At 70.9% G+C, this 57671-nt stretch carries 51 protein-coding genes, 1 tRNA gene and 1 pseudogene (2 of these 53 only partly in view); 35 read left to right on the forward strand and 18 right to left on the reverse strand.

Annotated elements, in window-relative coordinates:
• From ACIQFU_RS29490 to ACIQFU_RS29500, 3 genes are all read right to left on the reverse strand, one after another.
• Positions 1-305: the start of an SDR family oxidoreductase gene (locus ACIQFU_RS29490; RefSeq protein ID WP_402555469.1), read on the reverse strand. The gene continues 457 nt to the left of window position 1, outside the view; the window shows 305 of its 762 coding nt (coding positions 1-305); the start codon lies at positions 303-305; its stop codon lies beyond the left edge, outside the window.
• 39 nt (positions 306-344) lie between these two features.
• The gene (locus tag ACIQFU_RS29495; protein ID WP_402555471.1) at positions 345-1742 is read right to left on the reverse strand and encodes a GntP family permease; all 1398 of its coding nucleotides are present in this window, start codon (positions 1740-1742) and stop codon (positions 345-347) included.
• 91 nt (positions 1743-1833) lie between these two features.
• Positions 1834-2361, reverse strand: a complete 528-nt coding sequence (locus ACIQFU_RS29500; protein WP_402555472.1) for a gluconokinase — start codon at positions 2359-2361, stop codon at positions 1834-1836.
• A gap of 137 nt (positions 2362-2498) precedes the next feature.
• Here ACIQFU_RS29500 and ACIQFU_RS29505 point away from each other — a divergent pair, with 137 nt between their 5' ends.
• On the forward strand, positions 2499-3200 hold the full coding sequence (locus tag ACIQFU_RS29505) for a FadR/GntR family transcriptional regulator (RefSeq protein WP_402555474.1): 702 nt from the start codon (positions 2499-2501) through the stop codon (positions 3198-3200).
• A 30-nt stretch (positions 3201-3230) separates the two neighbouring features.
• Here ACIQFU_RS29505 and ACIQFU_RS29510 read toward each other — a convergent pair whose 3' ends face one another.
• Complete coding sequence (locus ACIQFU_RS29510) at positions 3231-3605, reverse strand: YchJ family protein (protein WP_402555476.1); 375 nt, start codon at positions 3603-3605, stop codon at positions 3231-3233.
• Positions 3606-3672: 67 nt separating this feature from the next.
• Positions 3673-3760, reverse strand: a tRNA-Leu gene (locus ACIQFU_RS29515).
• A gap of 149 nt (positions 3761-3909) precedes the next feature.
• Between ACIQFU_RS29515 and ACIQFU_RS29520 the strand changes: the two genes are divergently transcribed.
• The 3 genes from ACIQFU_RS29520 to chpC all read left to right on the forward strand — a co-directional run bounded on the left by ACIQFU_RS29520 (position 3910) and on the right by chpC (position 6529).
• Positions 3910-5235: a M20/M25/M40 family metallo-hydrolase gene (locus ACIQFU_RS29520; protein WP_402555478.1), complete on the forward strand. Its 1326-nt coding sequence runs from the start codon at positions 3910-3912 to the stop codon at positions 5233-5235.
• Positions 5236-5366: 131 nt separating this feature from the next.
• Entirely contained in the window at positions 5367-5600 is a 234-nt protein-coding gene (gene chpH / locus ACIQFU_RS29525) for a chaplin ChpH (protein ID WP_064727063.1), read from the forward strand.
• A 179-nt stretch (positions 5601-5779) separates the two neighbouring features.
• Positions 5780-6529, forward strand: coding sequence for an LAXTG-anchored chaplin ChpC (chpC, locus tag ACIQFU_RS29530; RefSeq protein WP_402555480.1), 750 nt, complete (start codon positions 5780-5782; stop codon positions 6527-6529).
• Between the two features lie 96 nt (positions 6530-6625).
• On the opposite strand, the gene ACIQFU_RS29535 is transcribed toward chpC, so the two are convergent.
• Positions 6626-6814, reverse strand: coding sequence for a DUF5703 family protein (locus ACIQFU_RS29535; RefSeq protein ID WP_007388288.1), 189 nt, complete (start codon positions 6812-6814; stop codon positions 6626-6628).
• 47 nt (positions 6815-6861) lie between these two features.
• On the opposite strand from ACIQFU_RS29535, the gene ACIQFU_RS29540 reads away from it, so the two are divergent.
• Complete coding sequence (locus ACIQFU_RS29540; protein WP_402555482.1) at positions 6862-7656, forward strand: hypothetical protein; 795 nt, start codon at positions 6862-6864, stop codon at positions 7654-7656.
• Positions 7657-7755: 99 nt separating this feature from the next.
• Here the strand turns inward: ACIQFU_RS29540 and ACIQFU_RS29545 are convergent, their stop codons facing one another.
• Both ACIQFU_RS29545 and ACIQFU_RS29550 read right to left on the reverse strand, forming a co-directional pair.
• Entirely contained in the window at positions 7756-9960 is a 2205-nt protein-coding gene (locus ACIQFU_RS29545) for a helix-hairpin-helix domain-containing protein (RefSeq protein ID WP_402555484.1), read from the reverse strand.
• Positions 9957-10943, reverse strand: a complete 987-nt coding sequence (locus ACIQFU_RS29550) for an aldo/keto reductase (RefSeq protein ID WP_402555485.1) — start codon at positions 10941-10943, stop codon at positions 9957-9959. Before ACIQFU_RS29550 ends, ACIQFU_RS29545 begins: the two co-directional genes overlap by 4 nt.
• A 113-nt stretch (positions 10944-11056) precedes the next feature.
• On the opposite strand from ACIQFU_RS29550, the gene ACIQFU_RS29555 reads away from it, so the two are divergent.
• Together ACIQFU_RS29555 and ACIQFU_RS29560 are read left to right on the forward strand one after the other, a co-directional pair.
• Positions 11057-12112 carry an LLM class F420-dependent oxidoreductase gene (locus tag ACIQFU_RS29555; protein WP_402555487.1) on the forward strand — a complete coding sequence of 352 codons (1056 nt, stop codon included), beginning with the start codon at positions 11057-11059 and terminating at the stop codon, positions 12110-12112.
• Between the two features lie 237 nt (positions 12113-12349).
• Entirely contained in the window at positions 12350-13138 is a 789-nt protein-coding gene (locus ACIQFU_RS29560) for a ferritin-like domain-containing protein (RefSeq protein ID WP_402555488.1), read from the forward strand.
• A gap of 16 nt (positions 13139-13154) precedes the next feature.
• On the opposite strand, the gene corA is transcribed toward ACIQFU_RS29560, so the two are convergent.
• Positions 13155-14150 (reverse strand): magnesium/cobalt transporter CorA, encoded by a 996-nt coding sequence (gene corA, locus ACIQFU_RS29565; RefSeq protein ID WP_402555490.1) that lies wholly within the window; start codon positions 14148-14150, stop codon positions 13155-13157.
• Between the two features lie 61 nt (positions 14151-14211).
• On the opposite strand from corA, the gene ACIQFU_RS29570 reads away from it, so the two are divergent.
• The 4 genes from ACIQFU_RS29570 (at position 14212) to mshC (ending at position 17700) form a co-directional block, all read left to right on the forward strand.
• On the forward strand, positions 14212-14898 hold the full coding sequence (locus tag ACIQFU_RS29570; RefSeq protein ID WP_142198629.1) for a histidine phosphatase family protein: 687 nt from the start codon (positions 14212-14214) through the stop codon (positions 14896-14898).
• A gap of 85 nt (positions 14899-14983) precedes the next feature.
• Positions 14984-15574 (forward strand): DUF3090 domain-containing protein, encoded by a 591-nt coding sequence (locus tag ACIQFU_RS29575; RefSeq protein ID WP_402555493.1) that lies wholly within the window; start codon positions 14984-14986, stop codon positions 15572-15574.
• Positions 15538-16368 carry an SCO1664 family protein gene (locus tag ACIQFU_RS29580; protein ID WP_402555495.1) on the forward strand — a complete coding sequence of 277 codons (831 nt, stop codon included), beginning with the start codon at positions 15538-15540 and terminating at the stop codon, positions 16366-16368. Before ACIQFU_RS29575 ends, ACIQFU_RS29580 begins: the two co-directional genes overlap by 37 nt.
• A gap of 102 nt (positions 16369-16470) precedes the next feature.
• Positions 16471-17700: a cysteine--1-D-myo-inosityl 2-amino-2-deoxy-alpha-D-glucopyranoside ligase gene (gene mshC / locus ACIQFU_RS29585; RefSeq protein ID WP_402555497.1), complete on the forward strand. Its 1230-nt coding sequence runs from the start codon at positions 16471-16473 to the stop codon at positions 17698-17700.
• A gap of 188 nt (positions 17701-17888) precedes the next feature.
• Here the strand turns inward: mshC and parJ are convergent, their stop codons facing one another.
• The 5 genes from parJ to ACIQFU_RS29610 form a co-directional block, all read right to left on the reverse strand.
• Entirely contained in the window at positions 17889-18872 is a 984-nt protein-coding gene (gene parJ / locus ACIQFU_RS29590) for a filament polymerization regulator ParJ (RefSeq protein ID WP_402555498.1), read from the reverse strand.
• Positions 18873-19023: 151 nt separating this feature from the next.
• Positions 19024-20640 carry an FAD-dependent oxidoreductase gene (locus ACIQFU_RS29595; RefSeq protein WP_402555500.1) on the reverse strand — a complete coding sequence of 539 codons (1617 nt, stop codon included), beginning with the start codon at positions 20638-20640 and terminating at the stop codon, positions 19024-19026.
• Between the two features lie 8 nt (positions 20641-20648).
• A complete protein-coding gene (gene glpK / locus ACIQFU_RS29600; RefSeq protein WP_402555501.1) occupies positions 20649-22208 on the reverse strand; it encodes a glycerol kinase GlpK in 1560 nt (519 codons plus the stop codon).
• A gap of 84 nt (positions 22209-22292) precedes the next feature.
• Complete coding sequence (locus ACIQFU_RS29605; protein ID WP_402555503.1) at positions 22293-23084, reverse strand: MIP/aquaporin family protein; 792 nt, start codon at positions 23082-23084, stop codon at positions 22293-22295.
• A 333-nt stretch (positions 23085-23417) separates the two neighbouring features.
• Entirely contained in the window at positions 23418-24182 is a 765-nt protein-coding gene (locus tag ACIQFU_RS29610) for an IclR family transcriptional regulator (protein ID WP_402555505.1), read from the reverse strand.
• A gap of 389 nt (positions 24183-24571) precedes the next feature.
• Between ACIQFU_RS29610 and metH the strand changes: the two genes are divergently transcribed.
• The 3 genes from metH (at position 24572) to ACIQFU_RS29625 (ending at position 30952) form a co-directional block, all read left to right on the forward strand.
• Positions 24572-28084: a methionine synthase gene (gene metH / locus ACIQFU_RS29615; RefSeq protein ID WP_402555507.1), complete on the forward strand. Its 3513-nt coding sequence runs from the start codon at positions 24572-24574 to the stop codon at positions 28082-28084.
• Between the two features lie 125 nt (positions 28085-28209).
• Positions 28210-28911, forward strand: coding sequence for an HAD family hydrolase (locus ACIQFU_RS29620; RefSeq protein WP_402555509.1), 702 nt, complete (start codon positions 28210-28212; stop codon positions 28909-28911).
• A 442-nt stretch (positions 28912-29353) separates the two neighbouring features.
• Positions 29354-30952, forward strand: a complete 1599-nt coding sequence (locus ACIQFU_RS29625) for an ABC transporter substrate-binding protein (RefSeq protein ID WP_402555510.1) — start codon at positions 29354-29356, stop codon at positions 30950-30952.
• An 85-nt stretch (positions 30953-31037) separates the two neighbouring features.
• Here ACIQFU_RS29625 and ACIQFU_RS29630 read toward each other — a convergent pair whose 3' ends face one another.
• Positions 31038-31709: a response regulator gene (locus ACIQFU_RS29630; protein WP_402555512.1), complete on the reverse strand. Its 672-nt coding sequence runs from the start codon at positions 31707-31709 to the stop codon at positions 31038-31040.
• A gap of 26 nt (positions 31710-31735) precedes the next feature.
• Positions 31736-32728 (reverse strand): RecB family exonuclease, encoded by a 993-nt coding sequence (locus tag ACIQFU_RS29635; protein WP_402555514.1) that lies wholly within the window; start codon positions 32726-32728, stop codon positions 31736-31738.
• A gap of 173 nt (positions 32729-32901) precedes the next feature.
• On the opposite strand from ACIQFU_RS29635, the gene ACIQFU_RS29640 reads away from it, so the two are divergent.
• The 3 genes from ACIQFU_RS29640 (at position 32902) to ACIQFU_RS29650 (ending at position 36457) form a co-directional block, all read left to right on the forward strand.
• The gene (locus ACIQFU_RS29640; protein WP_402555516.1) at positions 32902-34617 is read left to right on the forward strand and encodes a site-2 protease family protein; all 1716 of its coding nucleotides are present in this window, start codon (positions 32902-32904) and stop codon (positions 34615-34617) included.
• A gap of 125 nt (positions 34618-34742) precedes the next feature.
• Complete coding sequence (locus ACIQFU_RS29645) at positions 34743-35645, forward strand: tRNA (adenine-N1)-methyltransferase (RefSeq protein WP_402555517.1); 903 nt, start codon at positions 34743-34745, stop codon at positions 35643-35645.
• Positions 35646-35869: 224 nt separating this feature from the next.
• A complete protein-coding gene (locus tag ACIQFU_RS29650; RefSeq protein WP_402555518.1) occupies positions 35870-36457 on the forward strand; it encodes a hypothetical protein in 588 nt (195 codons plus the stop codon).
• A gap of 72 nt (positions 36458-36529) precedes the next feature.
• Here ACIQFU_RS29650 and ACIQFU_RS29655 read toward each other — a convergent pair whose 3' ends face one another.
• On the reverse strand, positions 36530-36835 hold the full coding sequence (locus tag ACIQFU_RS29655) for a ferredoxin (protein ID WP_402555520.1): 306 nt from the start codon (positions 36833-36835) through the stop codon (positions 36530-36532).
• A 245-nt stretch (positions 36836-37080) separates the two neighbouring features.
• Between ACIQFU_RS29655 and arc the strand changes: the two genes are divergently transcribed.
• The 6 genes and pseudogenes from arc to prcA all read left to right on the forward strand — a co-directional run bounded on the left by arc (position 37081) and on the right by prcA (position 43104).
• Positions 37081-38847 carry a proteasome ATPase gene (arc, locus tag ACIQFU_RS29660; RefSeq protein ID WP_402555522.1) on the forward strand — a complete coding sequence of 589 codons (1767 nt, stop codon included), beginning with the start codon at positions 37081-37083 and terminating at the stop codon, positions 38845-38847.
• 233 nt (positions 38848-39080) lie between these two features.
• A complete protein-coding gene (gene dop, locus ACIQFU_RS29665) occupies positions 39081-40592 on the forward strand; it encodes a depupylase/deamidase Dop (protein WP_361010524.1) in 1512 nt (503 codons plus the stop codon).
• Positions 40593-40770: 178 nt separating this feature from the next.
• On the forward strand, positions 40771-40989 hold the full coding sequence (locus ACIQFU_RS29670) for a ubiquitin-like protein Pup (RefSeq protein ID WP_043374843.1): 219 nt from the start codon (positions 40771-40773) through the stop codon (positions 40987-40989).
• Between the two features lie 33 nt (positions 40990-41022).
• Positions 41023-41473 (forward strand): annotated as a pseudogene (locus ACIQFU_RS29675) (endonuclease domain-containing protein).
• Positions 41425-42270: a proteasome subunit beta gene (prcB, locus tag ACIQFU_RS29680; RefSeq protein ID WP_402555524.1), complete on the forward strand. Its 846-nt coding sequence runs from the start codon at positions 41425-41427 to the stop codon at positions 42268-42270. Before ACIQFU_RS29675 ends, prcB begins: the two are co-directional and overlap by 49 nt.
• Positions 42271-42333: 63 nt before the next feature.
• Positions 42334-43104, forward strand: coding sequence for a proteasome subunit alpha (gene prcA, locus ACIQFU_RS29685; RefSeq protein ID WP_402555526.1), 771 nt, complete (start codon positions 42334-42336; stop codon positions 43102-43104).
• 9 nt (positions 43105-43113) lie between these two features.
• Here prcA and ACIQFU_RS29690 read toward each other — a convergent pair whose 3' ends face one another.
• Positions 43114-44133 (reverse strand): LacI family DNA-binding transcriptional regulator, encoded by a 1020-nt coding sequence (locus tag ACIQFU_RS29690; RefSeq protein WP_402555528.1) that lies wholly within the window; start codon positions 44131-44133, stop codon positions 43114-43116.
• Between the two features lie 105 nt (positions 44134-44238).
• On the opposite strand from ACIQFU_RS29690, the gene ACIQFU_RS29695 reads away from it, so the two are divergent.
• The 12 genes from ACIQFU_RS29695 to ACIQFU_RS29750 form a co-directional block, all read left to right on the forward strand.
• Positions 44239-45498 (forward strand): MFS transporter, encoded by a 1260-nt coding sequence (locus ACIQFU_RS29695; protein WP_402555530.1) that lies wholly within the window; start codon positions 44239-44241, stop codon positions 45496-45498.
• A 9-nt stretch (positions 45499-45507) separates the two neighbouring features.
• Positions 45508-46869, forward strand: a complete 1362-nt coding sequence (gene pafA, locus ACIQFU_RS29700) for a Pup--protein ligase (RefSeq protein WP_061445640.1) — start codon at positions 45508-45510, stop codon at positions 46867-46869.
• A 164-nt stretch (positions 46870-47033) separates the two neighbouring features.
• On the forward strand, positions 47034-48059 hold the full coding sequence (locus ACIQFU_RS29705) for an FKBP-type peptidyl-prolyl cis-trans isomerase (RefSeq protein WP_402555532.1): 1026 nt from the start codon (positions 47034-47036) through the stop codon (positions 48057-48059).
• Between the two features lie 58 nt (positions 48060-48117).
• On the forward strand, positions 48118-48489 hold the full coding sequence (locus ACIQFU_RS29710) for an FKBP-type peptidyl-prolyl cis-trans isomerase (protein WP_402555534.1): 372 nt from the start codon (positions 48118-48120) through the stop codon (positions 48487-48489).
• 137 nt (positions 48490-48626) lie between these two features.
• Positions 48627-49580, forward strand: a complete 954-nt coding sequence (locus tag ACIQFU_RS29715) for a helix-turn-helix transcriptional regulator (RefSeq protein WP_402555536.1) — start codon at positions 48627-48629, stop codon at positions 49578-49580.
• 18 nt (positions 49581-49598) lie between these two features.
• Positions 49599-50687 carry a helix-turn-helix transcriptional regulator gene (locus ACIQFU_RS29720; protein WP_402555537.1) on the forward strand — a complete coding sequence of 363 codons (1089 nt, stop codon included), beginning with the start codon at positions 49599-49601 and terminating at the stop codon, positions 50685-50687.
• Positions 50684-51004 carry a hypothetical protein gene (locus ACIQFU_RS29725; RefSeq protein ID WP_402555539.1) on the forward strand — a complete coding sequence of 107 codons (321 nt, stop codon included), beginning with the start codon at positions 50684-50686 and terminating at the stop codon, positions 51002-51004. The genes ACIQFU_RS29720 and ACIQFU_RS29725 overlap by 4 nt, the downstream gene beginning before the upstream one ends.
• A gap of 10 nt (positions 51005-51014) precedes the next feature.
• Positions 51015-51209, forward strand: a complete 195-nt coding sequence (locus ACIQFU_RS29730) for a hypothetical protein (protein WP_402555541.1) — start codon at positions 51015-51017, stop codon at positions 51207-51209.
• Between the two features lie 276 nt (positions 51210-51485).
• Complete coding sequence (tatA, locus tag ACIQFU_RS29735; protein WP_402555543.1) at positions 51486-51773, forward strand: Sec-independent protein translocase subunit TatA; 288 nt, start codon at positions 51486-51488, stop codon at positions 51771-51773.
• 47 nt (positions 51774-51820) lie between these two features.
• The gene (gene tatC, locus ACIQFU_RS29740) at positions 51821-52771 is read left to right on the forward strand and encodes a twin-arginine translocase subunit TatC (protein WP_402555544.1); all 951 of its coding nucleotides are present in this window, start codon (positions 51821-51823) and stop codon (positions 52769-52771) included.
• A 67-nt stretch (positions 52772-52838) separates the two neighbouring features.
• Positions 52839-55691, forward strand: a complete 2853-nt coding sequence (locus ACIQFU_RS29745; protein WP_402555546.1) for a DEAD/DEAH box helicase — start codon at positions 52839-52841, stop codon at positions 55689-55691.
• A gap of 369 nt (positions 55692-56060) precedes the next feature.
• Positions 56061-57671, forward strand: the 5' portion of a protein-coding gene (locus ACIQFU_RS29750) for a sensor histidine kinase (protein ID WP_402555547.1). Its footprint extends 18 nt past the window's final position; 1611 of the gene's 1629 nt are visible here — the first part of the coding sequence; it begins with the start codon at positions 56061-56063; its stop codon lies beyond the right edge, outside the window.

Raw genomic sequence — 57671 nt, forward strand, 5'->3', positions numbered from 1 at the left:
AGCAGGGGCGCCCGCAACTGCATCCCCGCGTTGTTGACCAGGATGTCGAGCGGGCCCACCCGCTCCTCGACCTCGGCGATCCCGGCGGCCACGGACGGACCGTCGGTCACGTCGAACACCGCCGTTCGGACCTCGCCGGGAAGTCCGGTGGCGGCCTTCGCGAGGCGGTCGCCGTCGCGTCCGTTGAGGACCACGCGGCAGCCGGCCTCCGCGAGGCCCCGGGCCAGCGCCAGCCCGATGCCCCGGCTGGAACCGGTCACCAGGGCGGTGCGCCCGCCGATGTCGAAGAGGGGGTGAGCCGTCATCGTCGTACTCCTGTTTCTACTGGCTGCTGCGTGGTGCGGCTATATGACCAGGGACAACAGCAGCACCAGCGCACCGGCGACCACCGAGATGATCGTCTCCATGACGGACCAGGTCTTGATGGTCTGGCCGACGTTCAGCCCGAAGTACTCCTTCACCAGCCAGAAGCCGGCGTCGTTGACATGGCTGAAGAAGAGCGAGCCGGCGCCGATGGCCAGGACCAGCAGGGCGGCGTGCGTGGTCGACATGTCGGCCGCGAGCGGCGCGACCAGACCGGCCGCCGAGACGGTCGCCACCGTCGCCGAACCGGTCGCCAGCCGGATCGCCACCGCGATCAGCCAGGCCAGCAGCAGCGCCGGAATCGACCAGTCCTTGGAGATCTCCAGGATCATCTGGCCCACACCGGAGTCGATCAGCGTCTGCTTGAAGCCGCCGCCCGCGCCGACGATCAGGAGGATGCCGGCGATGGGCGCGAGGCCCTTCTCGACCAGGCCGGAGAGACGGTCCTTGCCGAACCCGGCGGGCCGCAGCAGCGTGAAGATGCCGACGATCACGGAGACCAGCAGGGCGATCAGCGGGTTGCCGATGACGTCGAAGGTGCGCTGCACCCCGTTCTCCGGGTCGTCGACGATGATGTCGACCAGCGCCTTGAGCAGCATCAGCACGACCGGCAGCAGGATCGTGGCCAGGGTGGCACCGAAGCCGGGGCGCTTGTCCAGCTCCTCGGACGCGCGCTGCGGGATCATGCGGTCGGGGGCCGGTACGTCCACCCAGCGGGCCGCGTACTTCGAGAACACCGGACCAGCGATGATCACCGTCGGGATCGCGATCAGCACGCCCAGCGCCAGGGTCACGCCGAGGTTGGCGTCCACCGCGTCGATGGCGACCAGCGGGCCGGGGTGCGGCGGGACCAGACCGTGCATCACGGACAGGCCGGCCAGCGCCGGGATGCCGATCCGCATCAGGGAGTAGTTGCCGCGCTTGGCGACCATCAGGACGACCGGGATCAGCAGGACGATGCCGACCTCGAAGAACAGCGGCAGTCCGATGACCGAGGCGATCAGCACCATCGCCCACGGCATCGAACGCGGCGACGCCTTGGCGAGGATGGTGTCCACGATCTGGTCGGCGCCGCCGGAGTCGGCGAGCATCTTGCCCAGGATCGCGCCGAGGGCGATCAGGACGCCGACGCCCGCCACGGTGGAGCCGAGCCCGGCGGTGAAGCTGGTGATGACCTTGTCCAGCGGTGCGCCGGCGAACGCGCCGAGCGCCAGCGACCCGATGGTCAGCGACAGGAAGGCATGCAGCTTGAACTTGGTGATGAGCAGGACGATGACGGCGATGCCCAGGAGCACGGCGATGCCGAGCTGGGCGTGGCCCGCCGAGGTGATCGGCTCGACGGGGTCCGCTGCCAGCATCTCGACGCTGAGTCTGGTCACGGTGGTTCCCTTGCGGTGATGGGGATTCGGGGGAGTTCGGGGCGGTGCGCGCGGGGAGCGGCACGACCCCGGGGGAGGTGGGTGCGACGGGTTACGCGACCGGCTCGGGAAGGTCCTTCAGGGCGTCGACCGCCCGTGCGGTGATCTCCTCGGGGGTGCCGGCGACGTCCACCGCGACTCCCGCCTCGTCCGGCTGCAGCGGCTGGAGCGTGGCGAACTGGGAGTCGAGCAGGGCCGTCGGCATGAAGTGGCCCTGCCGGTGCGACATCCGGTCCTCGATCAGCTCACGGCTGCCCGTGAGGTGCACGAAGACGACACCGGGAGCGGCGGCCCGCAGCCGGTCGCGGTACGACCGCTTCAGCGCCGAACTGCTCACCACCCCACCCAGCCCGGCCCGCCCGTGCGCCCAGGCGCCGATGGCGTCCAGCCAGGGCCAGCGGTCCTCGTCGGTGAGCGGGGTGCCGGCCGTCATCTTGGCGATGTTGGCCGGTGGGTGGAAGTCGTCGCCCTCGGCGTAGGGAACGCCGAGCCGGGCCGCGAGCAGGGGACCGATGGTGGTCTTCCCGGTGCCCGCGACTCCCATGACCACGACCACGTGGGGGGTGTGCAGTTGCTGCATCGCACTCTCGCTGTCTGCTGTCTTCGTCGACACCTGATGTCGACGTAACTGAAACCCATTAGGTACGACGAATTCAAGAGCCTGTGACATATAAGTCTGACTTTTTATTCCGGTGACACGCCCCGTACGCTGAGTGCATGAGCACACCGGGCCGGGGGCTGCACGGCCGCGTACTTGACTCCCTCGGCCCCGCCATCACAGCGGGCGAATACCCCGCGGGCAGCGTTTTGCGCACGGACGAACTCGCGCAGCGTTTCGAGGTGTCGCGCTCCGTGATGCGGGAGGCGGTCCGGGTGCTGGAGTCCATGCACCTCGTCGAATCGCGCCGCCGCGTGGGCGTCACCGTCCTGCCCGAGTGCGAGTGGAACGTCTACGACCCGCAGGTCATCCGCTGGCGCCTGGCCGGCTCCGAGCGCCCCCGGCAGCTGCGCTCCCTGACCGTGCTGAGGTCGGCCGTCGAACCGGTGGCCGCCGGTCTGGCCGCGCGGCTCGCGACGCCCGAGCAGTGCGCCGAGCTGACCGAGTGCGCGCTCGGCATGGTCGCCAACTCGCGCGGTCACCGGCTGGAGGAGTACCTCTTCCACGACGTGGCCTTCCACCGCGTCGTCCTCACCGCCTCCGGCAACGAGATGTTCGCCCGCCTCGGCGGCGTCGTCGCCGAGGTCCTGGCCGGGCGCACGCACCACGACGTGATGTTCGAGGACCCCGACCCGGCCGCCGTCACCCTGCACGTCCAGGTCGCCGAGGCGGTACGCGCCCGCGACGCCGAGCGCGCGGAGCGGCTGACCCGGGAGATCACCGAGGGCGCGCTGCAGGAGCTGGACATCCTGGCGCCGTAGGGCGCCGGGGCGTGCCGGGGGGGGGCGGCGTCAGTCGAGGAACTCGCCGTCGACGTACACCCACGCCCCGTCCACGCGCTCGAAGCGGCTGTGCTCGTGCAGCGAGCCGCCGCGGTAGGACGCCCGGAACGTCACGGTGCCGGTGGCGTGGAAGGGGGACCCGTCGCTCGTGCCCAGGATCTCCAGACCGGTCCATCGCATGCCCGGGTCGAGGTCGAGGCGTGCGGGCCGCGTCCGCGGGTGCCAGGTGCGCAGCAGGTAGCCGGCGTCGCCCTTCACGAAGGCGCTGTAGCGCGAGCGCATCAGGTCCTCGGCGCTGGGCACGGCGGCCGCCCCGGCGTGGAAACGCCCGCAGCACCGCTCGTAGGGCTCGGACCGCCCGCAGGGGCAGAGAGGGGTGGTCATGACGGCCACTGTAGAGGAAGAACAGGAGACGAAAAGCAGAAAACCCCTGCTCAGCAGGGGTCTCAGCTGGTGTCCGAGGGGGGACTTGAACCCCCACGCCCGATAAAGGGCACTAGCACCTCAAGCTAGCGCGTCTGCCATTCCGCCACCCGGACAAGGTGTCTGTCGTGCGGTTCGTTTCCCGCGGCGACGACGTAAACATTACCAGGCTTTCCGAGGTGGCCGATCACCCCCTCCTTGGGCCCGGACGGCCGGGGAGGGAGGATGAAGGGGACCCAGCAGCAGTGACAGCGGGAGGAACCACGTGAGCGACTCGGGCACGGCCAGGAGCGTCACCGGCGAGGACGAGGTCGTCGACCTCTGCCGCGAGCTGATCCGGATCGACACCAGCAACTACGGCGACCACTCGGGGCCGGGCGAGCGCGAGGCCGCGGAGTACGTCGCCGAGAAGCTCGCCGAGGTGGGACTCGAACCCAAGATCTTCGAGTCCCACCCCGGACGCGCCTCCACGGTGGCCCGGATCGAGGGAGAGGACCCGTCCCGGCCCGCGCTGCTCATCCACGGCCACACCGACGTCGTCCCGGCCAACGCGGACGACTGGACCCACCACCCCTTCTCCGGCGAGGTCGCCGACGGGTGCGTGTGGGGGCGCGGCGCCGTCGACATGAAGGACATGGACGCGATGACCCTCGCGGTCGTGCGCGACCGGCTGCGCAGCGGGCGCAAGCCCCCGCGGGACATCGTGCTGGCCTTCCTCGCCGACGAGGAGGCCGGCGGCACCTACGGCGCCCGGCACCTCGTCGACCACCACCCCGACCTCTTCGAGGGCGTCACCGAGGCGATCAGCGAGGTGGGCGGATTCTCCTTCACCGTGAACGAGCAGCGCCGCCTCTACCTGATCCAGACGGCCGAGAAGGGCATCCACTGGATGAAGCTGACGGTGGCCGGCACCGCGGGCCACGGGTCGATGATCCACCGCGACAACGCCATCACCGAGCTGTCCGAGGCCGTCGCGCGCCTGGGCCGGCACAAGTTCCCCGTCCGCGTCACCAAGACGACCCGGGCCTTCCTCGACGAACTGGGCGACGCGCTGGGCACCGAGCTGGACCCCGAGGACATGGAGGGGACGATCGCCAGGCTCGGCGGCATCGCCAAGCTCATCGGCGCGACCCTGAGCAACACCGCCAACCCGACCCAGCTGGGCGCCGGTTACAAGGTCAACGTCATCCCCGGCGAGGCCACGGCGCACATCGACGGGCGCTATCTGCCCGGGTACGAGGAGGAGTTCCTCGCCGACCTCGACCGCATCCTCGGACCGCACGTGCGGCGCGAGGACGTGCACGCCAACAAGGCCGTCGAGACCACCTTCGACGGAGGGCTGGTCGACGCGATGCAGACCGCTCTGGTGGCCGAGGACCCGGCCGCGAAGGCGATCCCCTACATGCTCTCCGGCGGCACGGACGCCAAGTCCTTCGACGACCTGGGCATCCGGGGCTTCGGCTTCGCGCCGCTCAAGCTGCCGCCGGAGCTGGACTTCGCGGGCATGTTCCACGGCGTCGACGAGCGGGTGCCGGTGGACGGACTCCGGTTCGGAGTGCGGGTGCTCGACCGCTTCATCGACGCGTCCTGAATCGCCCGTGTGTACGGGAGGCGACCGGGACGAGTGAATGCGCTCATAAGCTCGTAGCCTCATTACTCCCTCCTCGTTACAGGTGATGCGATCGCCAATTTTGGGATCGCGTTTGCCAACTAGGAGGAACAATGCTCAAGAAGGTCGTCGCCGCTGCGGCTGCCACCGGTGGTCTGGTTCTCGCGGGCGCGGGCATGGCCGTCGCCGACTCCGGTGCCCAGGGTGCCGCCGTGCACTCGCCCGGCGTCCTTTCCGGCAACGTCGTCCAGGTTCCCGTGCACGTGCCGGTGAACGTCTGCGGCAACACGATCTCCGTGATCGGCCTGCTGAACCCCGCCTTCGGCAACGCCTGCGTCAACAAGTGACGTTGTGCCTCGCCCCGTGAGGATCTGATGTCGCCGGCCCCGGAGTGCACGCCATGCGCTCCGGGGCCGACGGCCTTTTGGGGGACATTCGAGGCGAAGGGACGACGGCAACGCCGGAATTCCGGCACTCTCGGCATTCTCGGTACACACGGGACCAGGACAAGGCAGGGATTCAGGAAATGCGACAGGTCACCCGCAAGGGTCTGATGACGGTGGCCGCGGCCACCGGTGTGATCGCCGCCGCGGGCGGCAGTGCCCACGCGGACTCCGGTGCGCACGGCTCGAGTTCGGGTTCGCCCGGCGTACTGTCCGGCAACACGGTGCAGGCGCCGGTGCACGTACCGGTCAACGTCTGCGGCAACACGGTGGACGTGGTCGGCGTCCTCAACCCGGCGATGGGCAACGCGTGCGCCAACCGGGGCGGCGGTGCCGCCTCCGGCGGACACGGCGACTCGGGCGGATACGGCGACTCCGGGAGCCACCACGGCTCGCACGGCGGCTCCCACGCGGGTGGCCATGCGACGGACTCGCCGGGCGTGGGCTCCGGCAACCACATCGAGGTGCCGGTCGACGTGCCGGTGAACGTCTGCGGCAACAGCATCGACGTCGTCGGTGTCCTCAACCCGGCCACCGGCAACGACTGCGGCAACGGGGGCGGGGGCCACTCGACGCCCCCCGGCGACCACGAGACGCCTCCCGGTGGGCCGGACAACCCCGACACTCCGGACGAGCCGTCCGGTCCGGACGACGAGACGCCGGGCGACTCCACCGACGACAACCAGCCCGGAACCCAGACCGGCGACCGGCCCGGCGGCGCGGCGCTCGCCGAGACCGGCAGCGACCTGCCGCTGGGCCTCGCCCTGCCGGTGGGCGCCGGCGCGCTGCTCGCGGGCACGGTGCTCTACCGCAAGGCACGCGCCTCGGCGTGAGACGGGCACACCGGCACACGCAGCGGGCTCCGCATCGGCGGGGCCCGCTCCGCGTCCACCTCCGTCACTCGCGCCCGACCGGTCCCGGCCACCGGATCACCAGGTGGCGCGCACCTGGCGGATGATCCGCCGCCGCAACCGCACCTTGCGGCTGCCGTCACGCAGCAGGGTCAGGCGGTACAACTCCCAGTGTCCGTACTCGGCATGGTCCGTCAGCTGACGTGTCGCCTCCTTGCGGGTGACCCCGCGCGGTAGGTACACATCGACAAATTCGTATTCCGGCATCGAATCTATTGTGCGGGCTGGGGCCCGGTACGGATAGCGTCTGCACTATGTCTGATGCTGCGCAGCCCACCGCTGCCGAGGTACGCGCCGCCGCCGAGGCGGTCAAGACCGCGCTCGACCGCCACCTTGCCGCGGTCGAACGCCGGTCGGGGGAAGAAGACCCGGCCGTCTACGACGCGTTCAACGAGCTGGCCGCGGCCGCGGAGGCGTACGACGAACTGCTCTACGACCGGTACGACGAGGTCACCCCCTTCGAGATCCCCGGCGAGGACACGCTGCCGCCGTACACGGGCCCGGAGGAACCCAGCGCGCTGAGCGTCCTGATCCGCCGCGACTACGCCGTGGCCGAGCCGCAGCGGCTGATGGCCCAGGCCCGACGGGTCGAGGCGGCGGACGCGGAGGGGCCGGGCGGGGAGGCATCGGACACGGTGCACGGGGCGCTCGGCCTCCTGTTCGGCGAGTTCGAGCCGGACGAGATCGCCTCCCGGCACAAGGAGTTCGGGCTGGAGGAGGGCGACTCGACGCTCTGGGTGACCGCCGCGGACGAAAGTGCCGACCCCGGGGAGTGGCTGGAGGCCCCGTTCGAGGAGGTCGAGGCTGAGCGGGTGGTCTGCCGCTTCGACGTCAGCGCGGTCTTCGACGAGGAGTTCGACGACGATGACGACGAGGGCGGCGACGGCGACCTGCCGGAGCCGGACGAGGACCTCGACACCGACCTCGACGCGCTCGATACGGACGCGGACACGGACGACGACGCGGACACGAACGACGACGGCGAACCGGACGACGACGGGGAACCGGACGACGACGGGGAAGCGGCACGCCTGGAGGCGGACCGCTGAGTTCGGAGGCGCGGCACGGGGACGGGCACGCTCCGTGCCGTGGCCGCCCGACGGCCGGCGCCGGGCGGCAGGAGCGCCGGTGACCGCGGTCAGGCGTGGTCAGTCGGTGACCGGGACCTGCGGAGCGAGCAGGACCGGCAGCCGGGTCGTCCGGGGCCTGGCCGGGATCTCCGCCACGGCGCGCGGGAGCGCCTGCTCCACGCCGTGCACCACCGACAGGTGCCGGGCGGCCCGGCCGAACGCCGTGTAGATCCAGGGGCGGCTGAGGGCCTGCACGGCGTCACCGGGCAGTACCACGACCACCGCGGGCCAGCGCCCGCCCAGCGCCTGGTGTGCGGTCAGCGCCCAGCCGTGCCGCACCGACCCCTCCACCCGGTCCCTGGGCACGACCACGGTCCCGCCCGCGCACGCCAGACGCAGCCCGTCCTCGTCGGCCCCGACCACTCGGCCCGGCAGCACCCGGCCCGGCGCGGGGGTGTGGACGACGCGGTCGCCGGGGTCGAAGCCGCCGAAGCGGCCGGGGCCCGGGTTCAGCCGCTCCTTCAGTGCCGCGTTGAGCGCCCGCGTGCCCGCGGCACCGCCGTGGCCCGGCGTGATGACCTGGGTCTCCTCGGCCGGGACGCCGATAGCGCGCGGCACCGAGTCCGCCACGAGCTGGACGGTGCGGTGCACGGCCTCGCCCGCGTCCCGCACCGGCACGATCACGATCTCCTTGCCGGGCGCCTCCACCTGGCCCAGCTCACCGATGCCGACGCCGGAGACCAGTTCGCCGAGCGGACCGGGGTCCGGGCGCCGCGAGGCGACCTGGGGGCAGACCCGTGCCGCGAGGAGATCCGCGAAGACCCTTCCGGGACCCGCGGACCAGAGCACCGCGGGGTCCCCGCTCAGCACCAGCCGGGCCCCGTCCGGCAGCGACTCCGCGAGCAGGGCGCCCGCCTCCACGTCGAGCTGCGGCGCGTCGAGCACGACGAGCAGGTCGAGGTCCAGGGCTCCGTCGGCGTCCCGCCCCGGTCCCTCGGCGCCGGTCAGCAGCCCCGTCACGGTGACGGCGGCGGGGGCTGCCTGGGCGTCCCCCGCGGAGGACGGGTCGCCCAGCAGGGCCGCGAAGCGGTCGCGGCCGAGCGGACCGGGCGCGGCGGCCCAGGCGCGCAGGCCCAGACCCTGTGCCGCGTGCAGCAGGGCGGCGGGCTCGGCCAGGGACGCCTCACCGCCGGTGTGCAGGACCAGCCCGTGGCCCGCGACGGCACGGATCAGGTCGGCGGCGGAGCCCGGTGCGGAGGCGGCGCCCTGCTCCCAGTCCGCGGCGGAACCGTCCTGCTTGGGCGTCGAGCTGACCAGCCGGGCCAGACCGTCGGCGAGGCTCTCCTCGGCGAGCGCGTACCGCTCCAGACCGATCAGCACCCGGACGGGGCGCTCCTCGCCCTCCCCGTCCTCGGCACCCTGCCCGTCCGTGCCCTCCACGGCGCTCGCCGTACGCTCGGGGCGGGCGCCGGTCTCCTCCAGGGCGTCCTGGAAGGCGAGGGCCTCGCCCTCGGCGAGCGTGCTCTGCACGGCCGCGTCGGGATCGGGGACGCCCCGCTGGGCCAGCGTGGCGGTGAGCCGCGGCAGCTCGAGCGCCGTGTGCCCGGCCAGGGCCGCCTGCTCCAGGAGCCAGACGGTGACGGCACGGCCGCGCCGCTCGTCGTCCGGGCCGCACTGGGCGCCGAGCAGGGCGCGGGCGAACCCGTCGGCCTGCTCCGGCCGCACTCCGCCGACCCGGAGCAGCTGCCAGGGGTCCGCGCGCAGCGCGTCCTCGGCACCCTCGCCGAGGAGCTCGGCGGTCTGCGGCGCGAGCGACTCGGGGGCGCCGCCCTCGGCCAGCACGCGCCGCACCGACTGCACGGCCTCCGGCGCCGGCCCCACGGGTCCGGCGGCCGGCCCGGCGGGCGCCGGGCGGGGCGGTCGTACCGGCTCCGGGGCGGGCCGCCGCGCGGGCTCGGGGGTGCCGAAGACCGTGGCCGCCGGCTTCTCGCCGCTCTCCACGGCGCGTACGGCGGCGAGCAGATCGGCCGCCGTTCCGCTGAGCTTGCCCCCGGCCTCGACCGGTCCCTGCTTCTCCGCCTTCCGCCGCTCGATCCGCTCCCGCTCCACCCGCTGCGCGGCCAGCTCGGCCTCGACCTCGGACACCTGTGCGGACGGCTCGGTCCCGTCCCCCGGCCCGGCGGCGGTGTCCGGCTCGGGCACCTCGGCCGTGTCCGGGGCCTCGGGCCCGGGGTCCACGGCGTCCGTGGTGTCCTTCGCGGCGGGCTCGGGCTCCGTGCTCACAGCGTGCTCCAGTCGTGATCGGGATAGCGGTGCACGGGCGCCGACACGTCGTCGAGAGCCCGGCAGATCTCGTCAGGAAGACTAAGGGTCTCCACTGACAACGCCGCCGTGAGCTGCTGCGCGTTGCGCGGGCCGATGATCGGGGCGACCACTCCGGGCCGGTCGCGGACCCAGGCCAGCGCCACCTGGAGCGGGGTCACCGCGAGCCCGTCCGCGGCCGTCGCCACCGCGTCCACGATGTGCCCGGCCGTGTCGTCGAGGTAGGGCTCGACGAACGGGGCCAGGTGGTCCGAGGCGCCGCGCGAGTCCGGCGGCGTCGCGTCCTTGCGGTACTTGCCCGTGAGCACGCCGCGGCCCAGCGGGGACGAGGGCAGCAGCCCGATGCCCAGGTCAAGGGCGGCCGGCAGCACCTCACGCTCGACGCCCCGCTGGAGCAGCGAGTACTCCATCTGGGTGCTCGCCACCCTGTTGCGCACACCCGGCGCCGCCAGCTGCCAGGTCGCCGCCTTGGCCAGCTGCCAGCCGCAGAAGTTGGAGACCCCCGCGTAGCGCGCCCGGCCGCTGCTCACCGCCACGTCCAGGGCGTGCAGCGTCTCCTCCAGCGGGGTGTGCGGGTCGAAGGCGTGCAGGTGCCACACGTCGACGTGGTCCGTGCCCAGGCGGGCCAGGGAGCCGTCCAGCGCGGAGAGCAGGTGGGCGCGCGAACCGTCGAAGCGGCGGTCCGGATCCGGAACGCTGCCCGCCTTGGTGGAGATCACCAGGTCCCGGCGCGGCACCAGGCCCTCCATCAGGCGCCCGAGCAGGTACTCGGACTCCCCGTCGCCGTACACGTCAGCCGTGTCGACGAGCGTCCCGCCCGCTTCCCAGAAGGTCTTCAAGAGGTCCGCGGCGTCATGCTCGTCCGTGTCCCGGCCCCAGGTCAGGGTGCCGAGACCGATGCGGGACACGCGCAGGCCGGTGCGGCCGAGATGCCTCTGCTCCATGAACGCCGACATTACTGGCCACGCCTTGTGCTGTGGGGGCCTGTGGACAACCGAATTCCGCGCGCTAAGGTCGGGGCACCAGCCACGTTACTGATGGGTAAGGGGAATCGGCCATGCAGCTCGGGATCAACCTCGGCTACTGGGGTGCCGGAATGGACGCGGACAACCTGGCCGTCGCCCAGGAGGCCGACCGGCTCGGCTACGCCGTCTGCTGGGCCGCCGAGGCCTACGGCTCCGACGCCGCCACCGTGCTGACCTGGGTCGCCGCCCAGACCGAGCGCATCGACGTGGGCTCGGCCATCTTCCAGATCCCGGCCCGCCAGCCCGCCATGACCGCGATGACCGCCGCCACCCTGGACTCCCTCTCCAAAGGCCGTTTCCGCCTCGGCCTCGGCGTGTCGGGACCGCAGGTCTCCGAGGGCTGGTACGGCGTCAAGTTCGACAAGCCGCTCGCCCGCACCCGCGAGTACGTGGAGATCGTGCGCAAGGCGATGACCCGGGAGCGGCTGTCCTACGAGGGACGGCACTGGACGCTGCCGCTGCCCGACGGCCCCGGCAAGCCCATCAAGCTGACGGTGCACCCGCAGCGCGAGCACATCCCGCTGTACATCGCCGCGATCGGCCCGAAGAACCTGGAGCAGACCGGCGAGATCGCCGACGGCGCCCTGCTGATCTTCCCCTCCGCCGAGCACCTGGAGGAGACCGCGGTCAGGCACCTGCGCGCCGGACGCGAGAAGGCCGGCAGGACACTGGACGGCTTCGACATCGTCCCGACCCTGCCGCTCGCCCTCGGCGAGGACAAGGACGTCACCACCCTCGCCGACACCTTCCGGCCCTACACCGCGCTCTACGTCGGCGGCATGGGCAGCCGCAGGCAGAACTTCTACAACCAGCTCGCCGGACGCATGGGCTACGAGCAGGAAGCAGCCGACATCCAGGACAAGTACCTGTCCGGCGACAAGCAGGGCGCCGCCGAGGCCGTACCGCACGAGCTGATCGACCAGACGACACTGCTCGGCTCCGTCGACCGCATCGCGGACCGGATGAAGGCCTACGCCGCGGCCGGTGTCACCACCCTGACCCTCGCCCCCGCGGGCTTCACCCTGGACGAGCGGCTCGCCGCGCTGCGCGCCGGCACCGAGGCCCTGGAGCGCGCCGGACTGGCGTAGGTACCGCGGGAAAGTTCTGCGGCCGTGGTGGGGGCTCGGGGGTCTTCCCCGCCACGGCCGTCACGAGGAACAACGCGCCCGGACGCGCGGGGTTACGCCCCCCGCCGTCCCCGGCCGTCCTTCTTTCGGCGCAGTCGTCCGCCGCACCTGTTGCCGCGCTCCCGCACCCGCACTTGACTCGTGCATCGCGGAGTGTGCGGAACCGGCGGACCACGCAGCGGCAGAGAGGGAGCCCCGATGCTTTCGGCCAAGAGCCTTTTCCAGGAGATCCTCGACAACGACGAGTCGTTCCGTCTCTTCTGCTCCATCGCGGCCAGCGGCGAGTCCCAGGGCGGCTGGGAGAACGCGCGCATCGCGGCGCTGGTGCCGGAGAGCGAGCGTCACCTCGCCCCCAAGATCACCCGGCACGGCGCGGACGAGGACAAGCACGGCCGGATCTTCAACGCCCTGCTGAAGAAGCGCGGGCTCGACCCCGTCGAGGTACCGCCCGAGACCGACTACACGATGCTCCTGGAGCGGCACGGCATCGGCCTCGCCCACGAGAAGCTCAAGGCCGACCGGCCCCTCACCGTGCGCGACGTCATCACCTACCTCGCCCACAGCCGGGTCACCGAGCAGCGCGCCGCCGAACAGATGGCGATGCTCCTCAAGTACTTCGCCGACCACCCCGACCTCGGCCGGGCGGTCCGGATGATCTCCGCCGACGAGGACAACCACCTCGCCTACTCCCACGAGGAACTGCTGCGCTACGCCGCCGCCGGACACGGCCCGTACATCCGGCGCACCCTGCGCGAGTGCGCGCACTCCGAGATCCGCGTCCACCGCGACGTCAGCCTCGCGGTGATGGCCCGCATGGGCCGCATCCTGGGCTGGTCGCGGGCGAGGTCGGCGCTGCTCGCGGCGGGCATCCACGCGGTGTACGCCGCCGAGCGCGCGGCCGGCTGGCGGCGCATGGTGACACTCCGGACACCCGAACGGCGCGACGCGCTCGGCGGACCCGCCACCGCGGCCCCCGAGATCGCCTGACCGGCCCCGGCGTGCCCTACAGCCAGCCCCGGCGCTTGAACTGCCGGTACAGCAGCACCTCCAGGACGGCCATCAGCGCGATCACCGCGGGGTACCCCCACAGCCAGTGCAGCTCCGGCATGTGGTCGAAGTTCATGCCGTAGATCCCCGCGAGCATCGTGGGCACCGCCGCCATGGCCGCCCACGCGGAGATCTTCCGCATGTCGTCGTTCTGCCGGACGCTCGTCTGCGCCAGATGCGCCGACAGGATGTCCGAGACCAGCCGGTCCAGGCTCTCCACCGACTCGTTCACGCGCGTGAGGTGGTCGCTCACGTCCCGGAAGAAGGGCCGCGCCCTGTCGTTCACGAACGGCACCCCGCCGCCGTACGCCCCCGTACCGGCCAGCCGCGCCAGCGGAGGTCCGAGCGGACCGGTCGCCCGGCGGAACTCCAGCACCTGCCGCTTGAAGGTGTAGATCCGCGACGCCGTGTGCCGGGAACCGCCGCCGTCCGGCGAGAACACCTCCGCCTCCAGCTCCTCCAGGTCGGTCTGCAGCTCCACCGCCACGTCCAGGTAGTGGTCGACGGCGGCGTCCGCTATCGCGTACAGCACGGCGGTGGGCCCCTTGCCGAGCAGTTCCGGCTCGCGCTCCAGCCGCTTGCGCACGGCCTTCAGCGGGGAGCCCTCGCCGTGCCGGACGACGACTGCGAAGGCGTCGCCCAGGAAGATCATGAGTTCGCCGGTGGAGACGGCGTCGCTGTGCGGCTCGTACACCACCGGCTTGAGGACGGCGAAGAGCGAGTCGTCGTACACCTCCAGCTTGGGCCGCTGATGCGCCTTGAGTGCGTCCTCCACCGCCAGCGGATGCAGCCCGAACTCCTGGCTGACCAGCTCGAACTCCTCCTCCGTCGGCTCGTGCAGCCCGATCCACACGAAACCGCCCGCTCCCCGCGCCGCGCCGAGCGCGTCGGAGAGGTCCTCGGGCCCGTCCGTGCGGTGCCCGTCGCGGTAGATGGCACAGTCGACGATCACCGAACCCATTCTCCCCTCGCCCGGACGCCCCTGCGCCGCGCCGTACGCCTACCCTGGCCGCATGCCCACGCTGATCCTGGTTAGGCACGGACGTTCCACCGCCAACACGGAAGGGCTGCTCGCCGGCTGGACGCCCGGCGTCGCCCTCGACGAGCGCGGCGCCGCGCAGGCCGCCGCGTTGCCCGGGCGGCTCGCCGGCCTGCCGCTCTCCGAGATCGTCACCAGCCCCCTGCAGCGCTGCCAGGAGACCCTCCGGCCGCTGCTCGACGCCCGGCCCGGGCTGCGGGCCCACACCGACGAACGGATCGGGGAGTGCCACTACGGCGACTGGTCCGGCCGCAAGCTCGCCGAACTCAAGGACGAGCCCCTGATGGAGGTGGTGCAGGCCCACCCCTCAGCCGCGGCCTTCCCCGGCGGCGAGTCGATGCGCGCCATGCAGACCCGCGCCGCCGAGGCCGTGCGCGAGTGGAACGCGCGCGTGGAGCGCGACCACGGCGCCGACGCCGTCTACCTCATGTGCTCCCACGGCGACATCATCAAGTCCCTCGTCGCCGAGGCGCTCGGCCTCCACCTCGACCTCTTCCAGCGGATCTCCGTCGAGCCCTGCTCCGTCACCGCGATCCGCTACACCCGGCTGCGTCCGTTCCTGGTCCGCCTCGGCGACACCGGCGACTTCGCCTCCCTCGCCCCGCGCGAGGAACCGTCCGGTGACGAGGCCCCGGTCGGGGGTGGTGCGGGCGCACCGTGATCGTCCGCCGCAGTAGGGTGAACCGGTCGCGGCAGTGTCCCCGATTCCGATCTTCCGCTTTCCCCGACTCCCATGGAGACAGGACGTGTCCCGTCAGGTGTTCCTCTACGACCAACCGGAACGTTTCGTGGCCGGTACGGTCGGGCTGCCCGGGCGCCGTACGTTCTTCCTCCAGGCCATCGCCGGCTCCCGGGTGACCAGCGTGGCCCTGGAGAAGACCCAGGTCGCCGCCCTCGCCGAGCGCATGGACGAGCTTCTGGACGAAGTCGTACGGCGCAGCGGCGGCAGCACCGTCGTCCCCGCCACCGCACCCGCCGGGCCCGCCGACACCGCGCCGCTGGACACCCCCGTCGAAGAGGAGTTCCGCGTCGGCACCATGGCGCTGGCCTGGGACGGCGAGGACCAGCGCATGATCGTCGAGGCGCAGGCCCTCGTGGAGCTGGACGCCGAGTCCGAGGAGGACCTGGCCGAGGCCGAGGAGCGGCTCCTCCAGGACGAGGAGAACGGCCCGCCGATGCTCCGGGTCCGCCTCACCGGCGCGCAGGCCAGGGCCTTCGCCAAGCGCGCCCTCGACGTCGTCAACGCCGGGCGGCCGCCGTGCCCGCTGTGCAGCCTCCCGCTCGACCCGGAAGGACACGTATGTCCGCGCCAGAACGGATACCGCCGCGGAGCGTGACCACCGACGCGACGGCGGCCGAACTGCTCGCGCTGGGCGAGCTGACCGTGCGCGGACGCATCCGTGACGCGTCCAACGCGGCGCTGTACTGCACGGTGACGCACGAGGGACGCGAGGCGGCCTGCGTCTACAAGCCGGTTGCCGGTGAGCGGCCGCTGTGGGACTTCCCCGACGGCACCCTCGCCCAGCGCGAGGTCGCCGCCTACGAGGTCTCCGAGGCCACCGGCTGGGGCCTGGTCCCGCCCACCGTGCTGCGCGACGGCCCGTACGGCGAGGGCATGGTCCAGCTGTGGATCGAGACCCTGCCGGACACGGAACTGCTCGCCCTGGTCGACGAGGAGGAGCCGGGCCCCGGCTGGAAGGGCATCGCCCTCGCCGAGGTCGGGGAGGGCCGCACCGCCCTGCTCGTGCACGCGGACGACGAACGGCTGCGCCGGCTCGCCGTACTGGACGCAGTGATCAACAACGCCGACCGCAAGGGCGGCCACCTGCTGCCCGCGGCGGGGGAGCGGCTGTACGGCATCGACCACGGCGTCACCTTCAACGCCGAGGACAAGCTGCGCACCCTCCTGTGGGGCTGGGCGGGCGACCCGCTCACCGCGGAGGCCCTGGCGGTCCTGGACGTCCTCAAGGAGGCGCTGAAGGACGGCGGCACCCTGGCGACCCGGCTCGCCGCGCTCATCACCACCGCCGAACTCGACGCCACGCGCGCGCGGGTCGACGCCCTGCTGACCTCCGGCAGGCACCCCGAACCCGGCGGCGAGTGGCCGGCCATCCCCTGGCCGCCCGTGTAGGCGTCCGACGGCACGTCGGCCGGTCTCGCGCAAGAGCGCCTTACCGGCCATCCGGCCCGGTCCGGTTCGTGTACGGAACATCCGTCCGGTTAGGCTCATGACATGCATGCCTGGCCCGCTTCCGAGGTCCCCGCCCTGCCTGGTCAGGGCCGCGACCTGAGGATCCACGACACCGCGACCGGCGGCCCGGTCACCCTCGACCCCGGTCCCGTCGCCCGCATCTACGTCTGCGGCATCACCCCGTACGACGCCACCCACATGGGGCACGCGGCGACCTACAACGCGTTCGACCTCGTGCAGCGCGTGTGGCTCGACACCAAGCGGCAGGTCCACTACGTCCAGAACGTCACCGACGTGGACGACCCGCTCCTCGAGCGGGCCGTGCGCGACGGTGTCGACTGGACCGCCCTCGCCGAGCAGGAGACCGCCCTCTTCCGCGAGGACATGACGGCGCTGCGGATGCTCCCGCCCCGGCACTACATAGGCGCCGTCGAGGCCATACCCGGCATCGTCCCGCTCGTCGAGCGGCTGCGCGACGCCGGCGCGGCCTACGAACTCGAGGGCGACATCTACTTCTCCGTCGAGGCGGACCCCCACTTCGGCGGCGTCTCCCACCTCGACGCCGCCACCATGCGGCTGCTCTCCGCCGAACGCGGCGGCGACCCCGACCGGCCCGGCAAGAAGAACCCGCTCGACCCGATGCTGTGGATGGCGGCGCGTGAGGGCGAGCCCAGCTGGGACGGCGCCACCCTCGGCCGCGGGCGCCCCGGCTGGCACATCGAGTGCGTGGCCATCGCCCTCGACCACCTCGGCATGGGTTTCGACGTCCAGGGCGGCGGCTCCGACCTCGCCTTCCCGCACCACGAGATGGGCGCCTCGCACGCCCAGGCCCTCACCGGCGAGTTCCCCATGGCCAAGGCCTACGTGCACGCCGGCATGGTCGGTCTCGACGGCGAGAAGATGTCCAAGTCCAAGGGCAACCTGGTCTTCGTCTCCCAGCTCCGCCGCGAGGGCGTCGACCCGGCCGCCATCCGGCTCACGCTGCTCGCCCACCACTACCGCTCCGACTGGGAGTGGACCGACAAGGTGCTGGAAGACGCCCTCGCCCGCCTCGACCGCTGGCGCGCCGCCGTCTCCCGCCCCGACGGCCCGCCCGCCGAGGCCCTGGTCGAGGAGATCCGCGACGCCCTCGCCGACGACCTCGACTCCCCGACCGCCCTCGACGCGGTCGACCGCTGGGCCGCCCGCCAGCAGGAAACCGGCGGCACGGACATCGGCGCCCCGGGCGTGGTCTCCCGCGCGGTGGACGCGTTGCTGGGCGTAGCGCTGTAAGGCCCCAACTGCGGGCAGTCGCCACGCCGCCCGCCCCAGCTGCGGGCAGTCGTGCCGCTGGGGCGGCACGGGTGGGCGCAGGCGGCAACCGGCCCAGTGCCGGCCCACGCCCTCCCGCAGTAACCCGCACCAAAATGACCGAGGGGCGCTCCCACCAGGGAGGCGCCCCTCACTCATGCCCAACCGGCTCAGTCCTCCGAGGACTCCTCGTCCTCCCCGCCCGCCTTCGGCGGCTTCGGCGGCCGGGCCCGCCCGCTCGGATTGTCCCGCAGGAACGGCGTACCGGCCGGCCCCTCGGCCCCGTCCGCCGTGGCGTGCCCGCCCGTCCCGCCCCCGTCCCGCCGCCGCAGATACCGCTCGAACTCCCGCGCGATCGCCTCACCCGACGCCTCCGGCAGCTCCGCCGTGTCCCGGGCCTCCTCCAGCGACTGCACGTACTCCGCGACCTCGGTGTCCTCCGCGGCCAGCTGGTCCACGCCCACCTGCCAGGCACGCGCGTCCTCGGGCAGCTCGCCCAGCGGCACCCGGACCCCGATCAGATCCTCCAGCCGGTTCAGCAGGGCCAGCGTCGCCTTCGGGTTCGGCGGCTGCGACACGTAGTGCGGCACCGCCGCCCACAGCGACACGGCCGGCACGCCCGCGTGCGTGCACGCCTCCTGGAGGATGCCGACGATGCCCGTGGGCCCCTCGTACTTGGTCTCCTCCAGATCCATGCGCCGCGCCAGGTCCGCGTCCGACGTGGTCCCGCTGATCGGGACCGGCCGGGTGTGCGGGGTGTCGCCCAGCAGGGCGCCCAGGACGACCACCAGCTCGACGCCCAGCTCGTGGGCGAAGCCGAGCAGCTCGTTGCAGAACGAGCGCCAGCGCATGGACGGTTCGATGCCCCGGACGAGCACGAGGTCGCGCGGTTTGTCGCCGCCGACCCGGACCACCGACAGCCTCGTCGTCGGCCAGGTGACCTTGCGGACGCCGTCCTCGATGAAGACGGTGGGACGGTTGACCTGGAAGTCGTAGTAGTCCTCGGCGTCCAGCGCCGCGAACACCTCGCCCTTCCACTCCTTGTCGAGATGCGCGACCGCGGTGGAGGCGGCGTCACCGGCATCGTTCCAGCCCTCGAACGCGGCCACCATGACCGGGTCGACCAGCTCGGGAACCCCCTCGAGCTCGATCACCCAGCGCCTCCTTCCGACGTGCCCTCGCGTACCCCCCAACCTTACGGCGTGCCGAGGGGCCGCCCGCAGCCCCTTTGCACGGGGCAGTGAACGGATCACTGCCCCGTGCCCGGCGTCCGGACACCCGCCGCCCGTCGTTGAAACGCGGGCCCTACTTCTTGTCGAGCACGTCCTGGACGCGCGCGCGGACGTCGTCCGTGGCCAGGCCGCGGATCGTCAGCGTCGTACGGCGGCGCAGCACGTCGTCCGCCGTCTCGGCCCACTCGTTGTCCCGGGCCCACACGACCTGCGCCCAGATCTCCGGGGCGTCGGGGTGGACACGCTGCGCCAGCTCCGGGCTCTCGTTGGCGAGCCGGGCGATGTCGAAGGCGAGCGAGCCGTAGTGCGTGGCCAGGTGCCTGGCGGTGTCCGCCGCCATGCGCGGGCCGGGCGCGGAGCCGTCCACCAGCAGCCGGTGGGCCACCGCGCGCGGGTTGGCGACGCCGGGCAGCGGCAGCTTCTTCGGCAGCGACGCGATCGGCTCGAAGCCGTCGCCCAGCGGGTGGCCGGGCAGCGCCTCCAGCTTCTTCATCACCGTACGGCCGATGTGACGGAAGGTGGTCCACTTGCCGCCCGCGACGGACAGCATCCCGCCCCGGCCCTCGGTGACCACCGTCTCGCGCTTGGCCTTCGCGGTGTCACCGGGGCCGCCCGGCAGCACGCGCAGACCCGCGAAGGAGTACGTGATCAGGTCACGGTCCAGCTGCTGGTCGCGGATGGAGAACGCGGCCTCGTCGAGTATCTGGGCCACGTCCTTGTCGTTGACCGCGACGTCCCCCGGGTCGCCCTCGAACGCCTCGTCGGTCGTGCCGAGCAGCAGCATGTCCTCCCAGGGGAGGGCGAAGGTGATCCGGTACTTGTCGATCGGGGTGGCCAGCGCCGCCTTCCAGGGCGCGGTGCGCTTGAGCACCAGGTGCGCGCCCTTGGACAGGCGGATGGACGGGGCCGCGGCCGGGTCCTCCATGCGGCGCAGGTGGTCGACCCACGGGCCGGTGGCGTTGAGCACCAGGCGCGCGTTCACCCCGAACTCGTCGCCGGACAGCCGGTCCTTCAGCTCGGCGCCGGTCACCCGGCCGTCGGTGAAGCGCAGCCCCGTGACCTCGGCGTGGTTGAGGACGACCGCACCGGAGTCGACCGCCGCGCGGACGGTCATCAGCGCCATGCGGGCGTCGTTCATCTGGTCGTCGCCGTACACGGCCACGGCCTTGAGGTTGTCGGTGCGCAGCTCCGGCACGTCCTGCGCGGCCTTGGCCGGGGAGAGCAGGTGGCCGACGCCGTCACCGAAGGCGGACAGCGCCGAGTACGCGAAGACGCCGGCGCCGAGCTTCGCCGCGCCGTGCGGTCCGCCCTTGTACACGGGGAGGTAGAAGGTGAGCGGGTTGGCCAGGTGGGGGGCCACCTGGCGGGAGACCGCACGGCGTTCGAAGTGGTTCTCCGCCACCAGCTTCACCGCACCGGTCTGCAGGTAGCGCAGGCCGCCGTGGAGCAGCTTGGAGGAGGCGGAGGAGGTGGCGCCGGCGAAGTCGCCGGCGTCGACCACGGCCACCCTGAGGCCGGACTGCGCGGCGTGCCAGGCGGTGGAGATGCCCAGGATGCCGCCGCCGATCACGAGAAGGTCGTACGACGCCTTGGAAAGCTGCTCCCGGGTCTCGGCCCGGCTCGGGTTCGAGCCGGAGGCCGGGTGCGTACCCAGGGCAGGCACGGACTGCAGGGTGGACTGAGTGGTCATTGCGGTTCTTACTCCTCGTCCTCGAGCCAGCCCATGGTCCGGTTCACGGCCTTGAGCCAGCTCTTGTACTCACGGTCGCGGATGTCCGCGTCCATGCGGGGGGTCCACTCGGCGGCCCGCCGCCAGTTGGCGCGCAGGTCGTCGGTGCTGTTCCAGAAGCCCACGGCCAGACCGGCGGCGTAGGCGGCGCCGAGGCAGGTGGTCTCGGCGACCATCGGGCGCACCACGGGGGCGTCCACGAAGTCGGCGAGGGTCTGCATCAGCAGGTTGTTGGAGGTCATGCCGCCGTCGACCTTGAGGGCGGTCAGCTCCACGCCGGAGTCCTTCGTCATGGCGTCCGCGATCTCACGGGTCTGCCAGGCGGTGGCCTCCAGGACGGCGCGCGCGAGGTGCGCCTTGGTCACGTACCGGGTCAGGCCGGCGATCACACCGCGGGCGTCGGAGCGCCAGTACGGGGCGAACAGGCCGGAGAAGGCCGGTACGAAGTAGGCGCCGCCGTTGTCCTCGACGGTCAGGGCGAGGGTCTCGATCTCGGCGGCCGTGGAGATCAGGCCCATCTGGTCGCGCATCCACTGCACCAGCGAACCGGTGACGGCGATCGAGCCCTCCAGGGCGTAGACCGTGTCCTGGTCGCCGATCTTGTAGCCGACCGTGGTCAGCAGGCCCGAGTAGGAGTTGATCAGCTTGTCACCGGTGTTCATCACCATGAAGGTGCCGGTGCCGTACGTCGACTTGGTCTCGCCCTCGGAGAAACACGTCTGGCCGAACAGGGCCGCCTGCTGATCGCCGAGCGCGGAGGCGACCGGGATGCCGCCGAGCAGCTCGCCGAGGCGGCCGCCGGTGATCTCGCCGTAGACCTCGGCGGAGGAGCGGATCTCCGGGAGCATCTGCATCGGCACGCCGATCGACTCGGCGATCTTCTCGTCCCACGCCATGGTGTGCAGGTTCATCAGCATGGTGCGCGAGGCGTTGGTGACGTCGGTGACGTGCTTGCCGCCGTCGACGCCACCCGTCAGGTTCCAGATGACCCAGGTGTCCATGGTGCCGAAGAGCAGGTCGCCCGCCTCGGCGCGCTCGCGCAGCCCGTCGACGTTGTCGAGCAGCCAGCGGGCCTTGGGACCGGCGAAGTAGGAGGCGAGGGGAAGGCCGGTCTCGCGGCGGAAACGGTCCTGGCCGACGTTGCGGCCGAGCTCCTTGCACAGGGCGTCGGTGCGGGTGTCCTGCCAGACGATGGCGTTGTGGACGGGCTCACCGGTGTTCTTGTCCCAGACGAGCGTGGTCTCGCGCTGGTTGGTGATGCCGATGGCCTTGATGTCGTCGCGGGTGATGCCGGCCTTCTCGACCGCTCCGGCGACGACCTCCTGGACGTTGGTCCAGATCTCGGCGGCGTCGTGCTCGACCCAGCCGGGCTTGGGGAAGATCTGCTCGTGCTCCTTCTGGTCGACGGAGACGATGCGCCCGTCGCGGTCGAAGACGATGCAGCGCGAGGAGGTGGTGCCCTGGTCGATCGCGGCGATGAACGGCCCGTGGCCGTGCGAGGCGATTCCGGCGGTGTGGGCGTCGGTCACTGTGTGCTCCTGGGGTTCCGTGGTGGGTGGCCGGTGCGTACGGCGCGTGGTCTGCGGCTCGATGATCGCCGAGCGGGGGCCCGCTCAGGCGAACGCGACGTTGTAGACACCTCCGGCGATCGCACCGCCGATCAGCGGACCGACGACCGGGATCCAGGCGTAGGACCAGTCGGAGCCGCCCTTGTTGGGCAGGGGCAGCAGGGCGTGCACGATGCGCGGGCCGAGGTCGCGGACCGGGTTGATCGCGTATCCCGTGGGGCCACCGAGCGAGAGGCCGATCGAGACGACCACGAACCCGGTGATCAGGGCGCCCAGGATGCCGAGGCCGTTGCCCTCGTCGTTCAGGCCCTGGGTGAGGATGGCGAGCAGCAGCACGAAGGTGCCGATGATCTCGGTGGCGAGGTTCTGGACCGTGTGCCGGATCTCGGGGCCGGTGGAGAAGACGCCCAGGACGGGGCCCGCGCCCTTCTCCTGCGCCTCGACCGACTTGGCCGTGTCCTGTGCGCCGGGGCCGCCGACGATCTCGCGGTCGGTGAGGTGGGCCTGGAACTGGCCGTAGTAGGCGAGCCAGACCAGGACCGCGCCGATCATGGCGCCGAGGAGCTGACCCGCGAAGTACGTCGCGGTGTTGCTCCAGTCGCCGTCCTTGATCGCGATGCCGACCGTCACGGCCGGGTTGAGGTGGGCGCCGGAGAGCGGACCCGATATGTACGCCGCCGTCATGACGGCGAAGCCCCACCCGAAGGCGATGGCGAGCCAGCCGGCGTTGCGTGCCTTGGAGGCCTTGAGCGTCACGGCGGCACACACGCCGCCGCCGAGCAGGATGAGCAGGGCGGTACCGATGGTCTCGCCGATGAAGATGTCGGAGCTGGACACCCGCGACTCCTTTGTCCTTCGTCCAGGGGAAGCCGAACCCCCGGGTCCCTCCGGGTGTTCCGGCGCCCTCGGTGTGAGAGCTATGGCGGCCCTTGGCACTGTGCACACTCTAACGCGTATTGCCGGTAGGTGTTCGACAATGCCGACCGATGGACGCGAGTCTCGTTCGGCGTCACGCGCGCGTCAAGAGCTGTGTTATCGAAAGCACGATCGTTATTGATCGTCGTGGGCTATCGATCTCTTCCCCGGCCGTGGCGTCGAAACGCCGAGGGCCGGAACGCCCTCGGCGTCCCGGCCCGTACGCGCGCGTGCCCGCGCCTGCCCGCGTGTGCCCTAGAACCGCCCGGCGCCCAGGTCCCGCGACACCGCGCGGGCGCAGTCCCGCACCGCCGCGACCAGCTCGGGCCGCAGCTCGCCCTCGCGGCACAGCCGCTCCACGGCCCCGGTGATGCCGACCGCGCCGACCGGCATCCGCCTGCGGTCGTGGATGGGGGCGGCGATGGAGGCGACGCCCTCCCAGGTCTCCTCGACGTCGGCCGCGTACCCACGCGCGCGCGTGATGTCCAGGACGTGCTCGAAGCCGTCCGGCTCGCAGACCGTCCGGGCCGTGAACGCCTTGCGGTCGGCCTCCAGCGCCTCGCTGTGCGCCACCGGGTCGTACGCGGAGAGCACCTTGCCCAGCGCCGTCGAGTGCAGCGGCTGCATGGCCCCGATCTCCAGGACCTGCCGGCTGTCGTCGGGCCGGAAGACGTGGTGCACGATCAGGACGCCCTGCTGGTGCAGGACGCCGAGGTGGACGCTCTCGCCGCTGGAGCGGGCCAGGTCGTCCGTCCACACCAGGGCACGGGCCCGCAGCTCGTGCACGTCCAGGTAGGTCGTGCCCAGGCGCAGCAGCTCGGCGCCCAGCTGGTAGCGCCCGGAGGCGTCGTCCTGCTCGACGAAGCCCTCCTGCTGGAGGGTGCGCAGGATGCCGTGCGCGGTGCCTTTGGCCAGACCCAGCGACGAGGCGATGTCCGACAGGCCGAGCCGCCGCTCGCCGCCCGCGAGCAGACGCAGCATCGCGGCCGCCCGCTCGAGCGACTGGATGTTCCGTGCCATCGACGTACTGCCTCCGTCCCCTTCGACTGCCGACCTCGGCGTCGCTGACGTCGTTCGGCAATGCCGAACACTACCGGTCGATGCCGACCTCCCGCTAATGGTCGGCGGGCAACTGTTGCACTTCGGCCACCTCCCGGTGACCGCGGACGCCCCCCGGCAGGCACGCGCACCGGACGCGTGCCGCCGCCGTCGCGGGCCGTTCGGGGAGGGAGCACTCGTCCGTTCGGCCGGTCTTCGCCCGCCATCCTCGTCCGTCTCGTGGACGCCCTGACCATCGGCCCCCGGACCCGGCTACCCTGGCGGCGTGCGTTCCCCCCCGGGGGCGTCCACCGCGGACGGCACCGGGCAGGCGCAAAGCCGACAGCCGTCGCATCCTAGGGAGCCCTTTCATGGCCTCGTCGCCATCCACCCCGACCGCCGACACCCGCACCCGCGTGTCCGCCCTCCGAGAGGCCCTCGCCACCCGCGTGGTGGTCGCCGACGGCGCCATGGGCACCATGCTCCAGGCCCAGAACCCGACGCTGGACGACTTCCAGCAGCTCGAGGGCTGCAACGAGGTCCTCAACATCACCCGGCCCGACATCGTCCGCTCGGTGCACGAGGAGTACTTCGCGGCCGGCGTCGACTGCGTCGGAACCAACACCTTCGGCGCCAACCACTCCGCCCTCGGCGAGTACGACATCCCCGAGCGCGTCCACGAACTGTCCGAGGCCGGCGCCCGCGTCGCCCGCGAGGTCGCCGACGAGTTCGCCGCCCGCGACGGCCGGCAGCGCTGGGTCCTCGGCTCCATCGGCCCCGGCACCAAGCTCCCCACCCTCGGCCACGCCCCGTACCCCGTCCTGCGCGACGCCTACCAGCGCAACGCCGAGGGCCTGGTCGCCGGCGGCGCCGACGCGCTGCTCGTGGAGACCACCCAGGACCTCCTGCAGACCAAGGCCTCCGTGCTCGGCGCCCGCCGCGCCCTCGACGCCCTCGGCCTGGACCTGCCCGTCATCGTCTCCGTCACCGTCGAGACCACCGGCACCATGCTGCTCGGCTCCGAGATCGGCGCCGCGCTCACCGCGCTGGAGCCGCTCGGCATCGACATGATCGGCATGAACTGCGCCACCGGCCCGGCCGAGATGAGCGAGCACCTGCGCTACCTCGCGCGCCACTCCCGCATCCCGCTGACCTGCATGCCCAACGCCGGTCTGCCCGTCCTCGGCAAGGACGGCGCCCACTACCCGCTCACCGCGCCCGAGCTCGCCGACGCGCACGAGACCTTCGTCCGCGAGTACGGCCTGTCCCTGGTCGGCGGCTGCTGCGGCACCACCCCCGAGCACCTGCGCCAGGTCGTCGAGCGGGTCCGCGGCGCCGAGCGCACCGAGCGCCACCCGCGGCCCGAGCCCGGTGCCGCCTCGCTCTACCAGAGCGTGCCCTTCCGCCAGGACACCTCCTACCTGGCCATCGGCGAACGGACCAACGCCAACGGCTCCAGGAAGTTCCGCGAGGCCATGCTGGACGGCCGCTGGGACGACTGCGTCGAGATGGCCCGGGACCAGATCCGCGAGGGCGCGCACATGCTCGACCTGTGCGTGGACTACGTCGGCCGGGACGGCGTAGCCGACATGGAGGAACTGGCCGGCCGCTTCGCCACCGCCTCCACGCTGCCGATCGTCCTCGACTCCACCGAGGTCGACGTCATCCGGGCCGGCCTGGAGAAGCTCGGCGGCCGCGCGGTGATCAACTCGGTCAACTACGAGGACGGCGCGGGCCCCGAGTCCCGCTTCGCCCGCGTCACGAAGCTCGCGCGGGAGCACGGCGCCGCGCTGATCGCGCTGACCATCGACGAGGTGGGCCAGGCCCGCACCGCCGAGAAGAAGGTCGAGATCGCCGAACGGCTCATCGACGACCTCACCGGCAACTGGGGCATCCACGAGTCCGACATCCTCGTCGACTGTCTGACCTTCACCATCTGCACCGGCCAGGAGGAGTCCCGGGGGGACGGCCTGGCCACCATCGAGGGCATCCGCGAGCTCAAGCGGCGCCACCCGGACGTACAGACCACCCTCGGCCTGTCGAACATCTCCTTCGGCCTCAACCCGGCCGCCCGCATTCTGCTCAACTCCGTCTTCCTCGACGAGTGCGTCAAGGCCGGGCTGGACTCGGCGATCGTGCACGCCAGCAAGATCCTGCCGATCGCCCGCTTCGACGAGGAGCAGGTCACCACCGCCCTCGACCTGATCTACGACCGCCGCCGCGAGGGCTACGACCCGCTGCAGAAGCTGATGCAGCTCTTCGAGGGCGCCACCGCCAAGTCGCTGAAGGCGTCCAAGGCCGAGGAACTGGCCTCCCTCCCGCTGGAAGAGCGCCTCAAGCGCCGCATCATCGACGGCGAGAAGAACGGCCTCGAACAGGACCTCGACGAAGCCCTCCGGGAGCGCCCGGCGCTCGACATCGTCAACGACACCCTGCTCGACGGCATGAAGGTCGTCGGCGAGCTGTTCGGCTCCGGCCAGATGCAGCTGCCCTTCGTGCTCCAGTCCGCCGAGGTCATGAAGACCGCGGTGGCCCACCTGGAGCCGCACATGGAGAAGACCGACGACGACGGCAAGGGCACCATCGTGCTGGCCACCGTCCGCGGCGACGTCCACGACATCGGCAAGAACCTCGTCGACATCATCCTCTCCAACAACGGCTACAACGTCGTCAACCTCGGCATCAAGCAGCCCGTCTCCGCCATCCTGGAGGCCGCCGACGAGCACAGGGCCGACGTCATCGGCATGTCCGGGCTCCTGGTCAAGTCCACGGTGATCATGAAGGAGAACCTGGAGGAGCTCAACCAGCGCAAGCTGGCCGCCGACTACCCGGTCATCCTCGGCGGCGCCGCCCTCACCAGGGCCTACGTCGAACAGGACCTCCACGAGATCTACGACGGCGAGGTCCGCTACGCCCGCGACGCCTTCGAGGGCCTGCGCCTGATGGACGCCCTCATCGGCATCAAGCGCGGCGTGCCCGGCGCCAAGCTGCCCGAGCTGAAGCAGCGCCGGGTGCGGGCCGCCACCGTCGAGATCGACGAACGCCCCGAGGAAGGCCACGTCCGCTCCGACGTCGCCACCGAGAACCCCCTCCCCGAGCCCCCCTTCCGCGGCACCCGCGTCGTCAAGGGCATCCAGCTCAAGGAGTACGCCTCCTGGCTCGACGAGGGCGCCCTCTTCAAGGGCCAGTGGGGCCTCAAGCAGGCCCGCACCGGCGAGGGACCCTCCTACGAGGAACTCGTCGAGTCCGAGGGCCGGCCGCGACTGCGCGGCCTGCTCGACCGGCTCCAGACGGAGAACCTCCTGGAGGCGGCCGTGGTCTACGGCTACTTCCCCTGCGTCTCCAAGGACGACGACCTGATCGTCCTCGACGACGACGGCAACGAGCGCACCCGCTTCACCTTCCCGCGCCAGCGCCGCGGCCGGCGCCTGTGCCTGGCGGACTTCTTCCGCCCCGAGGAGTCCGGCGAGACCGACGTCGTCGGCTTCCAGGTCGTCACCGTCGGCTCCCGCATCGGCGAGGAGACGGCCCGCATGTTCGAGGCCAACGCCTACCGCGACTACCTCGAACTGCACGGCCTGTCCGTCCAGCTCGCCGAGGCCCTCGCCGAGTACTGGCACGCGCGCGTGCGTTCCGAACTCGGCTTCGCCGGCGAGGACCCGGCCGAGATGGAGGACATGTTCGCCCTGAAGTACCGGGGCGCCCGCTTCTCCCTCGGCTACGGCGCCTGCCCCGACCTGGAGGACCGCGCCAAGATCGCCGCGCTCCTGGAGCCGGAGCGCATCGGCGTCCACCTGTCCGAGGAGTTCCAGCTCCACCCCGAGCAGTCCACCGACGCCATCGTCATCCACCACCCGGAGGCCAAGTACTTCAACGCCCGCTGAGGCCCCGTACCGCCTCCAGCGCCTCACCAGGCGTTCGCGCCCCGCACGACGTACACTGGTCGGTCCACTGCAGGCCGGCTCCCTTCGTGGGAGCCGGCCTGATCGTCCCTCAAGGAGGTACGTGGATGACCAGTACGGTCCCCGCGCTCGGAACCCGTACGGCCGAAGGCTCCGCCCTGCAAGCCGTGCTCCTCGACATGGACGGCACCCTGGTGGACACCGAGGGCTTCTGGTGGGACGTCGAGAGGGAGGTCTTCGCCTCCCTCGGCCACACCCTCGACGACTCCTGGCGCCACGTCGTGGTCGGCGGCCCCATGACCCGCAGCGCCGGCTTCCTCATCGAGGCCACCGGCGCCGACATCACCCTCGCCGAGCTCAGCGTCCTGCTCAACGACGGCTTCGAGCAGCGCATCGGCCTCGATCTGCCGCTCATGCCCGGTGCCGCCCGGCTGCTCGCGGAACTGTCCGCGCACGAGATCCCCACGGCCCTGGTCTCCGCCTCGCACCGGCGCATCATCGACCGCGTCCTGAAGTCGCTGGGCCCCCAGTACTTCGCCCTCACCGTCGCCGGCGACGAGGTGCCCCGCACCAAGCCGCACCCCGACCCGTACCTGGCCGCCGCGGCCGGACTCGGCGCGGACCCGGCCCGCTGTGCCGTCGTCGAGGACACCGCGACCGGCGTCGCCGCCGCGGAGTCGGCCGGCTGCCATGTCGTGGCGGTGCCCTCGGTCGCCCCCATCACACCGGCCGCCCGGCGCACGGTGGTCCCCTCCCTGGAAGACGTCGACCTGACATTTCTGCGCGGCCTGATGACACAAATGCGCTAGCCGTTCACCGAGCGTGCGGCGGCGTTAAGCGGCAATTCCGGGAAGGGCCGCCTCGGGCCGCCCGGCCGGTGTTCCAGGGCTAATTCCACGACCTCGGATGGCCGAATTCCGGCACCGGCGGCCGAAGTCCAAGTGTGATGTTCGCCACGCCCGCAAGGGTCGACAGGGGTGCGCAGGTGTGCCGCAGGCCGCTTGGCGAACGTTGTCGAGGAGCCCTTGTGTCCTGATTGATGGAACCCTGCACTAATCCTTCCACTGTCGGGTTTTCGGTGTGTCCACACCCGGTTTCGCTCCGTGATGAGCCCTCAACTCCGGTGGCTGCGAGCGCCCGTGCGAGCGCGGACTAATCTCGTCGCGAGAACATCGGCCACTACCCCCGTGATCCGCCGCGACACCCCTGCATGCCGGATACACGGACCGACAGCTCTGGAGAAACTCGAGCATGAACCGCAAGACTTTGGTGCTGCCGGCCGTCGTCGGCCTGCTCGCGCCGGTGCTCGCCGCCTGCGGCGGTTCGGACAGCGGCAGCGGCGGGGACGCGATCGTCGTCGGCACCACGGACCGGTTCAGCGTCTCGGACATGCCCGCGCCCTTCGACCCGGCGTACGCATACGACGTCGGCGCCTGGAACATCATGCGCCAGACGTCGCAGACGCTGATGGTGCTGCCCCGCGGCGACGGCGAACCCGTGCCCGAGGCCGCCGAGCAGTGCGGATTCACCGACACCGGCAACGAGCGCTACGCCTGCACCCTGCGGGACGGCCTGGAGTTCGCCAACGGCGACCCCGTCACCGCGGAGGACGTGAAGTACTCCATCGAGCGCGTCCGGAAGATCGACGCGGACACCGAGGTGGCCTCGCTGCTCTCCACGGTCGACACCGTCGAGACCAAGGGCGACCGTGAGGTCATCTTCCACCTCAACACCGCCGACGCCACCTTCCCGTTCAAGCTGTCGACGCCGGTCGCCGGCATCGTCAACCCGGCCGACTACGAGAAGGGCAAGCTCCGCGACGGCTTCGAGCTCACCGGCTCGGGCCCGTACACGATGAAGGCCGAGGTCAAGGGCGACGAGATGACCAAGGCCGTGTTCACCAAGAACCCCAAGTACAAGGGGAGTCTCAAGGTGAACAACGACAAGGTCGAGATCGTGTCCTTCGCCGACGCCGACGCGATGGGCCAGGCGATCGACAAGGGCGACATCGACGTGATGACCCGCGCGATGACGCCCGAGCAGGTCCAGAAGCTCTCCAAGGCCACGGACGGCGACGTCGGCCTGGTGGAGGTGGCCGGTCTCGAAATCCGCTACCTCGCCTTCAACACGGACGCTCCGACGGTCAAGGACAAGGCCGTCCGCGAGGCGGTGGCCCAGCTCATCAACCGCAGCGAACTCGTCTCCGCGGTCTACGGATCCCAGGCCGAACCGCTGTACTCGATGGTTCCCGCGGGCATCACCGGCCACTCCAACTCGTTCTTCAACAAGTACGGCGACCCCAGCGTCTCCAAGGCGAAGGCGGCGCTGGAGGACGCGGACATCAGCACGCCGGTCAAGCTGACGCTGAACTACACGACGGACCACTACGGCGCCGCGACCAAGGAGGAGTTCGAGCAGCTCCAGAAGCAGCTCAACGACAGCGGGCTGTTCCAGGTGGACATCAAGGGCACGCCCTGGAACAAGTTCCGCAAGGCCGAGCTCAACCGCGAGTACGACGCCTTCGGCATGGGCTGGTTCCCCGACTTCCCGGACGCGGACAGCTTCATCGCGCCGTTCCTCGACAAGAGCAACACCCTCAACTCGCCGTACGCCAACTCGGAGATCATCAACGACCTGATCCCCGCCTCCCGCGGCGAGGCCGACCGGCTCTCCGCGGTGGACAGCCTCACCGAGATCCAGGACATCACCGCCAAGGACGTCCCGCTGATCCCGCTGTGGCAGGGCAAGCAGTACGTCGCCACCCGCGACGACGTCACCGGCACTGCCTACGTCCTCAACTCCTCCTCCTCGCTCCAGCTGTGGGAGCTGGGCCGGGGCGTGAGCGGCTGACGCCGGCCCCGGACACACCCGAAGGGCGCCCTCTTCCGCCGGGAAGAGGGCGCCCTTCGCGTTGTGCGCGTGCAGCGTGCAGTGGCTACTGCGCGCCGGGACGGACCAGACCGCTCTCGTACGCGTACACCGCGGCCTGAACCCGGTCCCGCAGGCCCAGCTTGGTCAGCACATGGCCCACGTGCGTCTTGACGGTGGTCTCGCTGACGAACAGGTCCGCGGCGATCTCCGCGTTCGACAGCCCGCGGGCCACCAGCTTCAGCACCTCGACCTCACGGTCCGTCAGCGTGTGCAGGGTGTCCGGCACCGGCTCGTCACCGGACGGCAGATGCGTGGCGTACTTGTCGAGCAGCCGACGGGTGATGCTCGGCGCGAGCATCGCCTCGCCGCCTGCCACCACCCGGATCGCCTGCACCAGCTCGTTGGCCGGGGCGTCCTTGAGCAGGAAGCCGCTGGCACCCGCCTTCAGCGCCTCCACCACGTACTCGTCCAGATCGAAGGTGGTCAGCACCAGCACCTTCGCCGGGCCGTCCCGCTCGGGCCCGGTGATCTGCCGGGTCGCCTCCACGCCGTCCATTCGCGGCATGCGGATGTCCATCAGCACCACATCGGGCTGCAGCGCCCGCACTTGGTCGAGGGCCTGGAGGCCGTCCCCGGCCTCGCCGACGACCGCGAGATCGTGCTCCGCCTCCAGGATCATCCGGAAGCCCGTGCGGAGCAGCGGCTGGTCGTCGACCAGTAGGACGCGGATGGCCACGTAAGTCTCCTTCGATGGGACAGGCCCTAGTCCGGTCCCATTCTGCCCTGCTCGGCGCCGCCGGAGTCGGCCGCCCTCACCGGCAGCGGATAGGGCGGGGGAGTACCCCCGAACTCCGGACAGTGCTCCTGGTGGTCGCACCAGCCGCACAGCTTCGTGGGCCGGGGCCGCCAGTCACCGGTCTCCGTCGCCAGCCGGATCGCCTCCCACAGCGCCAGCAGCTTGCGCTCGACCCGCTCCAGGTCCGCCGGGACCGGGTCGTACGTCAGCACGTCACCGCTGCCGAGATAGACCAGCTGCAACCGTCGCGGGACGACCTTCTTCAGCCGCCACACCACCAGCGCGTAGAACTTCATCTGGAACAGCGCGCCCTCCGCGTACTGCGGCCGGGGCGCCTTGCCCGTCTTGTAGTCGACGATCCGCACCTCACCGGTGGGGGCCACGTCGACCCGGTCGATGATGCCGCGCAGCCGCAACCCGGAGTCCAGCTCGGCCTCGACGAACAGCTCCCGCTCGGCGGGCTCCAGCCGGCTCGGATCCTCCAGCGTGAACCACCGCTCGACCAGCCGCTCCGCCTCCGAGAGCCACTGAGCCAGCCGCTCGCCCTCCGGATCGTCCGCGAACAGCTCGACGACCTCCGGCCGGCTCTCCCGCAGCCGGTCCCACTGGCCCGGGACCAGCGCCTTCGCCCGCGGCGCCGTGCGCTCGGCCGCCGGGGCGTCGAAGAGCCGCTCCAGCACCGCGTGCACCAGGGTGCCCCTGGTCGCCGCCTCACTGGGCTTCTCCGGCAGCCGGTCGATGACCCGGAACCGGTACAGCAGCGGGCACTGCATGAAGTCACCGGCCCGCGAGGGCGAGAGCGAGGTGGGTCCTGTGCCCACGGGCAGGGCCGCCGCCGTCGTGGCACCCGCCGCCACGCCCGCCGCCCGAACCGCCACGCCCGCCTGATCCGCCACTGCCGCCGCCGGCCGGGCGGATCCGCCGGCGTCCTCCGCGACACCCTCGGTACTCGTCTCCATGCCCCCAGACCTTACGGCCGGCCACTGACAGCGACCCAGCCCGCGGGCTGTGACCCGTGCGACGGAAGGCAAGCACAGGGGTGCCGGGGCTGAACGGGCCGGGACGGACGCATACCATCGACACGAGACCCTCCCGACCGGCAGGCGGGAGACGCTTCGAACGAGGGGACATCGTGGACGTGAGCGGCGGGAGCGGGCAGCCGCGGTCCGGCAACGACGAGTCGGCCGAGCCCCAGGCACATCCCACGGCCCCGGCCACCGGCCCCGACGACACCGCACGGCCGGAACCCGCCGGCCCCACAGCCACCAGCCCCGGATCGCCGGGCCACGACGAGACGCCGGAAGCCGGGACGCCGCACCCCGGCCCACCGGAGACCGGCCCACCGGCGCCCACGCGACCGGGGGACAGCCCCACCGAAGCCCCCGCCCCGCACGAGCGGCCCGACCGCACCACCTCGGGCCCCGCCCCCGGCACGGCAGGCGAACCGCCCGGGCAGCCGGCCCCCGGGGACGACGCAACCTCCCGACCCCCGGCCGAGCCGTCCGACGACGACGAGGACGACACCGGCGCCCGGCCCAAACGGCCATCCGGCCACGACCACCCCTCCGCACCCCCGCGCGACCCCTCCGCACCGGCCGCGGACCACCGGCACGCCGCCCACGGCACCGGCGCCCCACACCACCGCACCGAGGCCCACACCCCCGGCACGGGCGGACCGGGGCGGCCCCCGCAGCGCCGGCCGGAACCCGGCGGCGGACTGCTCATGGGCCGCCCCTTCGGCGTACCCGTCTACGTAGCACCCAGCTGGTTCCTCGTCGCCGCCCTGATCACCTGGGTCTTCGGCGGCCAGCTCGACCGCGTACTGCCCGAACTCGGCGCCGCCCGCTACCTCGTCTCCCTCTTCTTCGCCGTCGCCTTCTACGCCTCCGTCCTCGTCCACGAACTCGCCCACACCGTCGCCGCCCTCCGCTTCAAACTCCCCGTCCGCCGTATCCAGCTCCAGTTCTTCGGCGGCGTCTCCGAGATCGAGAAGGAGGCCGAGACCCCCGGCCGCGAATTCGTGCTGGCCTTCGTCGGCCCCCTGCTCTCCCTCGTCCTCGCCGGCGTCTTCTACGCCGCGCTGCTGCCCGTCGAACCCGACAGCGTCCCCGGCGTCCTCCTGGCCGGCCTGATGGTCTCCAATCTCATCGTCGCCGCCTTCAACCTGCTGCCCGGCCTCCCCCTCGACGGCGGCCGCATGCTCCGCGCCGTCGTCTGGAAGATCACCGGCAAGCCGATGAGCGGCACCGTCGCCGCCGCCTGGGTCGGCCGCGCCCTCGCCATCGCCGTACTGATCGGCCTGCCGCTGCTCACCACCTCGCTCGGCAGCGACGCCGCCGACGACGTCGGCATGGACACCGTCATGGACGCCCTGCTCGCCGCCATCCTCGCCGCGATCATCTGGACCGGCGCAGGAAACAGCCTCCGCATGGCCCGCCTGCGCGAACACCTGCCCGAACTGCGCGCCCGCGCCCTCACCCGGCGCGCCGTCCCGGTCCAGGCCGACACCCCCCTCTCCGAGGCCCTGCGCCGAGCCAACGCCTCCGGCGCCCGCGCCCTCGTCGTCGTCGACGCCGACGGCACCCCCGCCTCACTGGTCCGCGAGGCCGCCATCGTCGGCGTACCCGAACACCGCCGCCCCTGGGTCCCGGTCAGCACCCTCGCCCAGGACCTCACCGACGGCATGCGCGTCTCCGCCGAACTGTCCGGCGAGGAACTCCTGGACGCCCTGCGCGCCAACCCCGCCACCGAGTACCTCGTCGTCGAGGAGACCGGCGAGATCTATGGCGTCCTGTCCGCCGCCGACGTCGAGCGCGCCTTCGTCAAGGCCATGGCACGGCCCAGCTGAAAGCGCCCCGGAAGGGCGCGGTGAACGGCGCGGGCGACCACGGACGGCCCGCACCGTCCGGCACCCACCACCGCCCCCACCCTCCGGCGGTAAAGCCCCCGGCAGGAAACCGGTAGGCTGGTCACATGTCCGAACCGACCGGTGCCGCCCGCAGGCGCGGGCCCTTCAAGGTCGGGGACCAGGTTCAGCTGACCGACCCCAAGGGCCGCCACTACACGTTCACGCTCGAGGCCGGGAAGAACTTCCACACCCACAAGGGTTCCTTCCCCCACGACGAACTGATCGGTGCTCCCGAGGGCAGCGTCGTCCGCACCACCGGGAACGTCGCCTACCTCGCGCTGCGCCCCCTGCTCCCCGACTACGTCCTGTCCATGCCCCGCGGGGCAGCCGTCGTCTACCCGAAGGACGCGGGGCAGATCCTCGCCTTCGCCGACATCTTCCCCGGCGCACGCGTCGTCGAGGCCGGCGTGGGCTCCGGCTCCCTCAGCAGCTTCCTGCTGCGCGCCATCGGCGACCAGGGCATGCTGCACTCCTACGAGCGCCGCGAAGACTTCGCCGAGATCGCCCAGCAGAACGTGCAGCGCTACTTCGGCGGCCCTCACCCCGCCTGGCAGCTCACCGTCGGAGACCTCCAGGACAACCTGTCCGACACCGACGTCGACCGCGTCATCCTCGACATGCTCGCCCCCTGGGAGTGCCTGGACGGCGTCAAGAAGGCACTCGTGCCCGGCGGCATCCTGTGCTGCTACGTCGCCACCACCACCCAGCTCGCCCGGACCGTCGAGTCCATCCGCGAGATCGGCTGCTTCAACGAGCCGACCTCCTGGGAGACCATGATCCGCAACTGGCACGTCGAGGGCCTCGCCGTCCGCCCCGACCACCGGATGATCGGCCACACCGGCTTCCTCCTCACCGCCCGCCGCCTCGCCGACGGCGTCGAACCGCCCATGCGCCGCCGCCGCCCCGCCAAGGGCGCCTACGGCGAGGACTACGACGGCCCCAACGCCGGCGGAGGCTCCGGCCGCTGAAGCGGCACCCCGCCGCACCCAACGTACCGACGCCGTGGTGCAGTTCCGGCAGCGTCCCGGAACTGCACCACGGCGTCGCCGCGTTGACCGGCACCCCCCGAGCGAGAAGCGGCCAGCCGGGAAATCGGTACCAGTACCCACCCCGCCGTTCCCCCGCACTGTGACGTGTGGCACGATGCTGGCCACCCCCCCCACCGGCACAGCCCTCACAGGAGACACTCCTCGTGCAGCACCCCGCCGTTCCGGAGCTCTCGCACACGCACACCCGGCCGATCCACTGGGTCGCCACCGCCACGGCCGTCGCCGGCGTGGTCGCCCTGTCCTCCGTCCTCCAGCCCGACGCCGCGACAGCGGCCCAGACCACCGGCCAGGCAGCCGCCGGGCCGAAGAGCGCGCCGGCACACATCGCACCGCCCGACCCCGCCACCGTCGCCTTCCCCCTGGAATGCGGCCCGGTCAAGGCCCTCGTACAGAAGAAGGCCTCCGGCGACCTCGACGGCGACGGCCGGCCCGAGACCGTGGCCGTCGTGCACTGCGACGCACCCATGGGCACCCCGCCCGACGGCGTGTACGTCCTCACCCGGGACACCGACAGCGGCAAGCCCCGCGTCGTCGCCACCCTCGTCGACCCCAAGGACCGCCGCACGGCCACCGCACTCTCGGTGCGCGACGGTGCCGTCCACGCCACGCTCCTCGGCTACTCCTCGCCCGACGTGCCCAGTTGCTGCCCCGACGTCACCGACGACGTGAAGTGGCAGTGGAAGAACGGCACGTTCGTCAGCGACACACCCTCACAGACACGCACCGTGTGACCGGCACCCCGGACGGACCGTGTGACACACCAGACAGCAGTCACGGAACGTAGGCGCCAAGTTACGATTCGGTCACTCTGAGTCCGGGCCGTAGACCTCGGCCCTGTCCGAAACGCGACGCACATGGATGCACTCGCCCGGACACTCCTTCACCGAGTCGACCACATCCGTGAGAAGCGGCAGCGGCACGGGCGTTGCCGCCCCCGGCGCCTGCAGAAGCTCGTCGTCCGCGCCCTTCACATAGGCCAGACCGTCGATGTCCAGCTCGAACACCTCCGGCGCGTACTGGGCGCAGATACCGTCACCGGTACACAGGTCCTGGTCGATCCAGACCTCCAGAGCCTCGCCGCCGACTCCGGCCTCCTGCTGCACGCTCATCTCTCCTGCCGTTTCCTGCGCCGAGCCGTCCGGGAATCCGGCCAGCTCCGACGGGTGTTGAACACTTCGACCCTACCCCCGCCTGGGTTCCAATCACGTTCCGTGGGTATTCCCCTGGCGTGAGGGAGAGCGCAAGGGTGAAGATCGGACACACCTCTACCGTCTTTGTGATCTAGGGGTTTCAATCGACACCCACCCAGGTAGGGTCTGGAAGCGTCCAGCTCCCCTTGGAGGAGGTGAGGACCGTGGCAGCCCACGACGACGACATGAACCGCGGCATCCGCCCGGGACGCGGGTCCGAGGACCCGGCCGGGCAGGTGGCCTACCTTGAGCAGGAGATCGCCGTCCTGCGACGCAAGCTCGCCGAATCTCCGCGACACACGAGAATTCTCGAAGAGCGGATCGTCGAACTGCAGACCAACCTGGCCGGCGTGTCCGCCCAGAACGAACGACTCGCCGGCACCCTCCGAGAGGCCCGCGACCAGATCGTGGCCCTCAAGGAGGAGGTCGACCGGCTGGCCCAGCCACCGGCCGGCTTCGGCGTCTTCCTGCAGGCCAACGAGGACGACACCGCCGACATCTTCACCGGCGGCCGCAAACTCAGGGTGAACGTCAGCCCGAGCGTCGAGCTCGACGAGCTCCGACGCGGCCAGGAAGTGATGCTCAACGAAGCACTCAACGTGGTCGAGGCCATGGAGTACGAGAGCGTCGGCGACATCGTCACCCTCAAGGAAATCCTCGAGGACGGCGAGCGCGCCCTGGTACTCGGCCACACCGACGAGGAAAGGGTGGTACGGCTCGCCGAACCCCTGCGCGGACTCACCATCCGCCCCGGCGACGCCCTCCTGCTCGAACCCCGCTCCGGCTACGTCTACGAGGTCGTCCCCAAGAGCGAGGTCGAGGAACTCGTCCTCGAAGAGGTCCCCGACATCGGCTACGAGCAGATCGGCGGCCTCGGCGGACAGATCGAGATGATCCGCGACGCCGTCGAGCTCCCCTACCTCTACCCCGACCTGTTCAAGGAGCACGAGCTGCGCCCGCCCAAGGGCGTCCTGCTCTACGGGCCCCCCGGATGCGGCAAGACGCTCATCGCCAAGGCCGTCGCGAACTCGCTGGCCAAGAAGGTCGCCGAGGTCACCGGCCAGGCCGCCGGCAAGAGCTTCTTCCTCAACATCAAGGGCCCCGAGCTCCTCAACAAGTACGTCGGCGAGACCGAGCGGCAGATCCGCCTCGTCTTCCAGCGAGCCCGCGAGAAGGCCAGCGAGGGCACCCCCGTCATCGTTTTCTTCGACGAGATGGAATCCCTCTTCCGCACCCGCGGCTCCGGCGTCAGCTCGGACGTGGAGAACACCATCGTCCCCCAGCTCCTCGCCGAGATCGACGGCGTGGAAGGCCTGCAGAACGTGGTCGTCATCGGCGCCTCCAACCGCGAGGACATGATCGACCCCGCCATCCTGCGGCCCGGCCGGCTCGATGTGAAGATCAAGATCGAACGTCCCGACGCCGAAGCGGCCAAGGACATCTTCGGCAAGTACCTCACCGAACGCCTCCCCCTCCACTCCGACGACCTCGCGGAACACGAGAAGGACAAGGCGGCCACCGTCTCCAGCATGATCCAGACGGCGGTGGAACAGATGTACGCCGAATCCGAGGAGAACCGCTTCCTGGAAGTCACCTACGCCAACGGCGACAAGGAAGTCCTCTATTTCAAGGACTTCAATTCCGGCGCCATGATCGAGAACATCGTGGGCCGCGCCAAGAAAATGGCGATCAAGGACTTCCTCGACAAGAACCAGAAGGGCCTCCGCGTCTCCCACCTCCTCCAGGCCTGCGTGGACGAGTTCAAGGAGAACGAGGACCTGCCCAACACCACCAACCCCGACGACTGGGCCCGCATCTCCGGAAAGAAGGGCGAACGGATCGTGTACATCCGTACGCTCGTCACCGGAAAGCAGGGCGCGGACACCGGACGCTCCATCGACACGGTGGCAAACACCGGTCAGTACCTGTAAAAGGCTGGGCGGCTGCGGGTGCCCTCACCGGGGTACCCGCAGCCGACTGTTTTCCGGAGCCCCGGCTGGAGCAAGGCAATGACGCAAATGATCTCCCCGCCAGCGCAAAGGCGTTCTAGGCTCTTCCATACCGCCGAGTCGCGCAGTGCGGGGACGGGCACCGCACACGCATCGGAGCGCCAGCGGTACTTGAGCGACGCCCACTACGGGCGCTGCCGGGCAAGGAGGGCCGCATGACCGTACGGCGAGTAATGGGCATCGAGACGGAGTACGGAATCTCCGTCCCCGGCCACCCGAACGCCAATGCCATGCTCACCTCGTCCCAGATCGTCAACGCCTACGCGGCGGCGATGCACCGGGCCCGCCGGGCCCGCTGGGACTTCGAGGAGGAAAACCCGCTCCGGGACGCGCGAGGCTTCGACCTCGCCCGCGAGGCCGCCGACAACAGCCAGCTCACCGACGAGGACATCGGCCTTGCCAACGTCATCCTCACCAACGGAGCACGGCTCTACGTCGACCACGCCCACCCCGAATACAGCGCTCCGGAAGTCACCAACCCCCGCGACGCCGTCCTGTGGGACAAGGCCGGCGAACGCATCATGGCCGAAGCCGCCGAACGCGCGGCCCAGCTCCCCGGTGCCCAGCCCATCCACCTCTACAAGAACAACACCGACAACAAGGGCGCCTCCTACGGCACGCACGAGAACTACCTGATGAAGCGCGAGACCGCCTTCTCGGACATCGTGCGCCACTTGACGCCCTTCTTCGTCTCCCGCCAGGTCTTCACCGGCGCCGGCCGCGTCGGCATCGGCCAGGACGGCCACGAACACGGCTTCCAGCTCAGCCAGCGCGCCGACTACTTCGAGGTCGAGGTCGGCCTGGAGACGACGCTGAAGCGCCCCATCATCAACACCCGCGACGAGCCGCACGCCGACGCCGAGAAATGGCGCCGCCTGCACGTGATCATCGGCGACGCGAACCTGTCGGAGATCTCGACCTACCTCAAGCTGGGCACGACGGCCCTGGTCCTGTCCATGATCGAGGACGGCTTCATCGCCGTCGACCTCGCCGTCGACCAGCCCGTACGCACCCTCCACCAGGTCTCGCACGACCCCACGCTCAAGCACCTCGTCACCCTGCGCAGCGGCCGCACACTGACCGCCGTACAGCTCCAGATGGAGTACTACGAGCTGGCCCGCAAGTACGTCGAGGAACGCTACGGCGCCGACGCCGACGACCAGACCAAGGACGTCCTCGGCCGCTGGGAGGACACCCTCAACCGGCTCGAGAACGACCCGATGAGCCTCGCCGGCGAGCTGGACTGGGTCGCCAAGCGGGAGCTCATGGAGGGCTACCGCCGCCGCGACAACGTCGACTGGGATGCCGCCAGGCTGCACCTCGTCGACCTCCAGTACGCCGACGTACGGCCCGACAAGGGCCTGTACAACCGTCTGGTGGACCGCGGCCGCATCAAGCGCCTGCTGGACGAGAACGAGGTCGAGCGGGCCCGTACGAAGCCGCCGGAGGACACCAGGGCCTACTTCCGCGGGCGCTGCCTGGAGCAGTACGCGGACGACGTCGCGGCGGCCTCCTGGGACTCGGTGATCTTCGACCTGCCGGGCCGGGATTCGCTCCAGCGGGTCCCAACCCTGGAACCGCTTCGCGGAACGCGTAATCACGTCAAGGAGCTCCTGGACCGCTGCCGCACCGCGGACGACCTGGTCAGGGTCCTGTCCGGCGGGTGAGCGGCCCGAGCGGGTACCGGGGAGTAGACAGCCGGACAGGGTGGAATATCCCAGGTCCGGGAACCATGGAGATGGCCCCCGTACGTTGGAGGAAGTGCGGGGCCGATGTCGGACCGGACTTGTAGGGTCTGATCTTGACCGAGCAACTGTGTCGGGCGAACCGAGCGGGGTGAGGGTTATGGCGACCAAGGACACCGGCGGCGGGCAGCAGAAGGCCACGCGGTCCACCGAGGAGGTCGAGGAGCAGGCGCAGGACGCGCAGGCATCGGAGGACCTCAAGGAACGCCAGGAAAAGCTGAACGACGACGTGGACTCCGTCCTGGACGAGATCGACGACGTACTCGAGGAGAACGCAGAGGATTTCGTTCGCTCATTTGTTCAAAAGGGCGGCGAGTAGCCTTCGAAATGAAGGTTGCAGCGGGGGGTTCGCTTGTCGATCGAAGAATCTGGTAGGCGTTGCTCGCGGTGTAGGGACCACAAGCCGCGGGCAGCGTTTGCACGGAACAAGGCGATGCGCGACGGGCTGCAGGCCTACTGCCGAGAGCACGCTGCGGCCTATCACCAAGAACGCCAGGTGGCCAAGAGGCGAAACGTCCGCCCGCGAGCGGAGGTGCCCGAGGGGCACAAGCTCTGCCGGACGTGAGGGGAGACCAAACCACACAGTGAGTGGACCCGGAATCGCCATCGCCGCTCCCGCCGCACATGTGGATCACTGCCACGGGACGGGTAGGGTCCGTGGCGTACTGTGCTTCAGCTGCAACGCTGCGCTGGGGCAGTTCAAGGATCGGCCCGATGCCATAAGGCGGGCTGCCGCTTACGTGGAAGGAATCGCGTGGAAGCCAACACTCGTAGCACCGGGCGTCTACCAGCTGCCTTCCTGACGCCCGGGTCCTCCTCCTTCATGGACTTCCTCGGTGAGCACCAGCCGGAGATCCTCCCGGGCAACCGGCAGCTCCCGCCGGTGCAGGGCGTCGTCGAGGCACCGCACGGCACCACGATCGTGGCGGTCACGTTCCCCGGCGGTGTCGTGCTCGCCGGTGACCGGCGGGCGACCATGGGCAACGTGATCGCCCAGCGGGACATCGAGAAGGTCTTCCCGGCCGACGAGTACTCGGCGGTGGGCATCGCCGGTACGGCCGGCCTGGCCGTGGAGATGGTGAAGCTGTTCCAGCTGGAGCTGGAGCACTTCGAGAAGGTCGAGGGCGCGCAGCTGTCCCTGGAGGGCAAGGCGAACCGTCTGTCGACGATGATCCGGTCCAACCTGGGCATGGCGATGCAGGGGCTGGCCGTGGTGCCGCTGTTCGCCGGGTACGACGTGGACCGGGGCAGGGGTCGCATCTTCTCGTACGACGTGACGGGTGGCAGGTCCGAGGAGCGGAACTACGCGACCACGGGTTCGGGCTCGGTCTTCGCCCGGGGTGCGATGAAGAAGCTGTTCCGCGACGACCTGACCGAGGAGCAGGCGACGACGCTCGTGGTGCAGGCGTTGTACGACGCGGCTGACGACGACTCGGCGACGGGTGGTCCCGATGTCGCCCGCCGGATCTATCCGATCATCACTGTGATCACCGAGGACGGTTTCCGCCGGCTCGGCGAGGACGAGGCCGCGGAGCTGACCGGTTCGGTGCTGCAGGCCCGGCTCGAGCAGCCCGACGGTCCGCGGGCCGCGCTGCTGTAGCGGGAGCGTGTCTTCGTGTTGTCAGGTGGTCCAGTGACTTCGACAGAAAGGGACGGATAACCGGTGTCGACGCCGTTCTATGTATCTCCTCAGCAGGCGATGGCCGACCGGGCGGAGTACGCCCGCAAGGGCATCGCGCGTGGCCGCAGCCTGGTCGTGCTGCAGTATGCCGACGGCATCGTGTTCGTCGGTGAGAATCCGTCCCGTGCGCTGCACAAGTTCAGCGAGATCTACGACCGGATCGGCTTCGCGGCCGCCGGCAAGTACAACGAGTACGAGAACCTGCGGATCGGTGGGGTGCGCTACGCCGATCTGCGTGGTTACACCTACGACCGTGACGACGTGACGGCGCGCGGTCTGGCCAACGTGTACGCCCAGACGCTGGGCACGATCTTCTCCAGTCAGGCCGAGAAGCCGTACGAGGTGGAGTTGGTCGTCGCCGAGGTGGGTGACAGTCCGGACAGTGACCAGATCTACCGGCTGCCGCACGACGGTTCGATCGTGGACGAGCACGGTTCGGTGGCGGTCGGGGGCAACGCGGAGCAGATCAGCGGGTATCTGGACCAGCGGCACCGGGACGGTATGACGCTGGCGGAGGCCCTGAAGCTGGCGGTGCAGGCGCTGTCCCGGGACACGAACGGCAGTGAGCGGGAGATTCCGGCGGAGCGGCTGGAGGTCGCGGTGCTGGACCGGACGCGTCCGCAGCAGCGCAAGTTCAAGCGCATCGTGGGCGGTCAGCTGTCGCGGCTGCTGGATTCCGGTGCGGCTGCGGGCGAGGTGTCGGCGGAGAGCGGGACGGAGTCCGAGAGCGACTCCGGGTCGGACGAGGAGTAGGCGCCCACCTCACTTCGCTCGTCGCGGCGGGGCCGTAGACCCCCGTACCACCAGGCTGACCGGCAGGTCCCCCTTCTCGGGGGGCCTGCTTTCCATTACGGCGAGCAGTGCTCGCATGCCCCGTTCGCCGAAGGCTTCCGCGTCGAGGCGGACGGTGGTGAGTTCGGGGTCGATGGCGGTGGCGAGGCCGAGGTCGTCGAGGCCGGTGACGGAGAGGTCGTCGGGGACGCGGAGTCCGGCGCGCCGGACGGCCTTGTAGGCGCCGGCCGCCAGTTTGTCGTCGTCGCAGACCAGTGCGGTGGGCCGGGGTCCGGGTGCGGCGAGGGCGGCTTCCGTGGCGTCGAGGGCGCCCTCGATGGAGATGGGGGCTCGGATGGTGCGCAGTTCGGTGCCGGGGGCGTCGGCGAGGCGTGAGGCGAGTTCGCGGGCGCGTACCTCGAAGGTCCAGGAGGGGATGTCCGCGGCGAGGTGGAGGAAGCTGCGGTGGCCGAGGGACAGCAGGTGTTCGGTGACCTGGCGGATGCCGTCGGCGATGTCGAGGTTGACGGTGGCGGCGCCCAGGCTGCCTTCGGGGTCGCTGTCGAGCATGACGAGGGGGAGTTGGTCGCCGCGGATGGCGGTGAGTGCGTCGGCGGCCATGGAGGAGGCGATGACGCCGTCGAGTGCGGCCTGTGCGGAGGCGAAGGGGTCGCGGGCGGGGCCGACGCCTTCGGGTGAGGGGTAGAGGACGACGCCGAAGCCGTGTGCGGCGGCGACGCGGGCGGCGCCGGTGTACACCTCGGCGAAGAACTCGGTGGTGAGGGCGGGGACGACCAGGAGGACGGTGCGGGTGCGGCCGAGGCGGAGGTTGCGGGCGGCGAGGTTGGGTCGGTAGCCGAGTTCCGACGCGGCGTCGCGGACGCGCTGGGCCGTCGGTTCGGAGACGCGGCCGCGCCATTTGTCGCCGAGGACGAGGGAGACGGCTGCCTGGGAGACGCCGGCGGCCTGGGCGACGTCCCGGCTCGTGGGGCGGGTGCTGCCTCGTGCCACCGTTCGCCTGCGCTTTCGTCTGGACTGCTGGACTGGCGACATGGTACGTATGGCGGCGAAGGTTATACGTAACACGTACTGCGAGTGGGGACAGGGAGGTGCGTCGTGGTCGCCGGATATCTGGACATTCTCCGGGCTCGGCATGCCGTACGGCTGCTGGCCGGCACGTTGGTCGGGCGGTTGCCCAACGCGACCGCGGCGATCGCGATCGTGCTGTTCGTGCGGGCCGAGGGCGGCTCGTACAGCCTGGCGGGGGCGCTGGCGGCGGTCTACGGCGTGGCCAACGCCGTCGGGCAGCCGGTGCTGGGGCGGCTGGTGGACCTGCACGGGCAGCCGCGGGTGCAGTTGCCGGGCGCGGTGCTCTCGGCGCTCGCGATGGCCGTGTTCGCCTTCGCGGGTACCGGAGCGGCCGCGCTCGCGTACCTGTCCGTGGGGGCCGCGGGGCTGTTCACGCCTCCGCTGGAGGGCGGACTGCGGGCGCTGTGGCCCAGTGTGCTGGGCGAGGAGGACCAGGTGCACACGGCGTACGCGATGGACGCCGTGGCGCAGGAGGTCATGTTCACCGTCGGGCCGCTGCTGGTGACGGTGTGTGTGTCGCTGTGGTCGCCGCAGGCGGCGCTGCTCGTGTTGAACGGTGTCGGTGTGCTGGGTGCGCTGTCGGTGGTCGTGTCGCCGCCTTCGCGCGCGTGGCGGTCGGCGCCGCGGGAGGCGCACTGGCTGGGTGCGTTGCGCTCGGGCGGGCTGCTGGCGCTGCTGGGGGCGTTCCTGTTCGTCGGGATGGCGCTCGGGTCGATCACGGTGGCCTCGGTGCCGTACGCCGACGATCACGGTGGTGACGCGGTGTACGGGTGGCTGATGGCCGCGCTGGGGCTGGGTGCGCTGGTCGGGGGAGCGGTCTACGGGGCGCGGCGGTGGGCCGGTGATCCGGCGCGGCGGCTGCGGCTGCTGGTGGCGCTGCTGGCGGTCTGCTACCTCCCGCTGATGCTGATGCCGGGCGCGGTGGCCATGGTGCTGCTCACGGTCCTCGCGGGGGTCTTCCTCGCGCCGTGCATCGCGTGTGCGTTCGTGCTCGTCGACGTGCACGCGCCGCGGGGGACGGTGACGGAGGCGTTTTCGTGGCTCGTGACGACGTTCACGGTGGGCGCTTCGGTGGGGACGGGTCTCGCGGGGCCCGTCGTGGAGCACGGCGGGGCCTTGTGGGGCTTCGCGGTGCCGGGGGCGGCGGGTTTCGTCTCGCTGCTCGTGCTGGCGTGCACCGGGCGGGTCCTCGCAGCTCCCGCGCGGGGTGCGGTCGTTGCGGCTTCATCGGAAAATGATCCAAACCGTGCCGTCGAACCCCGTTTCAGTTCGGGTCATCAGGCGTAATGTTCAGTCATGGACCGCCGCATTTTCGGGCTGGAGAACGAGTACGGCGTCACGTGCACGTTCAGGGGACAGCGCCGCCTGTCGCCTGACGAGGTGGCGCGGTACCTCTTCCGCCGTGTCGTGTCATGGGGCCGCAGCAGCAACGTCTTTCTGCGCAACGGCGCCCGCCTGTATCTCGACGTGGGATCACATCCGGAATACGCGACACCCGAGTGTGACAACGTGACCGAACTCGTCACCCACGACAAGGCGGGCGAGCGCATTCTCGAAGGACTCCTGGTGGACGCCGAACGACGCCTGCACGAGGAGGGAATCGCGGGCGACGTCTACCTCTTCAAGAACAACACCGACTCCGCGGGCAACTCGTACGGTTGTCACGAGAATTATCTCGTGGCCCGGCACGGGGAGTTTTCGCGGCTCGCGGATATCCTCATTCCGTTCCTGGTGACGAGGCAGTTGCTCTGCGGCGCCGGCAAGGTGCTGCAGACGCCGCGCGGTGCGGTGTACTGCGTCAGTCAGCGGGCGGAGCACATCTGGGAGGGCGTCTCCTCGGCGACGACCCGGTCCCGGCCGATCATCAACACGCGTGACGAGCCGCACGCCGACGCGGAGCGCTACCGGCGTCTGCACGTCATCGTGGGCGACTCGAACATGTCCGAGACGACCATGCTGCTGAAGGTCGGCGCGACCGATCTGGTGCTGCGCATGATCGAGGCGGGCACGGTGATGCGGGACCTGACCCTGGAGAACCCGATCCGGGCGATCCGCGAGGTCAGCCACGACATCACCGGGCGGCGCAAGGTGCGCCTGGCCAGCGGCCGGGAGGCGTCCGCACTGGAGGTGCAGCGGGAGTACTACGAGAAGGCCGTCGACTTCGTCGACCGCCGCGGTATCCGCACCGGCACCGTGGAGCGTGTGCTGGAGCTGTGGGGCCGCACGCTGGAGGCGATCGAGGCCGAGGACCTGGACCGCATCGACACCGAGATCGACTGGGTCATGAAGTACAAGCTCCTGGAGCGGTACCGGGCCAAGCACAACATGACCATGTCGCATCCGCGAGTCGCGCAGATAGACCTCGCCTACCACGACATCCACCGTCGTCGTGGTCTGTACTACCTGCTCGAGAAGAAGGGGCAGGCCGCCCGGGTCGCCAACGACTTGAAGATCTTCGAGGGCAAGTCCGTTCCGCCGCAGACCACTCGGGCCCGGCTGCGCGGCGACTTCATCCGGCGGGCCCAGGAGCAGCGACGGGACTTCACGGTCGACTGGGTCCATCTGAAGCTCAACGACCAGGCGCAGCGCACCGTGTTGTGCAAGGATCCGTTCCGTTCGGTGGACGACCGGGTGGAGAAGCTGATCGCCGGCATGTGACCCGACCGGGGTGAGACCGGACGGGTGAGACACGCGTCTTCGCGCGAAAGGGCGGAACGCCACACGGGCACCGTACGTTAGCCGTACGGTGCCCTTCTCACGCCGTAGAGTTGCGCGCACGCCAGCCATCAGGACCGACCCGATACCGATACGAGGCCCCCACCGTGCGCCGACGCTCACTCCTCATCGCCGTCCCCGCGGGACTGGTCACGCTCGCCGCCTGCGGTGACGACGACTCAGGCTCATCGAGCAACGCGAGCGACAGCGCGTCGCCGGAGGCGTCGGCCACGTCGGCCGCTCCGCCGCCGAAGATCGTGGACGGTCCGCTGCCGGCGATCACCGCGGGGACGAAGTTCGACGAGAAGCCGACGGTGGCCAAGGGCAGTGGCGAGCCGTCCAAGGACCTCGCGGTCAAGACGGTCGTCGCGGGCGGCGGCAGGGCCGTCGCGGAGAACGACTTCGTCTCGGCGAACTACCTCGGCCAGATCTGGCAGAGCGGGAAGGTCTTCGACAACTCCTACGACCGCAAGACGCCGCTCGTCATCCAGCTTGCGCAGGGCAGCATCATCGACGGCTGGCGGTACGCGCTCACCGGCAAGAAGACCGGCAGCCGCGTCCTGTTCTCCGTGCCGCCGACCTGGGGTTACGGAGAGCAGGGCAACGAGCAGGCGGGTATCAAGGGCGACGACACGCTGGTGTTCGTGGTCGACATCCAGGACACCTTCAACGCGCGGAGCAGCGCCGACGGCAAGAAGATGCCGCAGGACGACGCCGCCCTGCCGAAGGTCGGCACCAACACCGACGGCAAGGCGCCCTCCATCGAGGTGCCGGACGCCGACGCGCCGAAGAAGCTCGCCGCGGAGTACGTCCTGGAGGGCGACGGCGCCGAGGTGGGCGCCCAGGACAGCGTGCTCGTGCAGTACAAGGGCGTGCTGTGGGAGAAGGGCAAGACGTTCTCGTCGACGGACAAGGGTTTCGACTCGACGTACGACAGGCAGCAGCTGACGTCGTTCTCGTTGCAGCAGGTCGTCAAGGGCTGGGCGCAGGGCCTGACGGGCAGGAAGGTCGGCAGCCGCGTCCTCGTCGTCATCCCGCCGGACCTGGGCTACGGGGACAACCCGCCCGAGGGCAGCGGTATCGAGAAGGACTCCACGCTCGTCTTCTCCGTGGACATCCTCGCGAAGATGTGACGTCCGGGGATGTAAGACTTGGGCGTTGCCTTTCCGCAGACAAGCAGGAGCTGAACACGTGAGCATCGACAAGCCCGAGGTCGACTTCCCGGGCGGCGAGCCCCCGGCGGACCTCGAGATCAAGGACATCTGGGAGGGCGACGGCCCGGTTGCCGAGGCCGGTCAGACCGTGACCGTCCACTACGTGGGCGTGACCTTCAGCACGGGCGAGGAGTTCGACGCCAGCTGGAACCGCGGTACGCCGTTCCGTTTCCCGCTCGGTGGCGGCCGCGTCATCGCGGGCTGGGACCAGGGCGTGCAGGGCATGAAGGTCGGCGGGCGCCGCCAGCTGACCATCCCCGCGCACCTCGCCTACGGCGACCAGAGCCCGACCCCGGCGATCCCGGCCGGCTCGACGCTGATCTTCGTGGTCGATCTGCTCGGAGTCTGACCGAAGTCCGAACGGACGGCGATCAGAGCCGGTCACCTGGGGTCCATGCCTGTCCGGGCATGGGCCCTCGGCTTTTGCCGCGCCACCGCGGGGCGGTACGGTCATCCGTCGTAAGCACCATAGGGAGAAGGGCGTCGATGGCCATTGCCAAGGCCGAGCGGCTGATGAACCTGGCGCTGTGTCTGCTCGGGACACGGCGGCCACTCAGCAAGCGTGAGCTGCGCGAGTCGGTCGAGGCCTACCTCGAAGCGGGCTCCGACGACTCCTTCAACCGCATGTTCGAGCGCGACAAGGACGATCTGCGCGAACTCGGACTGGTCATCGAGACCGTGGAGAGCCTCGACGGCGAGATCGGCTATCTGGCCCGCCGGGACAGCAACCGGCTGCCGCCCATCACCCTGGACGCCGAGGAGGCCGCCGCGCTCGGGCTGGCCGCGAAGGTGTGGCAGCAGGCCCGGCTCGCCGGGGCCGCGAGCGGCGCCCTGCAGAAGCTGCGGGCGGCCGGGCTGCCCGAGGACGTCGACCCGTACGAGGCGCACGGTGCGCTGGAGCCGCGCATCCCGGTGCACGAGGCCGCCTTCGAGCCGCTGATGCTGGCCTGCCGCGACCGCCGGCCGGTGGTCTTCGACTACCGCAAGGCCAATGCCGCGCAGCCGGAGCCCCGGCACGTGGAGCCGTGGGCGCTGGAGTGCTGGCGGGGCCACTGGTACCTGGCCGGGTTCGACCGCGACCGGGGTGCCGAGCGGGTGTTCCGGCTGTCGCGGATCACGGGGAAGGTGCGGTCACGCGGCGCGCGGTTCACCGCGCCGGTTCCCGACGTCGTCACCGTCCGGGAGACGGTCGCGAGCTGGGCGGGGGAGACGGCCGACCGGTCCGCGCTGATCCGGCTGCGGTCGGGCGCCGGGTACCCCCTTCGGGCGAAGGCCACCGGGGTGCGGGAACTCGGTGACGGCTGGGACGAGTTGGAGATTCCGTACGGGCACGGCCTGGACGCCTGGCTGGTGGAGTTCGGACCGGACGTGGTGGTGCTGGAGCCCGCGGAGTTGCGTGCGGACGTGGTGGACCGGCTGCGTGCCGTCGCCAAGGGCTGAGGGGGAGCGGACAACACAGTGGCAGGCAAACCGGTCAGGCCCGTGAACGCCATCGACCAGACCCGACGGATGCTGTCCCTGGTGACGTATCTGCGCGAGCGCCCCGGCGCCCGGGTCGAGGACGTGGCCCGCGCCTTCGGCATCACCGAGGACGAGCTGGTCTCCGACCTCGACGTGCTTCCGATGTGCGGGACCAGTTTCCGTGGCGGCGACCTCCTCGACATCGACACCGACGGCGAGCGGATCTGGTGGCACAACCCCGCCGCGCTCGGCGCGGACGCCGCCGAGCCGCTCAGGCTCGCCGCCGACGAGGCGACCGCGCTGCTGGTCGCCGCGCGGGCGGTCGCAACCCTTCCGGGCCTGCGCGAGAGCGACCGGCAGGCGCTGCTGCGGGCGACCGCGAAGGTGGAGACCTCGGCCGGCGAGGCCGCCGGTGCCAGCTCGCGCCTGTCCGTCACCTTCGAGTCCGAGGGCGGTGTCTTCGCCGACGTCGACCGGGCCATCTCGGAGCGCCGCCGGCTGTGGATCCGCTACTACTCACCGGCCCGTGACGAGGTCACCGAGCGGGAGATCGACCCCATCCGGCTGGTCAGCGTCGGGCACACGTATGTCGAGGCCTGGTGCCGCCGCTCCGAGGCCCGGCGCACCTTCCGGCTCGACCGGGTGGCCGAGATCCGCATCCTGGACGAGCCGTCCGCGCCGCCGGAGGTGGAGCTGAGGGACCTGTCGGAGGGTCTGGTGCAGCCCGCCGCGGAGGATCCCGAGGTGGTCGTGGAGGTCGGCCCCGGCGGGCGCTGGGTCGCCGAGTACTACCCGCACGACAGCGCGGAGGAACTGCCGGACGGCGGCCTGCGCATCACCCTGCGCACGCCCGATCCGGCCTCCCTGCGGCGCCTCGCGCTGCGGCTGGGGCGGGACGGCCGGATCGTCTCCCCGTCCGGGCTCGCCGACAGCGCCCGGCAGGCCGCCCGTGAGGCGCTGGCCGCGTACGACGGGACCGAGGCGGCCGGCGCGCACGGCGGCGTCGAGACGGTCACCGGGGCCGGTGCGCACCCTCGCGCCGGGGCGGCCGACGGGCAGCACGACAGGCAGGAGCCGGCGCTGTGAGCGACCCCCTGGGGCCGTCCGGGCCGTCCGGTTCGACCGGTGCGTCCGGGCCGGGCATGACGGCGGCGGCCGCGTTCGCCGGCATGAGACGGGTGTCACCGGTCGTGTTCAAGGCGGGCTGCCCGGACTGCCGGGGCCGTTTCGAACTCGCCGCGAGCGCCCTGCGCCTGGCCATCGGCGCCACGAGCCGTACCACGTTCTACTCGTTCACCTGCCCCGAGTGCGGCTCGGCCGTGCGCAAGCCGGCGGGGGAGCGGGTCGTGGAGCTGCTCACCGGCGGCGGGGTCAGGACCCTGCGGCTGCACTCCACCGTCTAGTCTCGACCTCATGTTCTGGCCGATGTTCGCGGTTGCCGTGGGTTTCCTGGGTCTCGCCGTCCTCGCGGTGTTCGCCGTGAAGGTGTTCGTGGAGGCCGAGCGCCTAGGCCGGCAGGTGACGGACTCCGCCCGCCGGATCAGCCGCGCCGCGGAGGACCTGGAGCGGGCGAGCGAGAGCGCCGCCCGCGCGGTGGACGCCCTGTGAAGGCCTGAAGTCCTCCGCGAGAGGGCGTCGGTGACCCCATAGGCGGGTGTGAGCTATGTTTTGGGACACTTCGCCCTGTCACCTCACGGGTCCCGGACGGTACGCTGCTGGTCGCGGCCAGGAACGAGGCCCGGTCGCGGACGGGAGTACGCACGGGGATTGCCTCACGTTTACCCCCGAGCGTTACGATCGCTGCACAAGACGACCGATCGGACGTATGTCCGGCCGGTCCGACAGCACCCCCACCCAGCCGCCTCGGTGAGAAGGTAAAGACTTATGTTCGGAAGGCTCGGCGCCCCCGAGATCATTCTCATCCTCGTCGTCATCATCCTGCTGTTCGGCGCGAAGAAGCTTCCGGACATGGCGCGGTCGCTCGGCAAGTCGGCCCGCATCCTCAAGAGCGAGGCCAAGGCGATGAAGAGCGAGGGCAAGTCCGACGACTCCGCTCCGGCCGACCCGCCGAACCCCGAGCAGTCCGCGGCGCAGCGCACCATCCAGGCCGCCCCCGGCGACGTGACCAGCTCCCGCCCGGTCACCGAGCCGACGGACACGACCAAGCGCTGACGCAGGGCCGGTGACCTCCGGCCCGCCGCACGAGATGGGAACGTGGGTTGCTGAAGTCTGCCCGCAACAAGGAGAAGGATCCCGAGGGGCGGATGCCGCTCGCGGAGCACCTTCGTGAGCTCCGCAACCGGCTCGCGAAGGCGCTGCTGGCCATCGTGGTCGTCACCGTGGTCGCCGCCTTCTTCTACCGAGAGATCATCAACGTCCTCACCCAACCGATCCTCGAGTCGATCGGTTGTGAGAAGTCGTTCGCGGAGCTGGCCCAGTCGGAGGCCGGTTCCGAGCCGTGTGCGCAGATCACGATCAACGGTCTGCTCGGCCCCTTCACCCTGGCGCTGAAGGTGTCCCTGACGGCCGGCGTCGTGCTGGCCTCCCCGGTCTGGCTCTACCAGCTGTGGGCGTTCGTCGCCCCGGGCCTGCACCGGAAGGAGAAGAAGTACGCCTACGCGTTCGTCGCCAGCGGTGCCCCGCTGTTCCTCGTCGGCGCCTACTTCGCCTACGCGGTGCTGCCCACCTCCGCGAAGGTGCTGATCGAGTTCACCCCGAGCGACGTCGACAACCTGCTGCCCCTGGACGAGCTCCTCGACCTCGTCACACGCATGGTGGTCGTCTTCGGCCTCTCCTTCGAGCTGCCCCTGCTGCTGGTGATGCTCAACCTCACCGGAGTGCTGACCGGCAAGCGGATGCTCGGCTGGTGGCGCGGGATGATCATGGGCATCACGCTGTTCGCGGCCATCGCCACGCCCAGCACGGACCCCCTGACCATGATCCTGCTGGCCGGGCCGATCTGGATCCTGTACTTCGCCGCGGTCACCATCTCCCTGGTGAACGACCGTCGCAAGGCCCGCCGCGAGGCTCTGCAGCCCGACGACGACGAGGCGTCCGAGCTGGACCTCACTCCCGAGGCCATCGACGAGGTCGAGGCCGTGACCACCGCGCGCGCCCTGCCCGAGCAGGCCACGACGGACCGGGTCAACGGGTACGACGACGTGACCTGAGGAGCGCCGGGGCGGTGACGGCAGACGTCGCCGCCCCCACGGAACCCCCACACGGCCGATCCGGATAATGATCGTCCTGTTGTCAGTGCGGCCCGGTACGCTCGAAAGCACGATGACAGAGGATCTCTCACCGGCCGAGCGGTACGCGGCAGCCCGTCAGCGCGCCGTCGAGCAGGCCACCGCGCTCGCTTCCTTCCGCGAGATGTACGACTTCGGCCTCGACCCCTTCCAGATCGAGGCCTGTCAGGCGCTCGAGGCGGGCAAGGGCGTGCTGGTCGCCGCTCCCACCGGCTCCGGCAAGACGATCGTCGGCGAGTTCGCCGTCCACCTCGCCCTCCAGCAGGGCAGGAAGTGCTTCTACACGACGCCCATCAAGGCGCTGTCGAACCAGAAGTACGCCGACCTGTGCCGCCGCTACGGCACGGACCGGGTGGGCCTGCTCACCGGCGACAACAGCGTGAACTCCGACGCCCCGGTGGTCGTGATGACCACCGAGGTCCTGCGGAACATGCTGTACGCGGGCTCACAGACCCTCCTCGGCCTCGCCTACGTGGTCATGGACGAGGTGCACTACCTCTCCGACCGCTTCCGCGGCGCGGTGTGGGAGGAGGTGATCATCCACCTGCCCGAGTCCGTGACCCTGGTGTCACTGTCGGCGACCGTGTCGAACGCCGAGGAGTTCGGCGACTGGCTCGACACCGTACGCGGCGACACCCAGGTGATCGTCTCCGAGCACCGGCCCGTGCCGCTGTTCCAGCACGTGCTCGCCGGCCGCCGGATGTACGACCTGTTCGAGGAGGCCGAGGGCCACAAGAAGGCGGTCAACCCGGACTTGACGCGCATGGCGCGCCTGGAGGCGAGCCGCCCGTCCTACCAGGACCGCAGGCGCGGCCGTGCCATGAAGGAGGCCGACCGGGAGCGGGAGCGCAGACAGCGCTCACGGGTGTGGACGCCGAGCCGGCCCGAGGTCATCGAGCGGCTGGACTCCGAGGGGCTGCTGCCCGCGATCACCTTCATCTTCAGCCGGGCCGGCTGCGAGGCCGCCGTCCAGCAGTGCCTGTACGCCGGCCTCAGGCTGAATGACGAGGGAGCACGGGAGCAGGTCCGGGCCCTCGTACAGGAGCGCACCGACTCCATCCCGCGCGAGGACCTGCACGTCCTGGGCTACTACGAGTGGCTGGAGGGGCTGGAGCGGGGCATCGCCGCCCACCACGCGGGCATGCTGCCCACCTTCAAGGAGGTCGTCGAGGAGCTGTTCGTCCGCGGCCTGGTGAAGGCCGTCTTCGCGACCGAGACCCTCGCCCTCGGCATCAACATGCCCGCCCGCTCGGTCGTGCTGGAGAAGCTCGTCAAGTGGAACGGCGAGCAGCACGCCGACATCACCCCCGGCGAGTTCACCCAGCTCACCGGCCGGGCCGGCCGGCGCGGCATCGACGTCGAGGGCCACGCCGTGGTGCTGTGGCAGCGCGGAATGAACCCCGAGCACCTCGCGGGACTGGCCGGCACCCGCACGTATCCGCTGCGCTCCAGCTTCAAGCCGTCGTACAACATGGCGGTCAACCTGGTCGAGCAGTTCGGCCGGCACCGTTCGCGGGAGCTGCTGGAAACGTCCTTCGCGCAGTTCCAGGCGGACAAGTCGGTCGTCGGCATCTCCCGCCAGGTGCAGCGCAACGAAGAGGGCCTGGAGGGCTACAAGGCCTCCATGACCTGCCACCTCGGCGACTTCGACGAGTACGCGCGGCTGCGCCGCGAGCTCAAGGACCGCGAGCAGGAGCTGGCCCGGCAGGGCGCCAACCAGCGCCGTGCCGAGGCCGCCGTGGCGCTGGAGAAGCTGAAGCCGGGCGACGTCATCCACGTGCCCACGGGCAAGTTCGCGGGCCTCGCCCTGGTCCTCGACCCGGGGCTGTCCGCCGGGCGGTCCAACGGCCACCGCGGCTTCGACCACCACGACGGGCCCCGCCCGCTGGTGCTGACCGCCGAGCGGCAGGTCAAGCGGCTGGCGTCGATCGACTTCCCGGTGCCCGTCGAGGCGCTGGACCGGATGCGGATCCCGAAGACCTTCAATCCGCGCTCTCCGCAGTCCCGCCGCGACCTGGCCTCCGCGCTGCGGACCAAGGCGGGCCACATCCCGCCGGAGCGGGCCCGCAAGAAGCGCTCCCAGGCGGCGGACGACCGGGAGATCGCCCGCCTGCGCAAGGCGATCCGCGCGCACCCCTGCCACGGCTGCGACGACCGCGAGGACCACGCGCGCTGGGCCGAGCGCTACCACCGGCTGCTGCGCGACACCTCGCAGCTGGAGCGCCGGATCGAGGGCCGGACGAACACCATCGCCCGCACCTTCGACCGGATCGTGGCGCTGCTGACGGAGCTGGACTACCTGCGCGGCGACGAGGTCACCGAGCACGGCAAGCGCCTGGCACGGCTCTACGGCGAGCTGGACCTGCTCGCCAGCGAGTGCCTGCGCGGGGGCGTCTGGGAGGGGCTGTCCCCGGCCGAGCTGGCCGCCTGCGTCTCGGCGCTGGTCTACGAGTCCCGCGCCGCCGACGAGGCGATGGCCCCGAAGGTGCCCTCGGGCAAGGCGAAGGCCGCGCTCGGCGAGACGGTCCGCATCTGGGGCCGGCTCGACGCCCTGGAGGAGGACTTCCGGATCAGCCAGACCGAAGGGGTCGGCCAGCGCGAGCCGGACCTCGGCTTCGCCTGGGCCGCGTACATGTGGGCGTCCGGCAAGGGCCTCGACGAGGTGCTGCGCGAGGCGGAGATGCCGGCCGGCGACTTCGTGCGCTGGTGCAAGCAGGTCATCGACGTCCTCGGCCAGATCGCGGCCGCCGCGCCCGGCGCGGGTTCCACCGTCCCGAAGAACGCGCGCAAGGCCGTCGACGAGCTGCTGCGCGGAGTGGTCGCCTACTCGTCCGTGGGCTGACCGCGGCCCCGGAACCTCACAGGCCCGGCGGGACATCCCGCCGGGCCTGCACGCGTTCCGGGCCGCTTCGGCACCGCTTCCCCTCATCACGGTGAGTGATTTTCGTACACCCCTGAGGCATTACTCCACGTGTTCGAACGACTCCCCGGCGTGCAAATGGGCCCGACCCTACTCCAGTCCCCATGCCCGTTTCAGGTGCTTGCCGAATATGACACGGCGATGATCCGGTCGGACTAAGCTCGCCCGCAGCGCACCGAGTTGAGGTGTAATCGCGCGCTTGTTCCCAATGCGCGGAAGATCCCGACAACTCCCAGGCATACCCCGCCGCAAGCTCCCCCATCCCCGCCGACTCCTTTTCAGAGGGCCTACATGGTGAGTGTTGATTCCCCTCCAGGTCGCCGTGAACTTCCCTACGCGCGAACGCTGTTGCTGCCGGCCATACTGATGGCCGCGGCCACCGGGGCCGCCGTCGCCCTCGTGACGGAACCGGCCCGGCTCGCCGTCGGCCTGTGCGGCGCCTTCGCCATCCTCCTGGTGCTCACCGCTGCCGCCGAAGCGGTACGCCGCGGCCGGATGCTGCGGTCCCTGCGCGCCGAGCACGCCCGTCACACCGCGTATCTGGAGCACCGGGCCGCGAGCCACCACGAGGAGATGGTGCACCTCGGCGCCGAAGTCATCCCGAACATCCTGCACTTCATGCGCGGGGGCGCCACACCCCGCGAGGTGATGAACCGCCTCGGCGAGGTGGACCCCGCCTACACCGAACTCGGGGAGCCCCAGCGCAAGCTGATCCGCATGGTCTGCGAGATCGTCGACCACGAGGACTCCATGCGCGAGTCCGCCGAGCGCTCCTTCGTCGACATCGCCCGCCGCGTCCAGGCGATCGTCCACCAGCAGAACAAGGAACTGCGCGAGATGGAGGAGGACCACGGGCGCAACCCCGAGGTCTTCGACGACCTCCTGCGCATCGACCACGGCACCTCGCTGATCGGCCGCCTCGCCGACTCCATCTCCGTGATCGGCGGCGGCCGGCCCGGACGCCAGTGGCCCCAGCCGGTCGCCCTCTACAGCGTGCTGCGCGGCGCCATGTCCCGGATCCTGGAGTACCGCCGGATCAACCTGGCCTCCATCGCCAAGGTCAACATCAAGGGCACCGCCGTCGAACCGGTCATCCACGCCGCCGCCGAACTCCTCGACAACGCCACCCGCTACTCGCCGCCCGCGGCCAAGGTGCACGTCACCGCGACCGAGGTGCAGAGCGGTGTGTGCATCGAGATCGAGGACGCCGGCGTCAGCCTCAGCGAGGAGTCCCGCGCCCGCATCGAGGGCCTGCTGGAGCAGGCCAAGCGCGGCACCGACGTGCAGGACCTCGCCCAGCACCCGCGCCTGGGCCTGTCCGTGGTCGGCCGGCTGTGCACCCAGTTCGGCATGGACGTCTCGCTGCGCGCCTCCGCCTACGGCGGCGTCCGCGCCATCCTCATCGTGCCCAGCAAGATGATGACCACCGAGCCCGGCGTCGGCCTCGCCCACGGCATCGGCGCCACCGCGATCCCCACCCCGGGCCCCGACGCCCTGCCCGGACCGCAGCGCAAGCCGAAGAAGCGCCGCCCCACCAGCCCCCGCATCCCCGCCACGGTCTCCCTGGAGGACGACGTTCCCGAGGTGACCGAATGGACGGCGGGCGGGCTCCCGCAGCGCCGCAGCCGGGTCAAGATGCCGCTCAGCCAGCGCCTGGCCGAGCAGGCGGCGTGGGAACGGGAGGACGCCGAACGCGAGGCCCGGCAGGCCGCCGAACGCGCCCGGGGCGGCATCCCGGCGCCCGCGGAGCCGGAGCCCGCCCAGGACAAGGACCAGGGCGGACTCCCGCCGGGGCACTTCATCGGCGCCTTCTGGGAGGGCCTCAAGCAGCACCCGGGCACCGCCGCCCAGGCCCACCCGCAGTCCAGCAGCAACGAGCCGGCCCACGCCCCGGCAGACGAC

It is taken from the genome of Streptomyces sp. NPDC093065, assembly GCF_044754585.1.
GTDB lineage: Bacteria > Actinomycetota > Actinomycetes > Streptomycetales > Streptomycetaceae > Streptomyces.

What these genes read in the sequence shown, in the direction of transcription:
- ACIQFU_RS29500 (WP_402555472.1), bottom strand. Translation starts at nt 2,361, where the DNA reads ATGCAGCAACTGCACACCCCCCACGTGGTCGTGGTCATGGGAGTCGCG.
- ACIQFU_RS29505 (WP_402555474.1), top strand. Translation starts at nt 2,499, where the DNA reads ATGAGCACACCGGGCCGGGGGCTGCACGGCCGCGTACTTGACTCCCTC.
- ACIQFU_RS29510 (WP_402555476.1), bottom strand. Translation starts at nt 3,605, where the DNA reads ATGACCACCCCTCTCTGCCCCTGCGGGCGGTCCGAGCCCTACGAGCGG.
- chpH (WP_064727063.1), top strand. Translation starts at nt 5,367, where the DNA reads ATGCTCAAGAAGGTCGTCGCCGCTGCGGCTGCCACCGGTGGTCTGGTT.
- chpC (WP_402555480.1), top strand. Translation starts at nt 5,780, where the DNA reads ATGCGACAGGTCACCCGCAAGGGTCTGATGACGGTGGCCGCGGCCACC.
- ACIQFU_RS29535 (WP_007388288.1), bottom strand. Translation starts at nt 6,814, where the DNA reads ATGCCGGAATACGAATTTGTCGATGTGTACCTACCGCGCGGGGTCACC.
- ACIQFU_RS29540 (WP_402555482.1), top strand. Translation starts at nt 6,862, where the DNA reads ATGTCTGATGCTGCGCAGCCCACCGCTGCCGAGGTACGCGCCGCCGCC.
- ACIQFU_RS29550 (WP_402555485.1), bottom strand. Translation starts at nt 10,943, where the DNA reads ATGGAGCAGAGGCATCTCGGCCGCACCGGCCTGCGCGTGTCCCGCATC.
- ACIQFU_RS29555 (WP_402555487.1), top strand. Translation starts at nt 11,057, where the DNA reads ATGCAGCTCGGGATCAACCTCGGCTACTGGGGTGCCGGAATGGACGCG.
- ACIQFU_RS29560 (WP_402555488.1), top strand. Translation starts at nt 12,350, where the DNA reads ATGCTTTCGGCCAAGAGCCTTTTCCAGGAGATCCTCGACAACGACGAG.
- ACIQFU_RS29570 (WP_142198629.1), top strand. Translation starts at nt 14,212, where the DNA reads ATGCCCACGCTGATCCTGGTTAGGCACGGACGTTCCACCGCCAACACG.
- ACIQFU_RS29580 (WP_402555495.1), top strand. Translation starts at nt 15,538, where the DNA reads ATGTCCGCGCCAGAACGGATACCGCCGCGGAGCGTGACCACCGACGCG.
- mshC (WP_402555497.1), top strand. Translation starts at nt 16,471, where the DNA reads ATGCATGCCTGGCCCGCTTCCGAGGTCCCCGCCCTGCCTGGTCAGGGC.
- ACIQFU_RS29595 (WP_402555500.1), bottom strand. Translation starts at nt 20,640, where the DNA reads ATGACCACTCAGTCCACCCTGCAGTCCGTGCCTGCCCTGGGTACGCAC.
- ACIQFU_RS29610 (WP_402555505.1), bottom strand. Translation starts at nt 24,182, where the DNA reads ATGGCACGGAACATCCAGTCGCTCGAGCGGGCGGCCGCGATGCTGCGT.
- metH (WP_402555507.1), top strand. Translation starts at nt 24,572, where the DNA reads ATGGCCTCGTCGCCATCCACCCCGACCGCCGACACCCGCACCCGCGTG.
- ACIQFU_RS29620 (WP_402555509.1), top strand. Translation starts at nt 28,210, where the DNA reads ATGACCAGTACGGTCCCCGCGCTCGGAACCCGTACGGCCGAAGGCTCC.
- ACIQFU_RS29625 (WP_402555510.1), top strand. Translation starts at nt 29,354, where the DNA reads ATGAACCGCAAGACTTTGGTGCTGCCGGCCGTCGTCGGCCTGCTCGCG.
- ACIQFU_RS29635 (WP_402555514.1), bottom strand. Translation starts at nt 32,728, where the DNA reads ATGGAGACGAGTACCGAGGGTGTCGCGGAGGACGCCGGCGGATCCGCC.
- ACIQFU_RS29645 (WP_402555517.1), top strand. Translation starts at nt 34,743, where the DNA reads ATGTCCGAACCGACCGGTGCCGCCCGCAGGCGCGGGCCCTTCAAGGTC.
- ACIQFU_RS29655 (WP_402555520.1), bottom strand. Translation starts at nt 36,835, where the DNA reads ATGAGCGTGCAGCAGGAGGCCGGAGTCGGCGGCGAGGCTCTGGAGGTC.
- dop (WP_361010524.1), top strand. Translation starts at nt 39,081, where the DNA reads ATGACCGTACGGCGAGTAATGGGCATCGAGACGGAGTACGGAATCTCC.
- ACIQFU_RS29670 (WP_043374843.1), top strand. Translation starts at nt 40,771, where the DNA reads ATGGCGACCAAGGACACCGGCGGCGGGCAGCAGAAGGCCACGCGGTCC.
- pafA (WP_061445640.1), top strand. Translation starts at nt 45,508, where the DNA reads ATGGACCGCCGCATTTTCGGGCTGGAGAACGAGTACGGCGTCACGTGC.
- ACIQFU_RS29715 (WP_402555536.1), top strand. Translation starts at nt 48,627, where the DNA reads ATGGCCATTGCCAAGGCCGAGCGGCTGATGAACCTGGCGCTGTGTCTG.
- ACIQFU_RS29730 (WP_402555541.1), top strand. Translation starts at nt 51,015, where the DNA reads ATGTTCTGGCCGATGTTCGCGGTTGCCGTGGGTTTCCTGGGTCTCGCC.
- tatA (WP_402555543.1), top strand. Translation starts at nt 51,486, where the DNA reads ATGTTCGGAAGGCTCGGCGCCCCCGAGATCATTCTCATCCTCGTCGTC.
- ACIQFU_RS29745 (WP_402555546.1), top strand. Translation starts at nt 52,839, where the DNA reads ATGATCGTCCTGTTGTCAGTGCGGCCCGGTACGCTCGAAAGCACGATG.